Genomic DNA, 57,671 nt, shown 5'->3' on the forward strand with positions numbered 1-57,671 from the left:
ACGACCGAGGCCGGCCCCCCCGAAACCCCGGCCCGCCCCCGTCCCGGCCGTCCCGCCCTTGCCCCCCCCCCCCCCCCCCCCGGCCCCCCCCCCCCCCCCCCCCCGCCCCCCCCCCCCCCCGCGACCTGGAGTCGATCAGCCGCCGAGGACGGCAGTGGCTACCGTCGAACCCTGATGCCGGCACCCGCCGGCGGCCTGTCGGGCAGCAGCCCACCGCCGGATCCTTGGTGATCATGCTCTGCCGCCGGTGGCCGGCCGGGGCCCTGGCCTTTCCGCAGGACGAGGAACTGGCCCATCATGCCGCGGTCCTCGTGCCGCAGGACGTGGCAGTGGAACATGTACGGGATGTCGGGGTCGGTGTAGTCGGAGAAGCGGAGGATCAGCCGGGCCGTGGTGCCGGGTTCCACGTAGATCGTGTCCTTCCAACCCGACAGTTCGGGTGCCGGGCGGCGGCCGTCGATGTCGAGGACGGTGAACTGGACGTCGTGCACGTGGAAGTTGTGCGGGGTGTTGCCGGGGTTGGTGACCTCCCATATCTCGGCGGTGTCCACCTCGACGGCCTCGTCGATCCGGCTCATGTCCATCTTCTTGCCGTTGATGTTGGAGCCGCCCAGCCGGAACGTGCGGGTCTTCTTGGCGTCGGCGGCGTCGAGGTCGGGCGGGTCGGCGAGGCGTTCCGGCAACGCCGGTGAGGAGGCGAGGCTGTCGGCGGCCCGTAGTTGCAGGATGTCGAAGGTGTCGTCGCCGCCCGCGAACCGCTCGTTCCAGAAGTCGGTGCCCAGGTCCGGTGGGTAGCTACGCAGCACGGCGTCCTCGCCCGCCCGCAGGCGCACGACGATCTCGGCCCGCTCGCCAGGCGAGAGGCGCACCCGGTTGGTGCGGTAGGGGGCGGGCAACAGGCCGCCGTCGGTGCCGATGAGGGAGAAGCCGCGGTCGTCGTGCATGCCGAAGTCGTAGAGGCGGGCGTTGGAGCCGTTGAGGATGCGCAGGCGCACCAGTTCCGTGGTGACGTCGTGGTAGGCGTTGGTCGTGCCGTTGGTGACGATGGTGTCGCCGAGAAAGCCGACCGGGCTGAACGTCGGGTCCCCGTCGTGGAGTTGGCCGTCGGTGTCGAAGGACTTGTCCTGCACGATGAGCGGGATGTCGTCCACGCCGTACGTGAACGGCAGGCCGAGGGTGGCGCTGTCGGCGTCGTCGAGGATGAACATGCCGGCCAGCCCACGATAGACGTGGGCGGCGGTTGAGCCGTGCAAGTGTGGGTGGTACCAGGTGGTGGCGGCCGGTTGGTCGATCTGCCAGGCGGGGCTCCAGGTCTCGCCGGGTTCGACCAGTTGGTGCGGGTTGCCGTCCATCGCCGCGGGCAGGTGGTGGCCGTGCCAGTGCACCGTCGTTTTCTCGCCGAGTTCGTTGCTGACGTTGATCTGGATCTGCTCGCCTCGCTTGGCTCGTAGCGTCGGACCGAGGTAGGAGCCGTTGAACCCCCAAGTTGCGGTCTGCCGGTCGCCGAGACCGAAGTCGCGGGTGCCCTCGATGGCCCGCAGGTCGAACACGCGGCGTCCGTTCTCGACACGGCTAGTGGCCAGCGGGGGGATGGCGAGCGGGCGGACGAAATCCGTCCGGCCGGCGGTGTCGATGACGGCGTTGGCCCACAACAGACCCAGGACACCGGAGGTGACACCGGCCGCACCGGCGGGGATGGCTAGCAGGACGGCCAGGAACCCGCGCCGACGCCAACGCGGGGCGGGCGGGGAGGACACGGGGTGGATAGACATGCCAGACATCACCTCCCGGATCAGGGTCACCGGCAGATCCGGTGCGGCGGCTCGTCGAGCGAGCGTAAGGAGCCTGAGACGCTCGCGGCGTCGGCTGCGGGGATCGTTCGAGATACCGCGGATGCGGTACGCGCAGAGCCGTGACCGGTTCGACGTTCGCCCCTAAACTTGGCCGGTGCGTGCGGGCTGGTGGAGGCGCCTACCGGCGGACGTGGCCGGCGCCGGGGTGGTGACGGCCGTCATGGTCGCCGCGGCGGCGGAATCGGATGACTTTCCGGCGCGGCCGGTCGACCTGGCGGTGGTCGCGGCGGTAGCGCTGGTCGGGAGCTGGACTGGCGCCGCGCGGCACGCGCCACGGACTGCGCTCGCCGGAAGTTGCGCGAGCCTGTACGCCGCGCTGTTCTTCGGCGTTCCAGGGTTCTCCCCGGCGCTGGCACTGGGGATCCCGTTGTTCGTGGTGGCCTGGGCGGGGCATCTGCGGTGGGGTGTGGCCGTGGTCAGTGGCGTGATGGCCATCGGCGTGCCGTTCCGGCTCCTCGACGCGGGAGCGGAGCCGGTCGGCCAGGTCGCACTGGCGACCATGTTCGACGTCGCCCTGCTGACGGTGCTGCTGCTCCTCGGTGACAGCCTGCGCAGCCGCCGAGCCCTGCGTGCCGAGGCGGCGGTGCGACTGCGGATGGCGGAGCAGGAGCATCAGCGACGCCTCGCGGCCGAGCGACTGAACATCGCACGCGACCTGCACGACGTGCTGTCACACACGGTCGCCGTCGTCAGCATCCAGGCCGGGGTCGCCGCAGAGAGCATCGACAGCCACCCCGCACGCGCGAAGCAGGCGGTCGAGATGGTGCGCTCGGCCACCAGGGACGCGATGGCGGACCTGCGCAGCACCATTGCCGTCCTCCGAAAGGACACCGCCGGCCAGCCGGACGACGGCTCCGGGTCGCGGCGTGGCGTCAGAAACGCCGAGCCGGAGTGGCCGGAACGGGTCCCGACGCCCGGCCTTGCCCAACTGCCGGATCTCGTCGGCGCGGTTCGCTCGGACGGGCTCACCGCCTCGCTGCGCGTCCAGCGCGGTCCGGTGCCTTTGCGAACCGCCGTCGAGCTGGCGATCTACCGGATCGTTCAGGAGTCCCTGACGAACGTGCTGCGCCATGCTCGAGCCACCTCGGTCGCCGTCGTCGTCGAACGCGGCACCGACGAGGTACGGGTCGAGGTGCGGGACGACGGGCACGCCGCCGGCCAACCGTCGCCCACCGACCGGCAGGTTCCAGGTTCGGGCCTGCAGGGGATGATGGAACGCGTGGCCGCCCTGGGCGGCACCTTGTCGTTCGGCCCCGTCTCGGGCGACAGCCGCGGATTCCTGGTCGAGGCCCGCCTGCCGACGGGCGGTACCCGATGACTCTCCGGGTCGTGCTCGCCGACGACCAGGAGATGGTCCGGACGGGGCTGCGGACGCTGTGCGAGAAAGACGGCGACATCAGGGTGGTCGGGGAAGCGGAGAACGGGCAGGTGGCAGTTGCCCTCGCCCGGGAACATCGCCCCGACGTCGTCCTCATGGACATCCGGATGCCAGTCCTGGACGGGCTGGGCGCTACGCGCCGCATCCTCACCGACCGGAACGTCGGTCCAGGCGTCCGAGTGCTGGTGTTGACCACGTACGAGCAGGACGAGAACGTCTTCGAGGCTCTCCGGTCAGGGGCGAGCGGCTTCCTCACCAAGGACGTCAGCCCGACCGAACTGCGGGCCGCCATCCGAACGGTTGCCGCCGGACAGGCCCTGCTCTCGCCCAGAGCAACCCGGTCGCTGGTGGAGACCTTCGTGGCGTACCCACCTCATCGGCCCGATCCGCGGAGGCTGGACGTGCTGACCGACCGGGAGCGGGAGGTCCTCGCGATGGTCGGCCGGGGCCTGTCCAACCTCCAGATCGCCCGCATGCTGTTCCTCAGCGCCGCCACCGTCAAGACCCACGTCAACCGGTCGATGGTCAAACTTGGGGCGCGGGATCGGGCCCAACTCGTCGTGGCCGCGTACGAGACGGGCCTCGTCCGTCCCGGTTCCGACGGCCCGAGCTAGTGGCTGCGCCGGACCCCGGGAGCCGGCGTCCGTGGCGATGCCGAGCTGACCGTTCGCTTATCCTGCTCTGGGGCCGACAGCACGGGGGTGGGGCGTGGCCAGGGAGCACGGGCGGAAGCTCATCGCCTCCAACAAGAAGGCGCGGCACGACTACACGATCCTCAAGACGTACGAGGCCGGGATCGTGCTGGCCGGCACCGAGGTGAAGTCGCTGCGCGAGGGGCGGGCGTCGCTGGTCGACGCGTTCGCCCAGGAGCGCGACGGCGAGATCATGCTGTACGGCCTGCACATCGCCGAGTACGGCTACGGCACCTGGACCAACCACCAGCCGCGGCGCACCCGCAAACTGCTGCTGCACCGGATCGAGATCGGCCGGATCCTGGAGAAGCTGCGCGAGGGTGGGGTGACCCTGGTGCCCCTGTCGATGTACTTCTCCAACGGCTGGGCCAAGGTCGAGCTGGGCCTGGCCCGAGGAAAGAAGTCGTACGACAAGCGGCAGGCCATCGCCGAACGGGACGCCAACCGGGAGATTGCCCGGGAGTTGGGCCGCCGCCTCAAGGGCGCCCGCCCCACCCGCTGACCCGGAATCCACCGGTCGAGGTCTGCCCAACCCACCTCAACCGGTCGTTGCCCCGGTGGACCCGACCAAGATCCGCACAAGTTCCCTGAAAGTGTGCCCGCGCCGCTGAGGGGACACTTTCCGGGAACTTGTGCCGGACCTCGAGCGAGGCTGCGCGGCCCCGCAGGGGGCAGACGCGCCGGGGCCCGGGTCCCCCGCAGGGGAGCCGGGCCCCGGTGATCGGTCAGTCGGTGCAGGACGGTTCGTCGAAGTGCCCCGGGGTGCCCGGGAATGCCGCCCCGGCTCCCTGTTCCTTGTTGTCCCTCGGGTAGACGTAGGACAACTCCAGGAAGGCCGAGGTGCCCGCCGTGGTCACGTCGGAGGCGCTGCGACCCGCGCCGGTGGCCCAGGCCAGCCGGGTGAGGAAGTCCTGCATCGCCGGGCTGTGCTGGCGGACGTCGTTGAACCCGCCGTACGCCGAGTTGCAGTGGGTGAACAGGTTGTAGGCGCCGTTCCAGTCGAACAGCCGGTCGCCGTTGTTCGGACCGTTGGCGGTGACGTCGCCCTGGAGCACGTCCCGGTCCCAGCCGCCGTAGATCCAGTCGGTGCCGTGGTGATGCTGGTTGTCGGCCACGTCGTCGTTGTCCATGTTCGTCGCCTCGAACCAACGGCACGGGTCGACTGTCCCCGAGGTGAGGTCGACCGGCCAGGCCCCGGCCGCGCAGTTGTCCGGGTAGGAGCCGCGCGGGCGGAAGTCCAGCAGGTCGGAGCTGAGCACGGCGGTCACCGCCGGACCGCTGGTCGCCCCGGCACCGCCGAACAGGTGGTCCACGTACTGGTCGTGGTCGCCTCGGGCGGCGGCGCTGAACACGCCGCCGACCAGGCACTGCGGGTTGGTCGCGTCGAGCACCGGGTCGCAGCCCTTGCCGCCCCAGAGCACGTCCGAGCCCTCCCCACCGAACACCTGGTCACCGCCGCTGTCGCCGTTGGCGACGTCGTCGCCGAAGCCGCCGTGGATGTTGTCCGCCCCGGCCCCGCCGCGGATGACGTCACCCGCGCCGGCGGTCAGCCCGGCGTGCGGCATCGGCGCCGAGGTGGAACTGCCGATCCAGGCGTCGCCGTCGGTGTCGTGCAGCAGGTCCACCCGCCGGTCATAGTCCCCGGCCCGGAACCCGGTGAACGTCTCCTGCGGCACCGACGACAGGGTGACGGTGAAGCCCAGCGCCGCCACGTCGTCGGCGTTGAGGTACTGGTTCACCACGCCGCCCCGGTCGCCGAGGATGGCGTCCCGGCCGTCGTCGCCGTACAGGGTGTCGGCGCCGAGCTCACCGAAGAGGTCGTCGTCGCCGGCGCCGCCCCGGATCAGGTCGTCGCCGTCCTGGCCCCAGATCCCGTCGTTGCCGGCGTCACCGTAGAGCTGGTCGTTGCCGAAGGCGCCGGCCGGCTCGCAGGTGGCCTGGGCGGTGGTGCAGAACCGGGTGGACGGGCCCGGCAACGCCGGGTCGTGGGTACGGGCCACCGTGGCGTCGGCCGGCACGGCGCCGGACGGGTACCGCTCGGTGTAGACCCGCTCGGTCTGCTTCCCATTGACCGTGATCACGGTCCGCAGCAGCGAGCCGTTGTCGCCGAGGATGACGTCGTCGGCGCCGTTGCCCTCGACCACGTCCCCGGTGTCCCGGAAGCCCGCGGCCGCGCTGCCGCCGATCAGGTCGTCCTGCCCGGCCGGGGCGCCGGCGCCGACCAGCTCGGCCGGCGGCGACGGTTCGCCCGGCCAGCCCGGGTCGGCCAGCGGGGTGACCGCCTGGCGGCCCGCCCCGCCGAGGGCGCTGTCACCGCGGAGGTTGTCCGCGCCGCCGTTGCCCTCCAGGTAGTCGCCGTCGCCGTCACCGGTGAGCGCGTCGTCGCCGTCCTGGCCCCAGAGGGCGTCCACGCCGTCGCCGCCGCTGAGCCGGTCGTCACCGTACCGGTTGGCGGTGGCCGCCGCCCGGTCCAGCAGCACCACGATCCGCGGCCCGAACGGGTTGCCGTCGGCGCCGAGCCGCACGGTCACCGCGGTCGGCTGCTCACCTGGCAGCGGGCGCAGCACCGCGCCGTTGTCGCCGATGATCGCGTCGGAACCGGGTCCGCCGAAGACGGCGTCCGCGGTGTCCGGCTGGCCCGTGGTGGCCGCCCCGGATCCGTCGTACGCGGTGCTGGAGCCGCCGACCAGGTCGTCGTCGCCGGCGTTGCCCTCGACCCAGTCGGAGCCCGGGCCGCCCTCGGCGTAGTCGTTCCCGGCGTCGGCGTGCACCCGGTCCGGTCCGCCCTGGCCGAAGATCACGTCGTCGGCGTCCCCACCGGAGATCAGGTCGCCGCCGCTGGTGCCGGCCGCCGGGGTGAACCCGAGGTCGAGCAGGGTGACCTTGCGCGCCGGGCCGGACCGGCCCTGGGTGACCCGGGTCGCGTCGGCGCCGGCCGGCGTGAACCGGGCGTTGTCCCCCGCGATCAGGTCGGCGTCCGCGTCGCCGTACAGCTCGTCGCCGCTGTCCGGCCGGCCGGTGCCGGCGGTCGGCTCCTGCGAGGAGCCACCGACGATCTCGTCCCGGCCGAGGTCACCGTGGATCAGGTCGGCGCCGTTGTTGCCCTCGAGCTGGTCGTCCCCGGCGTCGCCGTTGATCCGGTCGCCGCCGAGCCCGCCGTACGCCACGTCGTCGTCCCCGCCGCCGGAGATCACGTCCCCGGCGCCGGCCCCGGCCACGTCACCGGCCAGGTCCAGCGGGTACGGTCCGACGTCCCCGATCCGCGGGGTGCCGTTGTCGCCGACGATCCGGTCGGCGCCCTCCTCGCCGTAGAGGAGGTCCCGGCCGTCGCTCGCGCCGGCGACGCGCGAACCACCGTAGAGGACGTCGGCGTCCGGGCCACCGAAGACCTGGTCGCCGCCCTCGTTGCCCTCGGCGGTGTCCTGCCCGGCGTCGCCGTAGAGGCCGTCGTCGCCGGCGTTGCCGAAGAGCAGGTCGTCACCGTCGTCGCCGTGCAGCTGGTCGACGCCGGCGCCGCCCCAGGCCCGGTCGTTGCCGCCGCCCAGGTGCAGGGTGTCGTCGCCGAGCTGGCCGCAGGCGCGGTCGTCGCCGCCGCCGAGGTCGGCTCGGTCGTCGCCGCTGCCGGCGGAGACCACCTCCACTCCGGCGCCGCCGAGGATCAGGTCGGCCGCGCCCTGGTCGGCGGGAGCGGGCTGCGCGTCGGCGAGGGAGGCGTCGACGCACGTCTCGGCGGGCAGGTGCCGGTCACCGAAGATCGTCGCCCCGCCGTCGCCGCCGATCAGGTGGTCGCTGCCGAGACCGCCGACGAGCAGCTTGTTCTGCGGCTGGGTGCCGGCCGGTAGCGGCTGGTGGGTGACCTGGCGGAATGGGCCGTACCCGTCGGTGGCACCCGGCTCACCCACCTGCGACGGCTCGGCGATCAGGTAGTCCTGGCCGGGGCCGCCGAACAGCTCGTCGGTGCCGTAGCCGCCGACCAGCACGTCGTCGCCGCCGTAGCCGTAGACGCGGCCGGTCTGGCCGTTGGCGGAGTGGGAGACGACCAGGTCGACGCCGGCGCTGCCGTACACGGTGTCCTGGCCGGCGCCGGTGTCCACCTGGTTGGTCAGGCCGATGTCGCCGCTGCCGGCCTGGTCGACGTCGGCGGGAATCGTGGTGTCGTACGTGTGGATGGTGTCGTCGCCCCGGCCACCGTTGATCGTGTCGCCGCCCGGGCCGCCGACCAAGGTGTTCTTGCCGTTGGGCCGGCCGTCGACCACCACGCCGAGCACGTCGTCGCCGCCGTTGCCGTAGACCCGGCTGGCGCCGTGCCCGACGGTGACGTGGTCGTCCTCGCCGCCGCTCGCGGCGGTGGGGTCGGTCAGGGTCGTCCAGTCGATCAGCCCGGTGAGGGTCTTGTCGCCGACGGAGGTGTGCACCGTGGTGGCGGCCCGGTCGGTGCCGCCGAGGCCGCTGTCGCCGGCCACCACGTCGTTGCCGTCGCCGGTGGTGATGGAGTCCTTTCCGGGTCCGCCGGCGATCCGGCTGACCGCGCCGGGCGCCTCGGCGGTGACGATCACGTCGTCGCCGCCGCGCCCGTCCACGTACGCCGGTCCGGTGCCGGTGCGGATCTGGTCCTTTCCGTCGGAGCCGAGCACCACGGCGGTCTTGTCGAAGGACGAGGTCTTCGTGCCGTCGCCGCTGGTGTCGCCGTCGCCGAGCAGCAGCACCGAGAGAGAGACCTTGTCGGAGCCGGCCTGGTAGCCGCGCCCGTCGACCACCACCCGGGTCAGGGACGGGTCGAGGAACTCCTGCTTGCGGCCGAGCGCCTCGACCGCGAAGCCGTCGAAGTCGTCGCTGGCGCCCTCGGTGCCGGCGTCGGCGTAGTGCAGCGCGTACACCTTGACCACGTCACCGGCGTAGGTGTCGGCGGTGTTGTCCCAGGCCTTGTGGCCGCGCTGGTCCTTCGTGCCGAACTTGCCGGCGAAGACCACCAGGGTGTCCCCGACGGTGCCGCCGAGTTCCGGTGGCGGCGGGGAGCAGTCGGGTTGCGCCCGGAAGTCGAGCAGGGTCGCGTCGACCAGGGTGAAGTCGAAGGTCTTGGAGAACAGGAACAGGTCGATGGTGACGTAGACCTTGAGGAAGACCGAGAGCTGCCCGCTCGTGGTGAACAGGCAGATCGGATTCACCAGCAGCGCCTGCAGGAACTCGCTGGTGCGGAACTTGCCGTCGTTGTTCGGGTCGTTCCAGCTGAAGCCGACCGTGAGTCGGATGCCGCCCTGGATGCCGACCTTGACGATCAGCACGCTGACCTCGGCACCGGCGCCGATCTCGCCGCGCAGGGTGACCACCGGGACCGGCTTGCCGGTGCTGTCGGCGGTCTTGAAGTACAGCCCGTCGAGCAGGCTGACCGCGTCGAGCTTCGTGCCGTCGGTCGCCGCCTCGACGGCGTGCCGGATGCCGGCGGTGTCCAGTCCGGCGATGAACCGGGCGGTGACCGAGGCGCTGCCGGAGAGGGTGACCAGCACCGGCGGCGGGGCGTAGACCGGGCCGAAGGACTGCCGCCAGCTGAAGCCGAGCGCCAGCGGACCGGAGTCGAAGCTGACCAGCTCGACGTCCTGGCCGAGCAGCAGCCCGAACAGCGAGCCGGGGTTGTCGAAGATCGGGAAGCTGAAGCCGGTCTTCTCCGCGTTGGACTTCTCCCCCGGGTTCTTCGGGGTGAACAGCTTCTCCCCGTCGTCGCCGGCGGCGTCGTCGATCTTCGCCTTCACCTCGCTGGCGGACTTCGCCTGCGTGAACGGGTCGTCCCGCTTGATCAGGCTCTCCGCGGAGGCGGGCGACACCTCGGTGGTGAGCGCCTTCGCCGGGTCGACCAGGAACTGGCCGAGCGGAATGGAACAGCCGGAATCGCAGTCCGGTATCCGGTTCACGAAGGTGATCACCGCCCGCACGGTGTCCACGAAGTCCAGCTTCGGGCCGCCGTTGAGGGTGCTGAACGTCTTGGCGAGCCAGACCAGGGTGATGTCCGGTCCGCCGGTGGCCTTCGACAGGTCCGACAGCACCGGGATGGGCGCGTAGAGGGTGTCGATGACCGGCTGGAGCGGGCCGGTGACCGCCTTGAGCTTCGCCACCACCGGCTTGAGGATCTTGTCGAAGAAGGCACCCGCGTCCAGCGCGATGTCGGTGAAGGTCACCTTCAGCGGCGTGGTGACGCCGTCGCCGGTGGCGGTGAGCGAGCCCTGCTTGTGCTCCAGGCCCCACTTCAGGCCGAAGCGGGCGCTGATGCCGGGCAGGGCGGAGCCGACCTCGTCGCCGGTGTTCACCACCGCCGCCAGCTTCCAGTCGATGTCGACCTTGGCGGTGAGGTCGGTGGCGAGCAGCGAGCCCAGGTCACCGAACTCGGCAAGGGTCAGCTTGGCGTCCGGGTCCGCCGTGCAGTCCGCGGTGACCGTCGGGTCGAAGCAGCTCTTCTCCGCCGGCGAGCCCTTGAGGTCGATGCCGAAGTACGCCCGCACCAGCGGGTCGGCGCCCTGCTTGGTGGCGTTGACCTGGATGAACGCGAGTTGCGCGGCCAGATCGCCGGTGGTGTCGAAGCTGCCGCCGATCTGCACCTCGGGCGTCGTGTCCCCGTCGTGGGTGGGGATGTAGAAGCCCTCGTCCCGGTCGAGGACCAGGTCCAGGTGCAGCTTCCAGCCCAGCTTGGCCTTGATGCCGTCGGCGGCGCCCTTCTTCGCCTTCAGCGACAGGCCGGGGATGCCCAGGTCGAGCGGCACGTTGGCCTCGGCGCAGCCGGTCTGGCAGCCGCCGCTGGCGGACGGGTCGCCCTTGGCCGAGATGAGCTTGATCCGGACCGCCTGGAAGTCTTCCGGCTGGCAGGGGGTGGCCACCCCGGTACGGCAGCTGACCTCGGCGGTGACGTTCTCGTCGACCGGCTTGAGCGCCTCCTTGAGCGCGGCGTTCAGGCCGGCGCTGTCCAGCGTGGCGTCGGCCAGCACCGGGCCGATCGCCGCCTTGATCTGCTCGCGGAGTTGCGCCACGAACCGCTGGCCCTGCTGCAGGTCGTCGCCGACCAGGGGCAGCTTGCCGTCGAAGCTGGCCAGCCGGAGCGCCTCCTCCACCTTCGCCAGGTAGCCGTCGATGCCGACGTTGAAGTCGGTGAGCTTCATGGTCAGGTTGGCGAAGCAGGAGTCCAGGTTCGGGGTGTTCGCCGTGGGCGTGAGGTCCAGGCCCATGGTGAAGGTGAGCAGGTTGGTGGCGTCGGCCGGCTCGCAGTTGTTGACGAAGAGCGGGGCGCGGGCGCAGATCGGCACGTTGGCGCCGCCGACCCCATCGCCGCAGTCGACGCCCGCGGTGCTGAACTGCGGGGTCAGCCCGAGCAGGCCGCTGATCGGTCCGTCCTCGGTCAACCCGCCGAGCCCGACGCGGAGGTTGGCCTTGACGGTCGCGAAGTCGGGATCCGTGCCGAGGTCGAGGGCGAGCGGGCCGACCCGGGCGGCGATGGCGCCCTTGGTGATCCCGCCCGAGACGGTGACGCTGGCCGAGGAGGTGTGGTCGAGGATCGGCGCGGCGTCCAGGCGCAGCGGCAGCAGCAGCCCGAGCTTGGCGTTCGCCGAGACGTCGAGGGCGAAGGTGCCGGAGCTGTCCAGGCTGATCAGGTCCTTGCCGCCGCCCCAGCCGAAGGCGAGCGGACCGCCGGTGTGGAAGTTCCGCTTCCAGTCCAGCCCGATCCGCAGGAACGGGCCGCCCTCGCGCTGATCCACGGTGAAGCTGACCCCGCTGCCCGCGCCGATGGCGTTGTTGAGCACGTCGAGGGCGTCCTGGAGGTTGTCCGGGGGCGCGGCGAGGAGCCGGTCCAGCGCGTCGGCGAGTTCCGGCCGCAGCGCGTAGGCGGTGCCGTCCGCCGGCTTCGGGGTGCCCGCCGCGTCGATCCGCAGCGTCTGCGCGTCCACCTGCTTCAGCACCCGGTACGCCTGGCTGCCGATCACCACGGTCCGCCCCTCGAGCCGGGCGTCGAAACCGGCGTCGTCCTTGCGGCTGCCGTCCTTGAGCAGGAAGTTCGCGCCGTCGGCGGCGAAGGTGACATCCTTGCCGACGCCGCTCTCGTCGGCGCCGAGCAGTTGCCGGGCGGAGCGGCCGAGCAGCGGGATCTTCTTGTCCAGCGGTCCGCTGCCGGCGTCCGCCTGGGAGAGCGCGGCGTTGACCAGCCGGAGCGCCTCGACGACGACCGCGAACAGCGCCTTGGGATCGTTCGGGTCGAAGTCCACGGCGAAGAGCCCGGTCAGTCCGGAGGTGTTCACCACCGGCTGCTCCCCGGCCTTCCAGCTCACGTCCACCCCGATGCCCTGCCCGAGGGCACCGGTGTCGCCCGGAACGCTGACCTTGACCCGGCCGGTGGTCTTCACCGACGCGGACGCGGAGAGCAGCGTGGCCGGCTCGGACTGCAGCCGGTGGAAGAACGTGCCCAGGCTGATGTCCTGGGCCTGCTTGAACTTCACCTCCAGCATCCGCTGGCCGGTGGCGGCCGGTCCGACGGAGAGGTCGCCGCCGAGCTTGACCTTGAGGAAGCCCGCGGTGGCGTAGAAGTCGACGCCGGTGGTGATCGGGAAGTCCGCGCTGAACAGCGGCACCGCCGGGTCGGTACGCAGCAGCACCCGGTCCGCGTTGGCCGCCGGGCTGCCCAGGTCGTCGCGCAGGTCGAGGACGAGGGTGAGGGCGGCGCTGTAGCGCGGCTTCACCTTCGCGAAGCTGGCCTGGGCGTTCGCCGCCCGCAGGCCGACCTTCTTGTCGTCGTCGACCGGGTCGGTGAGCGTGCCGGCCAGCTCGACTGCGCCGATGTTCGGGCTGGATCCGCTGATCACCCAGACGCTGTCGTTGGCCGGTTGGCCGCCGATCCAGTTCTGCGCCAGGGTTACGGAGTTGGCGGTGTTGGCCGAGATGGTGCCGGCGGAGGTGCCGGCCACCACCCGCTGCCCGACCAGCTCACCGGGCGTGAAGCGGTTGCCGCTGACGCTGAAGCCGTTCGCGGTGTACGTGGCGCCGCGGCCGGAGAGCGAGGCCGCACCCGGGTCGAGCGGCACCTCCACGGTGGACTCCCGCTCCAGCTTGACCCGGAACACCAGCTTGTCGCCGGCGAAGGAGAGGTTGTCCACGGGCAGTCCCTCGGCGGCGAGCAGCGCGAGCAGTTCCTGGAGGGAGCTGAACTTCGGCTGCCCGGCCAGGGCCGGGTCGTCCGTGGCGGGATCGAACTGCGGGTCGTCCGGCCGCGGGTGGACGTACTTCTTGAGGAAGTCGGTGAGCTTCTCGTTGACCTTGACCGCGTCGGCGAAGGTGCCGCGCAGGAACGGCAGGTTGAGGTTGCCCGCCGGCCCGCTCTGCTGCACCCCGGTGAGCAGGGTGGCGAGCTGGGCGAGGCCGGAGGCGAGGTCGAGCGGGCTCATGTTGCGGAACTTGGCGATGGTCTCATCCAGTCCGGTGGTGGTCACCGTCGGGCTGCCGACCGAGATGTCGTTCCAGTCCACGTTCACCGTTGCCGCCACCGCGGGCAGGGCGAAGGGCGCCCCGGCGGTGGCCGCGCCGAGCTTGATCACGCCGTGCACGGAGCCCGGGCCGGACTCGGTCTCGGTGTCGGAGATCCGGCCGCCCCCGGAGCCGTCCAGCGCCACCTGCGCGAGGCCGGCCAGGGAGCCGGCCGCGCCGAGTTCACCCGTGCCGGGCCCGGCGGGCGTGTCGAAGGCCAGCCGGCCGTCGCCGTTGGGATCGGTGACGGTGACCTTGAGGTGGGTGCGGGCGGTGAGGGTGCTGCCGGCGGTGAGCGTGACGCCGAGGATGCCGACCGAGGCGGTGGCCTTGTCGAGGTCGGCGCGCAGCCGCGCCGCCGCATCGATGTCGATCCGCGGGGTGTCGCCGTCGCGCACCAGGTAGGTCTCCCCGGCGGCGGTGTGCCGGGCCCGCACATGCAGGGTGGCCCAGCCGGTGACGCTGACCGCCTTGGCGAGGGTGACCCCGTTGACGGTCAGTTCCTTGTCGGCCACCTCGCGCTTCGTGGTCAGCAGCACGTCGAGCAGGTGGTCGCCGCCGCTGGTGGTCACCGAGCTGGTGAGCCGGGTCCCGCCGCCCAGGTCCACGTCGTCCTTGGTCAGGCCGCTGGCCAGAGCGTCGGACGCCGTCTTGGCGAGCTTGTCCGCGTCGACCAGCGCGCCGGGGCTGACCCCGAGCAGGGGCAGCGGCTGGCCGAGCAGCCCGACCTGGGAGAGTCCACCGTCGGCCCAGATGGCGGTGCGGGACATCAGGGACTTGAACGCGGTCTCCCACGCCTCGTCGGCGTGGGCCGGCGCAGCCGTCCACACCAGTGCCAGCGCGGCCGTCAGCACCGCCGCGATCGCCGCGGCCAGCAGCCGCCGTAGAGCCACCATGAGCCACCTCGTCCTGGTCGATGGCCGTCACCGACGGCGCTGGTCGGCGACAGCACATCGATCGCGGAAGTTGCTCACAACGGCTGTGTCGGGATGGTGACACAGCGTCGAGCCATTCGGTCGAGACCGTCGATACGGCCGGCCCGAAGAGACTGTGCTCGCGGGTCGGATCGTGCCCGCCGCACCGCGCCAAGCCCCGCCCACCAGCCCGTCGGGAGGCCCCGTGCCGCTACGGACCAGTGCCCTGCGCACCACCCTGCTCGCCGGCGTCGCGCTGCTGGCCACGGCGGCGCCCGCGGCCGGAGCACCCGTGGGGCCGGGCGTGGGTGCCGGTGCCCACGCCGACCGGGACCAAGCCGCGCCGTACCGGGTCACCCATCTCAAGTCGAAGGCCGACGTGGACGCGGTCGCCCGCACCGGCGCCGCGATCGAGCAAATCGAGCACGGCGAACTGACCGTCACGGCCACCCCCGCCGAGGTGCGCGCCATCCAGCGCCTCGGCCTGCGTACGGTGGCGGTGTCCACGTCGGGCGCCTCGGCGATGGCCTTCCCCGCCCCGGACGCCGCGTACCACGACCATGCGGAGACGCTGGCCGCGGTGGACGCGATCGTCGCCGCCCACCCGACGATCGCCAGCCGGCGGGTGATCGGGAAGTCCTATGAGGGCCGGGACATCGTGGCGCTGAAGATCTCCGACAACGTCGGCGCCGACGAGGCCGAGCCGGAGGTGCTCTTCACCGCCAACCAGCACGCCCGCGAGCACCTCACCGTCGAGCAGGCGCTCTACCTCGCCGACCTGCTCACCGGCCAGTACGGCGCCGACCCGCGGATCACCCGACTGGTCGACGGGCGGGTGTTCTGGATCGTGCCGATGGTCAATCCGGACGGCGCCGAGTACGACATCGCCACCGGCGTGTACCGGGACTGGCGCAAGAACCGGCAGCCCAACACCGGCAGCAGCGCCATCGGCACCGACCTGAACCGCAACTGGGGCTACAAGTGGGGCTGCTGCGGCGGCTCCTCGACGTCACCGTCCTCGCCCACCTACCGCGGCAAGTCGGCCTTCTCCGCCCCCGAGACCGCTGCCGTCCGCGACTTCGTGGTGAGCCGGCGCGACCCGGGCACCGGCAAGCAGCGGATCAAAGCCGCGATCGACTTCCACTCATACGGTGAGCTGGTGCTGTGGCCCTTCGGCTACACCAAGTCCACCGTGGTGAGCGGGATGAGCGCCGACGAGTACGCGACGTACCAGGCCATCGGCCAGCAGATGGCGGCCACGAACGGATACACGCCGGAGCAGGCGAGCGACCTCTACATCACCGACGGGTCGGTCGACGACTGGCTGTGGGGCCAGGAGCGGATCTTCACGTACACCTTCGAGCTGTACCCGGTCGACCCGGACCCCGGCTTCTACCCGCCCGCCTCGGACATCGCGGCCGCGACCGCGCGCAACCGCGAGGCGGTCCTGATGTTCGGCGAGTACGCCGACTGCCCGTACCGGGCGATCGGCAAGGCGGCGACCTACTGCGCGGCGGCCGACGACTTCGCCATGAGCACCAGCCCGGCCAGCGACACGGTGAGCTCGGGCGGCTCGGTCACCACCACGGTCACCACCACGACCACGGCCGGCAACCCGCAGCAGGTCACGCTGAGCGCCAGCGGCCTGCCGGCGGGGGCGAGCGCGGTCTTCCTCCCGCCCACGGTGACCTCCGGCGGCTCGGCGACCATGACCGTCACCGTGCCGGCCGGCGCCCTGCCGGCGAGCTACGCGGTGACCGTCACCGGCACCGGCACCGGCGTCACCCGGTCGACCTCCTACGGTCTCGGGGTCGACGGGCGGGCCGGCTGCACGGGCAGCAACGACACGGACGTGGCGATCCCCGACCTGACCCCGGTGCAGAGCCCGATCACGATCGGCACCTGCCCCGGCAACGCCGGCGCGGCCAGCAGCGTCGAGGTGCACGTGACCCACCCGTACGTCGGTGACCTGACGCTGACCCTGATCGCGCCGGACGGCAGCGAGTACGTGCTCCGGGACCGGGTGGGCGGGAGCGCGGACAACATCGACCAGACCTTCCCGGTCGATCTGTCCGGCGAGGTCGCCAACGGCACCTGGCAGCTGAAGGTGTACGACGCCGCGGTCACCGACACCGGCACCCTCACCGGTTGGCGGCTCGCGCTCTGACCCGGGCGGCCACGGGCCGAACGAGGCCGGTGGTCGGCGTCACCGACGCTGACACCGCGCGTGTCCCGGAGCGGGATCCTTCCTAATCGCTTCGTCTGGCGTCAATATGTCGGACAGGTTCCGGAACCGCCATGAGGGGAGCGCTCCCTTGACACCCCTCCCGCTCTATTCATAGGTTTAAAGATGTCTATTTGTAGGTTTGTTAACTGTTCGGCCGGCCGACTCGGCCACAGCTGACCGACCGAGGGGAGGCATCCGTGCGCAGCATCCGCACCATCGCCACCGTCGCCCTCGCCGTCGTGGGCCTCACCGTCGCCCTCACGGCGACCACGAGCGCACCCGCCGCGGCGGCACCCGGCGCGATCACCTGGTCCGACGAGTTCAACGGGGCGGCCGGCGCGCCGCCGGACGCCAGCAAGTGGCGCTACGACATCGGCGGCGGCGGCTGGGGCAACAGCGAGCTGCAGTACTACACCTCGAGCACCCGCAACGCCGCCCTCGACGGCAACGGGAACCTGGTGATCACCGCCCGCCGGGAGAATCCGGCCGGCTACTCGTGCTGGTACGGCAGTTGCCAGTACACCTCGGCCCGGCTGCTCACCGCCGCCACGTTCACCCAGACGTACGGCCGGTTCGAGGCGCGGATCAAGATCCCCCGGGGGCAGGGGATCTGGCCCGCGTTCTGGATGCTGGGCAACGACATCGCCACCAACCCATGGCCCAACAACGGCGAGATCGACATCATGGAGAACATCGGGCGCGAGCCGTCCACCGTGCACGGCAGCCTGCACGGGCCGGGCTACTCCGGCGGCAACGCGCTGACCGGCCAGACCTCGCTGCCCGGCGGCCAGGCCCTCGCCGACGCCTTCCACACCTACACCGTCGACTGGGCACCCGACTCCATCACCTGGTACCTCGACGGCGTGGCGTACTCCCGGAAGACCCCGGCGGACGCGGGCGGCAACCGGTGGGTCTTCGACCACCCGTTCTTCATGATCATGAACGTGGCGGTCGGCGGCAACTGGCCCGGCTACCCGGACGGCAGCACCGTCTTCCCGCAGACGATGGTCGTCGACTACGTCCGGGTCCAGGCCTGGGACAGCGGCGGCGGCACCGGCGGCCCGATCATCGGCTACGGCAACAAGTGCGTGGACGTCGCCGGCGCGAACCCCGCCAACGGCACCGCCGTCCAGCTCTGGACCTGCAACGGCACCGCCGCCCAGCGCTGGACCTGGAACGCCGACGGCTCGGTACGCGCCCTGGGCAAGTGCCTCGACGTCGCCGGCGGGTCGACCGCCAACGGCGCCCGGGTGCAGCTCTACGACTGCAACGGCACCGGCGCGCAGCGGTGGAAGTTCAGCTCCGCCGGGGACATCGTCAACCCCCAGTCGAACAAGTGCCTGGACGCCACCGGGGTCAGCTCCGCCGACGGCACTCCGCTGCAGATCTGGGCCTGTACGGGTGGAGCCAACCAGAAGTGGCGACGCTGAACGGAGCCGGACCGGGCGTGGCCCGGTGACCTCCGCCTGAGCGGGCCGGCCGGGCCGGCTCGCTCAGAACCTGTGCACCGATCCGTTCGCCCCACCGCCGCCGCACGTGCCGCCCGACCCGGTGCTGTACCGCACCGCGCTGGGCGCGTGTCTGCTGTTCGTCGCCGGGATCCTCGCCGGGGTCGAGATCGGACTCGCGTCCGGGGTGGCCGCGGCGATCCTGGTCGCCGGCTTCGCCGTACGCGCCCGGCGCAGCCTGACGTTCCACCTCGTCCCCTGGCGGCTGCTGGTCTTCGTCACCGGGCTGTTCCTGGTGGTGCAGACCATCGGACGGCACGGCCTGGACACCGTCATGGGGACGCTGATCGGCGGCGACCCGGGCGCCGAGGGCGCGTTGCGGGCCGGCGGCGTCGGCGCGCTCTTCGCCAACGTGGTCAACAACCTGCCCGCGTACGTGGCCGGCGAGGCGGTCATCGCCGCCGACCACCACACCCAGTTGCTGGCCCTGCTGGTGGGCACCAATGTCGGCCCGCTGGCCACCCCGTGGGCCTCGCTGGCCACCCTGATCTGGTACGAGCGCTGCCGGGCCGCCGGGGTCGCCGCCCCGCTGGGCCGGTTCGTGGCCACCAGCGCCGCGCTCGCCGCGCTGGCCACCGCCGCCACCGTCGCCGCCCTGCTGATCGCCCCGCCCGGCCGACCGACGATCACCGGAGCCGACCGGACCGGGCGGCAGGTCGCCATCCGCACACCCTTGACCAGCCCTTACGGGTATCGATACGGTCGCTTGATCTTGCCCTCGTGACGGGAATCCGGGCCGCGGCACCGAGCACGGCCACCGAAAGGACGGAGGTGAGCCGCCGCTCTCGCTCGCCCGCTCCTGTCCATGCAACGACAGCAAAGGGATGAATCGAATGTGGATCAGCAGACATAGCCGCCTCCCCTGGCGCGCAGGACTGTCGGTGGCAGCCGCTGCCTGCCTCGCCATCACCGGCCTCGCGGCACCCGCGGCCGCCGCCACGGCCGAGTCGGCGCTGCCGAGCGGCAACACCACCTACCGGACGTTGGCCGACTACGAGCGCGACATGGAGACGTTGGCACGTGAGCACGCCGATCTGGTCAAGCCGCTGACGCTTCCGTACCCGACCTCGTCGGGCCGGCTGGTCCGCGGCCTCGAGATCACCCGGAACGTGCAGGCCAACGACGGCAAGCCCGTCTTCGTCACGGTCGGGATGCACCACGGCAACGAGTGGCCCAGCGGGGAACTCGTCATGGAGTACGCGGTCGACCTGGTGAACGCCGCGTCCGCCGGCGATCCCTACGTGTCCGCCCTGCTGGACCGCGCCCGGCTTGTGGTCGTGCCGGTCGTCAACGTGGACGGGTTCGTGCGTAACCGCCGGCAGACCGACACCAACGTCGACATGAACCGCAACTACGGGTTCGGTTGGCTGCCGATCTCGACGGGCGGCGCGGCGCCGTGGTCCGAGCCGGAGGCGAGGAACATCGAGTGGCTGCTGTCCACCCGGCAGGCCACCACCTTCGTCACCCAGCACACGTGCATCCAGGTCGTCCTCTACCCGCCCCTGCAGCTGGCGGTCGGGCCGACCCAGGACGTGGCGCGGTACGAGGATCTGGCGACCAGGATGGCCAAGCGCTACGGCGCGAACTACATCCCGCGCGACTCCGCCCACGACTACGAGACCACCGGTGAGGCGATCGACTGGGCCTACTTCGCGACGCGGGGGCTGGCGTTCACGGCCGAGACCTGCCCCGATCGGGGCCTCCCGCGGACCTTCCAGACCCAGGTGACGGACACCTACCCGGCCCACCGGCTCGCCATGTTCGAGGCGTTGGAGAACACCGCCGACCCGGCACAGCACGCGGTCATCGAAGGCAAGGCACCCAAGGACGCGGTGCTGCGGATCACCAAGTCCTTCGACATGTACACCCAGCCCTACCCGCAGCCGGACGGCACGACGCGACCGAGTGGGTTCCCCACGACGCTGACCTCCGACCTGGACATCACCCAGCCGAACGGCAAGTTCCACTGGTCGGTCAACCCGTCGTACCGGCCGGTGCCGCCGTATCAGGCCGACGGCGTGCACCCGAACCAGACCGGATTCCACACCGAGCCGTGGATCCTGACGTGCGAGCGACCGGACGGCACGGTCCTGCAGCGGACGCCCGTGAACGTCGACCTGGGCCAGACGGTCACGGTCGACCTGCAGCAGTGCACCCGCAACTTCCACAAGAAGGACCTGAAGTAACACCCGCTGGACGTGGTGCCGGCCGGCTCCGACCTCCGTCGTAGCCGGCCGGCACGCGCTGAACAAGAACGGCAGCGGGTCGCCGACCGTCGGCGAGATCCGCAGCCCACCCGGTCCCGCCGCTCGGCACGCTGCCAAGAAGGGCTGCCCCAGCCGCAAGCCCATTACCGCGCCGCCCTGCGAATTGGGTCTCACCAGGCAATATCGAATGCCATTGAATGCTGGCTGCGAGTGTTCGAATCGAAGGACACCTTCAGCGCGGCTGGGAAGATAAATGCAAAACCGCAGGTCAGAGCGGCAGCATTCAGGACAGTTCAAGCTGGCGGTGGGCACCGACTGCCCACTCAGCACGTCGTCGACCAGCAGCCGCCCGCCTGGTCGCGGGCTCAGCGCCGCCGACACTTTCACAGGCGTCGCATCTCACGGCGTTCCCGTTGGCAGCCTCGCGTGCACGACCGCAGCTCGTGTCGGCAACAACATGAGCGGACATCAGCCGACCGTCCGAACGGGTCGGCCGGGCGGACAGCCGTCCCGACACGTTGTGCAGAATTGACCTGATCCATCACATAGTTCCGGCGTGTTCCTCTTTGGGTCGTGTTAGCTTTTCCTCCAATTCACCTCGGCCCAAACCGGGCCGAATCAGGACAATTCTGACACCAGGCACAAAAGGGTGGATTGTGCCCGCGAATGACGGGGGAAGAGCTGATGAAAGGTACGTGGACTGCCGCCGCCGGCGGCAGCGCGGGGGAGACCGGCTTTGCACGGCGGACCGGCCGCACGACGTCCGTCAGGGAGGGGATCCGGTGACCTTGAACCGGGACATCGACACGCACGTCCCCAGTCAGCTGACCGAGGAACCACCGCTCACGGCACCGTCCGGGCAAAGTAACCGGGCACTGAGCATCCTGCGGATACGGGAACGGCCCACGGACGAGGCCGAAGCGGTCGACGCTGGCCCCGAGCGGCAGACCGTGAGCGTGGTCATCCCGACGCTCAACGAGGAGAAGAACATCGCGTGGGTGCTCGAGCGCATGCCGCCGATCGTCGACGAGGTGGTCCTCGTCGACGGGCACTCGTCGGACCGTACGGTCGAGGTCGCCCGCGCCATCCGGCCGGACATCGTGGTGCTGACGCAGAACTGCCGCGGGAAGGGTGACGCGGCCCGGGTGGCGTTCGCCGCGACCACCGGCGACCTGATCGTGATGATCGACGCCGACGGCAGCATGGATCCCCGCGAGATCCACCACTACGTCACCCCGCTCATGAACGGCTACGACTTCGTCAAGGGCTCGCGCTTCCTGACCGGCGGCGGATCGACCGACCTGACTGCGCTGCGCCGGAGCGGCAACCAGGTGCTGGTGCGGTTGACGAACAGCTTCTTCCTCGTCCACTTCACCGACCTGTGCTACGGCTTCTTGTCATTCCGCCGCGACTGCCTGCCGGCGCTCGCCCTGACCGCGCACGGCTTCGAGATCGAGACCGAGCTCGTGGTCCACGCGCTGAAGGCGAACCTGCGCATCGCCGAGGTGCCGAGCAACGAACTCCCCCGCCGCTGCGGCATCTCCAACCTACGCACCTTCCGGGACGGTCAGCGGGTGCTCCGGACCCTGCTCCGGGAGCGGTTCGTACGGCGCCCTCGACCGGTGGTGGACCCGATCGACCACCGCGTGCTGCAACGGTGGCAGCCCCCCGCCGCCGAGTCGACCAGCCCGACCCTGAGCGAGGTGCCCCGATGAGGACTCATTCCCTGCGGCGTGTCCGGGTGGCGCGCGGCGGCTTCGCCCTCGCCCTGCTGCTGGGCGTGCTGCTCGGCGCCGCGCCCCTGCCCGGCGGGCTCGCCACACCGGCCAGGGCGGCCGCCGGCGACATCGGCTACGTCGGTCCGTCCACCTCCGGCGACGGCTCGGCGGCGACCGGTGAGAAGCCGGAGAGCAAACTGTGGTGGAACGACGGCGCCTGGTGGGCGGTGCTCTTCCACACCGGCAGCCAGACCCACCACATCTTCCGGCTGAACCGCTCCAACCAGCAGTGGGTCGACACCGGAACCGTGGTCGACAACCGGCCGAAAACCCGTTCCGACGCGCTGTGGGACGGCACCCGGCTCTACATCTCCTCGCACGTCCGGGCCAGTTCGTCCGCGGACGCGACCGCCGGCAATCCGGCCCGGCTCTACCGGTTCAGCTACAACGCCGCGACGAAGACCTACACCCGCGACACCGGCTTCCCGGCACAGATCAGCAACTACTCCAGCGAGACCCTGACCATCGACAAGGACTCGACGGGCGTGCTCTGGGCGACCTGGACACAGGGTTCGAAGGTCTACGTGAACAACACGACGGGCGGGGACGCGGTCTGGGGCACCCCGTTCGTGCTCCCGGTCGCCGCCGCCAGCAACCTGGACAGCGACGACATCTCGTCGTTGGTGAGCTTCGGGGGGTCCCGGATCGGCGTGATGTGGAGCAACCAGGTGCAGTCCGCGGTCTACTTCGCCGAGCGCGTCGACGGCGCGTCGCGCTCCACCTGGGACGTCACGCGTACGGCGGTCCAGGGTCCGAACAGCGCCGACGACCACATCAACCTCAAGGCGCTCGAGGCCGACGCCGCCGGGCGGGTCTTCGCGGTCATCAAGACCGGCCTCGACGACGCCGGCGCCACGACCTCGGCGCCCTTGATCATGCTCCTCGCCCTGGACCCGTCGAGCCACGACTGGTCCAGCTACAAGGTCGGGCGGATCAAGGACTGCCACACCCGGCCGGTCCTGCTGCTCGACTCCGAACATCAGATGCTGTACGTCTTCATGACCGCGCCGGACAGCGGGTGTCCCTACACGGGCTACCCGGGAACGATCTTCATGAAGAGCTCCCCGATGGGCAGCATCGCCTTCCCCGACGGCCGCGGCACGCCGGTCATCAGGGACGCCCTCTCGCCCAACATGAACAATGTGACGAGCACCAAGCAGAGCGTCACCAGCGCCACCGGCATGGTGATCCTGGCCAGCAACGACGTCACCCAGCGCTACTGGCACGCCGACCTCCCGCTGGGCTCGTCGTGAGCGCCGGGGCCATCCTCGATCCCCGCCTCGGGCCGGCACCGGGCGACCCGCGACCGCTGCGCGTGACCAGTCCGGCCCCGGCCGACGTGTGGGAGCAGGTGCTCGCCTCCGCGCCGAACGCCCTGCCCAGCCAGACGCCGACCTGGCTCCGCTGCGTGTGCAAAGTCAAAGGCTACGAGGACGTGTCGCGGCTCTACGAGACCGCCGACGGCAGGCGCCTCGTCCTTCCGCTGGTCCGGCGCGCGGGGCTCGGTCCGATCCTCGCGGCGGACTTCGGACTCCCCGTCGGCTGGGGACCGGGCGGGCTGGTCTGCGAGGACGGCGATCTCCGCCCGGAGGACGTCCGTATGGTGGTCGCCGACCTGGCACGGCGGCACGTGCTGAGCACTCTGGTCCGCCCCGACCCGGCGGCGGCCGGGACGTGGGAGGCCGTGGTGCCGGCGAGCGTGCTGCGCGAGAAGCGGATGACGCAGTCGGTCTTCCTCGACGGCGGCTTCGACGAGGTCTGGCGCAAGCGGTTCCGCAGCGACACCCGCAACCGGATCCGCCGCGCGGAGCGGGCCGGCGTCGTCGTCGAGTGCGACGACACGGGCCGCCTGGTCCCGGTCTTCCATCAGCTCTACGGCGAGTCCGTCGACCGCTGGGCGCGGCGGGACCGGCTCCCGCTCCCGCTCGCCCGGCGGCTGGCCGCCCGACGGGAGCCGCACCGGAAACTGCGCACCGTCGCGGAGATGCTCGGGTCCCGGTGCCGGATATACGCCGCCCACCACGAGGGACGACCGGTCGCCGCGATCGTCGTGCTGTTCGCCGCGACTACGGCGATGTACTGGCGCGGCGCGATGCTGGAGCAGTTCGCCGGCCCCGTCTACGCCAACTACCTGCTGCACAAGACGGCGATCGCGGACGCGATCGAGGCCGGATGCACGGTCTACAACATGGGCGACTCGGCGCGGGTGTCCTCGTTGGAGCTGTTCAAGAGCCGCTTTGGCGCCGTCAGCCAGGACTACGCCTGCTACCGGATCGAGCGGGTGCCGATCACCCCGCTGATCGAGCGCGCTCGGGGCGGCGTACGGCGGATCCTGGCGCTCCGGCCGGTGCGGAGTAGTGCATGATCCGTACGCCGCCTGGCTTGCCGGGCCCGCCGACGACGGCGGTGGCAGCGCACCCGGAGCCGCGACGGCAGGTGGAAGCGGCGACGGCCGCGCCCGGGCTCGCCCGGTCGGTGCTGGCCGGCCTCGACGAGGCCGGCGTGCGCTGGTGCCTGCTCCGCGGCGGTCCGGCGGCGCTTGTCGCCCCCGGGGACCTGGATCTCCTGGTCGCGCCGGCCGATCTCGCGCGGGCCGTGGCCGTCATCACGGCCCACGGACTGATCCGCCTGGCCAGTCACGGCCGGGGCAGTCACCGGTTCTTCCTCGGGCTCGACGCGGCCACCGGCTCGTGGGTCGAACTCGACGTGGTGACGGAACTCGCCTACGGCCGGCACTTCGAGGTGCGCACCCGGGCCACCGGCCAGTGCCTGGGCCGTCGGGCACGCCAGGACGACGGGTGGGTACTCGCGCCCGGAGACGAGTTCTGGGCGCTGCTGCTGCACTGCGTGCTCGACAAGGGCAGGTTCGCCGAGCACCACCTGCGTCGTCTTCGACAACTGGCGGAGCACGCCACGCTCGACGGTCCGCTCGCCCGGGCGCTGCCGGACCGGGCGGCCCGGATGCTGCTGACGTACTGGCGGGTCGATCGCCCGGCGGCGCTGCCGGCCGTCCGTCGGCGACTGCTCAGCACCTGGTGGTGGGCCCATCCGGCCAGCGCGGCCCGCCGCCTCGTCGGCTCGACCGCCCTGCGCTCGATCGAGCGGCCGTTGCAGGCGTGGAGCCGTCGGGGTGCCGGCGTCGCCCTGATCGGCCCCGACGGATCGGGGAAGTCCACCCTGGCCCAGGCGATCGAGTCGACGTTCTACTTTCCGGTACGCCGCGTCTACATGGGGCTCTGGCCGTCAAACGAGGCGCCGCGCAGCACCGCTGAACAGGGCATACGCATCCTGCTGCGCCCGTTCACCGTGTGGCGTCGCTACCTGGCGGCGGTGCGCCACCGGGCGCTGGGCCGGCTGGTGGTCTTCGACCGCTACGTCTACGACGCCCTGCTGCCGCCGCGCGGGCCGCTGGTCTGGCTCAAGCGACCGTACTTCCAGCTGCTGAGCCGACTCTGCCCGGCACCCGACGTGGTGCTGCTGCTGGACGTCCCGGGGCCGGTCATGCACCGCCGCTCCGGGGAGTACGACCCCGAGCACCTCGAGCGGGAACGCGAGCAGTACCGGCGGCTGCGCCAGCGAATTCCGCACCTGGAACGGGTCGACGCCGACCGGGCGCCGGAGCTGGTGCTCGCCGACGCGCTCGGCCGGATCTGGCGGCACTACGTCGAGCGGACGGCCCGGTGAGGGGCGCCGTACAGTGGGCGCAGCCGGTCCTGCGGGACCGGCTCGCCGGCTGGCTGCACCGGCCCGAGCGGAGCTGGACCGCCACCGTCGCGCCCCGCCTGGTCGCCCGGGCGACCACCACCGACGACACGCGGTGGCGGACCGAGTCCGTCGCCTTCACCAGCACGTCCGTAGCCGTGGCCGCGGTTGGCAGCCGCGGGGCCGGCGAACGCTACATGGTCAAGGTGCCCTGGACGCACCAGGCCGCCGAGGGGCTGCGGCGCCAGGCCGAGGTGCTCGACCTGCTGTGGACAAACCCGCGCCTGCCCGGCCTACGCTCGCTCCTGCCGTACTGCGTGGCGCGGGGCGAGGTCGACGGGCGCTACTACTGCGTGGAAGGGGCGCTGCGCGGCGCTCCGGCCACCGGGATGATGCTGCGGCGTACCCGGCGGGCCGCGCTGCTCGCCTCCGCCGGCCGGGTCATCCACGACCTCCACCAACGCACCCGGGAACGGACCCTGCTCGACCAGGCCGCCCTGGAGGAGTGGGTGGACGCCCCGCTCCGGCGGCTGAGCGAGTTCGCCGCCACCCACCCGCGCCGTGGCCGGTTCCTGGACACGGTCTGGCGACTACGCGAGGAACTCGTCGTCGCCCTCGCCGGCCGCACCGTGCACACCTCCTGGATCCACGGCGACTTCTGGCCCGGCAACCTGCTGGCCAGCCCACCGGACGGCCAGGTGACCGGGATCGTCGACTGGGACCGGGCCGCGGCCCGCCAACTCCCCCTGCACGACCTGCTGCACCTGCACATCCTCGCCCGCCGGCTGGCCCGCGGCGACGAACTCGGCGAGATCGTCGTCCAGGCGCTGCGGCACGGGATCGACCGGACGCTCGACGTCCCCGCCGACGAGGCAGCCACCTGGCTGGACGGCATCCCGCCCCGCCCGGCCCTGCTCCTCTACTGGCTACGCCACATCCTGCTGTTCATCGACTCGGAAGGTGACCATGACGATCCACGCTGGATCCGCGGAAACGTCGAACGCGTCCTCGCCAACGTCTGAACCGGTCGCCGTCCTCGATCCGGCAGCATCGGCCCGGCCCGGCTCGGCCCCGACCGTGACCGTGGTCGTCTGCGTCTACACCGAGCGGCGGTGGCCACAGATCGTCCGGGCGGTCCACTCGGTGCTGGCGCAGGACGTACCGGCGGCCCAGGTCGTCGTGGTCGTCGACCACAACCCGGCGCTGCTGGCGCGGGTGTACGCCACGTTCCCCGAGCTGACCGTCGTGCCGAACGCCGGCCCGCGCGGCCTGTCGGCGGCCCGCAACACCGGGGTGGCCCGGGCGACCGGCGAGATCGTCGCCTTCCTCGACGACGACGCGGAGGCGGAGCCCGACTGGCTGGCCCGGCTGCTGCCGCACTACCGGGACCAGCAGGTGCTCGCGGTCGGCGGCCACGCCCTACCTGCGTGGGAGGAGGAACGGCCGCGCTGGCTGCCCCCCGAGTTCGACTGGGTGGTCGGGTGCAGCTTCACCGGCCAGCCCACCGAGGTCACCCCCGTGCGAAACGTCATCGGCTGCAACATGTCCTTCCGCAGGTCGGTGCTGAACCGCACCGCCGGCTTCGACCCGGCGCTCGGCCGGGTCGGCCGGACACCGGTTGGCTGCGAGGAAACGGAGCTCTGCATCCGGATCCGGCAGCTTGAGCCGGACGGCGTGGTGCTCTACGAGCCCGCGGCCCGGGTCCGGCACCGGGTGACCGTCGATCGGACGACCTGGCGCTACTTCCGCCAGCGCTGCTTCTCCGAGGGACGGTCCAAGGCGGTCGTCGCCCGGCTGGTCGGTAGCGACGCCGGGCTCGCCACCGAGCGCACGTACACCCGCCGCACGCTGCCCGCCGGGGTGCGCCGCGGCCTGCGTCAGGTCCGTGCCGGCGACCGCGCCGGCCTGCTGCGGTCCGGCGCGATCGTCGCCGGGCTGCTGGTGACCGCCGCCGGCTACGTCTCGGCCCAGGCCATGCGCGCCTCACAGGCGGTCGGCAAGCCGGGCCCCCGGCGGGCGGGCCCGGCACCGGTACGCGTGCTCGCCGTCGAGCTCGCCGAGGGGGTGCCCGACGTCCCCGACACGGGCGGCCCGGAAGGCACCCGGTACGGCGCGGCGCAGGTCCTGGTCCGGCTGCACGGGGAGCCGCTCGGGCTGGTGGACGTCGGGCTGCCGGCCGGCGGGCTGACCGCGCCGGCGCTCACCGCCACGATCCGGGACCGCCTCGCCACGGCGATCGACGCGCACCTGCGCCACGACGGCCTGCCCACACTCGACCGGCTCGACGCCTACCCGGTCAGGGAAACCGTCGGCACCCGGTCGTGTCCGTCCCGCCGGCCGGCGGCGGCGCACGCCCCATTCGTCAGCGTGGTCCTGCCGACGTGTGGACGCACGCCGCTCTTCGAGTCCACCCTGGACTCGCTCGCCGCGCTCGACTACCCCCACTTCGAGATCGTCGTGGTGGACAACGCGCCGCAGGTCAGCGACACGGCCCGGACCGTCGCCAGCCGCTCCGCCGTCGATCCCCGATTCCGCTACACGAGTGAACCGCGACCCGGCGTCGCCCACGCCCGTAACCGAGGGCTGGCCGAGGCGCGGGGCGGGATCGTGGCCTTCGCCGATGATGACCTCGTCATCGACCGGGGGTGGCTGCGCAACCTCGTCGACGGCTTCACCGACGACGACGTGGTCGGGGTGACCGGTCACATCCTCGCCCGGGAACTCGACACGCCGGCGCAGATCTGGCTGGAGCAGTACGGCGGTTACGGCAAGGGCTGCCAGCGGCGGAGGTTCGACCGGTCCGGGGTCGCCACGCTCGATGCGGGAGGCGCACGCCGCGTCGACCTGCCACCGCGCTCGCTCCACCCGTACCTGCCCGGATCGTACGGCTCCGGCGCCAACATGGCGTTCCGCACCGACGCGCTGCGCCGGTTGGGCGCCTTCGATCCGCGGCTGCGCAGCGGGGAGGACATCGACCTGCTGCTGCGTACGGTGCTCGCCGGACACGCGCTGACCTACGAGCCGGGGGCCATCGCCTGGCACACGCACCGACGTGAGCTGCGGGCGCTGCGACGGACCATGTACCAGTACGGGGTCGGCCTCGGCACCGTCCTGACGAAATGCCTGGCGAGCGACGCCACCGCCCGACGCGAGCTGCTGCGGCGGCTGCCCCGCGGCATCGCCTACGCCCTGCGGCCCGGATCGGCGAAGAACAACCGGAAGCAGGAGGGCTATCCCGCCTCGCTGACCGTCCTCGAGCTCTGCGGACTGGCGCTCGGGCCGGTCTACTACGCCGCCGCCGCGGCCCGATCTGGAAGGAGCCGCAGGTGAACCGCCAACCGAAGACGGTCGTCCCCGTCCTCTGCTACCACAGCATCGGCGACGTACCCCGAGACAGCACGCTGCGCTGGTCGGTGTCACCGGGCGACTTCGACGAGCAGATGGCGCTGATCCGGGACCGAGGGCGTACGCCGATGACGGTGAGCGGCTACGCGGCCGTGCTGCGCGGACTGGCCCCGCTGCCGCCACGACCAGTGCTGATCACCTTCGACGACGGCTTCCCCGACCTCGCCGACACCGCACTGCCGGTGCTGCGCCGGCACCGGCTCACCGCCACCGCGTACGTCATCGCCGCGCGGGTGGGCACGGCGCCGGCACCGGACCGGGATCCGTCACTCGACTGGGACCAGCTCCGCGAACTGCACGCGCACGGGGTGGAGATCGGGTCGCACAGCCGAAGCCACCCCGCGCTCGACTGTCTACGCCCGAGCGAGCTGCACCAGGAGATCGCGGGAAGCCGGCAGGTGCTGGAGGACGGTACGGGGACGTCGGTCCGGTCGTTCGCCTATCCGTACGGCTACCACAGCAATGCCGTCCGGACCGCGGTGCGCGCCGCCGGCTACTCCTCCGCCTGCGGAGTCAAGAACGCCCTGAGCCACCCGAACGACGACGTCTTCGCCATCGCCCGGGTGCTGATCGAGCGGGACACCGGCGTCGCCGGAATCGGCGCCCTGCTGCACGGCACCGGCTGGCCGCTGGCCTGGCGCGGCGAGCGGCTGCGCACCCGGGGTTGGCGCGCGTACCGACGGGCCCGCCACCTGGTCCACACCGCGCGTCCGCGACTGCACCAGCCGACCTCGTGACGGCGCCGGAGAGCACCCGGGACGGGAGGAGGGAAGACGTCGTGAGCGCCCAACGTGCCGGGACCGCGGACGCGCCGGTCGGCCGCGCGGCTCCCGGCGCCAGCATCGTCGCCGCGCCGATCGCGTTACGCCTGCGGCAGCACCTGCGCGACCCGCTGAACGGCAACGTCTACGCGCTGATGCTCAACACGGCGATGAGCTCGCTGCTCGGCATCGCGTACTGGGCTCTCGCCGCCCGCCTCTACTCGCCGACCGAGCTCGGCATCGGGGCGGCGACGGTGTCCACGATGACGTTTCTCAGCAACCTCGCCCAGCTCAATCTGAACGGGGCCCTCGCCCGCTTCCTGCCGGCTGCGGCGGGGCAGAGCGGCCGGCTCGTCGGGTACGCGTACGCGGTCACCTGTCTTGCGGCGCTCGCCCTGAGCGGCGGTTTCCTGCTGCTCGCTCCCCTGGTCACCGACCGGCTCGATTTCCTGCACCGCACCCCCCTGTTCGCCGTGGCGTTCGCCGTCGCCGTCGCCTGCTGGGGCGTCTTCACCCTGCAGGACAGCGTGCTGACCGCCCTGCGCGGGGTCGTCTGGGTCCCGGTCGAGAACACCGCCTTCGGGCTCGCCAAGATCGGGCTGCTGGTGCTGTTCGCCGGCGTCGTGCCGAGCCTGGGCATCTTCATCTCGTGGAACCTGGCGGTCGTCGCGGCGCTCATCCCCGTCAACATGCTGGTCTTCCGCCGGCTGCTGCCCCGACAGCGGGCACTTTGCACCGAAGCGGCGCTGCCGGGCCGTCGGGGGCTCGCCCGGTTCGTGGCGCTGGACTACGTCGGATACCTGTTCATGCAGGCCGGTACGAATGCTCTGCCGTTGCTCGTGACCGCCCGGTTGGGCGCCGAGGCCAACGGCGTCTTCTACGTGGCCTGGCTGCTCGGCGGCTCGCTGGAGCTGGTGGCGTACCACTTCGGCACCTCGCTGACCGTGGAGGCCGCCGCCGACGAATCGCGGCTCGCGGCGTACGCGCGGCAGGTGCTGCGCCGGGGCCTGCTCCTCTTCGTACCGGCGGTCGTCCTGCTCTGCGCGTCGGCGCCGCTGCTGCTGGCCCTGTTCGGCAGCGACTACGCCTCGCCCGGCTCGGACACCCTGCGGCTCTTCGCCGTCGCGGTGCTGCCCAAGTTGCTGCTGACCGTCTTCGTCGCGGCGGCGCGGGTGCAGCGCCGGGTGGGGCGCATCATCGCCGTGCACGCATCCACGAGTGTCCTGGTCGTCTCGCTGGCGGTGGTCGCGATGGCGCAGATCGGGGTCGCCGGGGTCGGCGTCGCCTATCTCGCCGGACAGCTCGTGGTGGCGGCGGCCGTGCTGCCGTCGCTGGTGCGGCTGCTGCGGGGCGCGTCGTGAGCGGCGCCGCGGCCCTGCTGGCCGCCCCGGCCTCAGCCGGCCGGCGGATCCGACACGGCCTGCTCGCCGGTGCCGAGTGGGCTGCGCCGACGGCGGCGCTCGCGCTCGGGGTCTGGGCCCTGCAGCGGGGGGACGCCGCCGACATCGGGTCGCTCGGCCTGGTCACCGCACTCCGCCCCGAACTGTACGTCGCACTGGCGCTGCTGACCGCGAGCTTCCTCCGCGGCGTCTTCCGCCCCCGCCCGGCTTCCGATGCCCTGCTCGCCGCGCACGTGGTGGTGCTCGTCATCCTGCTCTTCGGCGCGGCGCCGATCATCGAGCCCCTGCCGCGGGTGATCTCGGGTTGGCTGCACGTCGGCTTCGCCGACTACATCGCCCGTACCGGGGAGACCCTGCCGGAGTTGGACGCCCGCTTCAGCTGGCCCGGATTCTTCGCGCTCACGGCCATGGCGACGCGGCTGGGCGGGCTGCCCGACGCCATGCCGCTGCTCGCCTGGGCGCCCGTGATGTTCAACCTGCTCTACGGCGTCGCGGTGTTCCGGCTCGCCCGGTTGACGTCGACGGACGCGCGGACGGCGTGGCTCGCCCTCTGGCTGTTCTTCCCCGCCAACTGGGTGGGGCAGGACTACTTCGGCCCCCAGGCGATGAACTACCTCTTCTACCTGGTCCTGCTGACGGTGCTGCTCCGCTGGTTCCGCCCGGTCCGGTACGACAGCCGGCAGGGCGAGCGGACCTGGCGGAGCCCGACGGCGTTGCTGCTGCGCCTGCTCCGGATCCCGCCGCGACCGCTGCTGCTCGAACCGGGGGCCGATCGGGCCAGCCCGGCGTCGCTGGTCGGGCTGGCTGCGGTGGTCCTCGTGATCTTCGCGGCCAGCACCGTGAGCCACCAGCTCACCCCGATCGCGATCGTGGTCAGTGTCGGTGCGCTGGTGCTGGCCCGCCGTTGCACGCTCCGTACGCTGCCGGTCCTGCTGGCCGTCATGCTGATGGCCTACATCAGCTACGGCGCCGTCGCGTACTGGGCGGGACACCTGGACGACATGTTCGGCTCCTTCGGGAATGTCGGCGGCACCATCAACGACGGGGCGGTCGAACGGGTACGAGGCGACGCGGGGCACCAGATGGTGGTGCTGCTGCGGGTCGTCCTCGCCATGGCGCTCTGGGGGCTGGCGGCCATCGGCGCGTGGCGACGAATGCGCCGGGGACAGGCCGCCCGGGGGCTGCTGGCACTCGCCGGTGCACCCTTCCTCTTGCTGGGGATGCAGAGCTACGGCGGCGAGATCTTCCTCCGGGTGTACGCGTTCGCCCTGCCGTTCATGGCGATCCTCCTGGCCGCGCTGCTGGTCCCGGTGTGGCCGGCGCGGCGTCGCGTCCCCGCGGCCCTCGCGGCGGGCGCGCTGAGCGCCGTCCTCATCGGCGCGTTCTTCGTCGCCCGATACGGCAACGATGCCTTCGAGCAGGTCCGCCCGGGCGACCACCGGGCCGTGGAGTGGCTCTACGCGCACGCCCCGGCGGACGCCACGTTCGTCTCGGTGACCTCGAACGTCCCCTGGCGGGCGAAGGGCGTCGAACGGTACCAGTACCGGCCCCTCGGCCAGGATCTCGGGCCGACAACGGTGCCCGCCATCGAGGAGGAGATGCGGCGCAACCCGAAGGGCGCATACCTGATCATGACAAAGGGGCAGTTCGTCTTCGCGCAGTCGTTCCTGGGCAAGCCGCGAGGCTGGGGCGAGGACCTGGAACGCCAGGTCGTCGACTCGGGACGGTTCCGGCTCGTCTACCAGAATCCCGAGGCGAGGGTCTACGTCCTCGGCAGCACCGAAGGGGGCGGCCGGTGACCCAGATCGCCGATCCCGGCATCGATGCCAGTCCAGGTTCTCCGGGTCGACCGGCCCCGCCCTCGCTGATGGGCCTCCCGTCGGGTATCCCGTGGTCAGCGTTGGTGACGCTCGTCGCCGGTGACGCCGTTCTCGCTCTCGTCCTCTGGGACGTGCCGGGCATCCTGCGGACCGCCAGCGTCCTCGCCTACCTTGCCGTGGCGCCGGGGCTGGCGTACGCGAGGCTGATCCGGATCCCGGACGGCCTCACCCGGTTCGTCGTGGGCGTCGCGCTCAGCCTCGCCCTCGGCGTCCTGGTTGCGCAGGGGATGCTCCAGCTGCACCTGTGGTCACCGCTGCTCGGGATCGTCACCCTCACCGTGATCGCGTCGCTGGCCGCCCTGATCGAGCTGGGCCGGGACGTGCTGCACCACCACCGGAGGCGACGGATGGAGCCGGCATGACTGACATCGCCCTCAGCGTGGCACGTTCCGGCCCCGTCCAGGCGACCGTGCTCACCCTGCTCGTGGTGGCGCTCATCGCCCGAATCGTGGCGCAGCTCGCGGCGCGACCGGCGCGACCGGAGGTCCTCCGGACCCTCGACATGGTGGCCGTACCGCTGCTCGTCGCGTTCGTCGTCATCATCCTGCAGCGGTTCCATGAGCTGAGCTGACCGTGGCCGGCGCAGCCCAGCCCACCCCCGCCCGGCTCCCCTTCACAGGCCGTGGCGGCGGTCGCCCGTCACCAGCTCGGTGATCCGTGCCTCGGACCGGGCCGAGAACGGGTCCCGGTGGGCGGCGACCGCCTGCCGGGTCTCCTCGGCCACCAGATCGGCGTTGATCTGAGCGCCCGCGCCCGCGCCGGCCGCAGCGGCGGCGCCGACCTGGGCGGCCGGGTCGGTGACGTTGCCCGCGACCCACACTCCGGGCACGTCGGTACGGCCAGTCGCGTCGGCGGGGATGTGCTCCCCGACTCCGGCGGGGTGCGCCGCCGGCCGCAGCCCGAGCGCCGCCAGGAACCCGGCGCGGGCCACCATCCGCGGCGCGACCACCAGGGCGTCGCGGTGGGCCAGCCGGCCGTCGCCGAGGCGTACGCCCACGAGACGGTCCTGGACGACCTCCAGGGACGCCACCTCGCCGGCCACCACACGGACGCCGCGGGCGGCCAACTGCTCCGCCTGCTCGTCGGTGGGCGGCGGCATGGTGTGGGGGAAGAACGTGACATCGTCGCTCCACTGGCGGAACAGCAACGCCTGGTGCACCGACAGCGGCCCGGTGGCCAGCACCCCGATCGCCCGGTCCCGGACCTCCCAGCCGTGGCAGTACGGGCAGTGGATCACGTCCCGGCCCCACCGGGCCCGCAGTCCCGGCAGGTCCGGCAGCTCGTCCACCAGCCCGGTGGCGACCAGCAACCGGCGCGCCCGGACGGTCCGCCCGTCGGTCAGTGCCACCCCGAACCCGTCGTCCGCGCGCGTCGCGGCGCCGACCTCGCCGGGCACCACCTGGCCGCCGTAGTCGCGGACCTCCGCCCGGCCGCGCTCCAGCAGCTCGGCCGGGGGCATCCCGTCGCGGGCCAGCAGCCCGTGCACCCCGTCGGCCGGGGCGTTGCGCGGGGCACCCGAGTCGATCACCAGTACCGATCGGCGTGCCCGGGCCAGCATCAGCGCCCCGCTCAAGCCCGCGGCACCCCCGCCGATCACCACCACGTCGTAGCTCTCCCTGAGCTGCTCGGTCATCCTGACCACCTCCCAGGGCAACCATCCGGGCCGCCCCCGAAAGTGGCAACCTTTGTTGCTGTTATGGCAAGCTGATGGCATGGACGACGACCTCGACCAGGCGCTCGACGCGGTCGGCCCCCGGCTCCGCGCGCTGCGGCGGCAGCGCGACACCACGCTCGCCGAACTGTCGGCCGCCACCGGCATCTCGGTGAGCACCCTGTCCCGGCTGGAGTCCGGCACCCGCCGGCCCACCCTGGAACTCCTGCTCCCCCTGGCCCGGGCCCACGACGTCACGCTCGACGAACTCGTCGGCGCCCCGCCCACCGGAGACCCGCGCATCCACCTGCGCCCGGTCACCCGCCACGGCATGACCATGCTGCCGCTGACCCGCCGGGCCGGCGGCATCCAGGCGTACAAGCTGGTGATCCCCGCCAGCGGCCGGCGGAACGAACCCGACCCGCAGACCCACGAGGGCTACGAATGGCTGTACGTCCTCAACGGGCGGCTGCGGCTCGTCCTCGGCGACCACGACCTGGTGCTCTCGCCCGGCGAGGCGGCCGAGTTCGACACCCGCGTACCGCACTGGTTCGGGGCCGCCGACGCCGAACCGGTCGAGTTCCTCAGCCTCTTCGGCCGGCAGGGCGAACGCCTGCATCTGCGTGCCCGCCCCACCACCGGCTCCCCGCGCTCCGGCAGAGTTGCCGGATGAGCGCAACCCGATCCGCCGCCCAGGCCTGGGACGAGGAGCACCGGCGCGGCCGGTACCAGCCCCGTAGCAGGACGTCGGCCGCGAACCTTCGACCGGACGTCCGGCGCGGGTCGAGTGGGGCGCCGACCCTCAACCGCCGGATGGTCCTGCTGCCGCACGGGGCAGCCGGGTGGCGGTCAGCTGCCCTTGGCTGATCCGGCGGCGGCACCCTGCGGCTGCCCGCCTGGTTGCCGAGCTGGTGACGGCAACCTGGACTGGCCGGTCCCAGGTGCGTCGACGGGCAACGCCTCGAGCTGGAAGCGGCTCAGCAGGTCGGGCAGAAACGTCGCGAGGGCGGTGGCGGTGTTCTGCCGGTCGCCGCCGCCGTCGTGCAAGAGCACGATGGAGCCGGCCCTGGTGTCCGCTGTGACGGTGGCGATGATGACGGCTGCTGCCGGTTCCTCCCAGTCGCGGGGATCCACCGCCCAGTGCAGGCCGGTCATGCCCAGGTCCTCGGCGACGTCGACCAGCTGTGGGGTCCAGTTCCCGCCCGGCTGCCGGAAGTATCTGATCGGGGCCTGCGGTGCGGCGGCGTGGATGGCCTGGCTGGTCCGCAGCAGATTGCCCTCAATGTCCAGACGTGGCCGGCTGCCGAGGTCGAGGTCCTCGTTCCAGGTGTGGTTGCACAAGGTGTGACCGTCGGCCACGATGGCCCGCACGAGTGCCGGATACGTCGCCGCATTCTTGCCCAGCAGGCAGAACGTCGCCTTGACGTGGAACTGGCGTAGCGTCTTCAGGACGAGCGGAGTCCAGGTGGGATCGGGTCCGTCGTTGAAGGTCAGCGCCACCTGCGCCGAGCCGGTGGTCAGCTGGACACCGGTGGGGACGGGGGATTCGGTGGCGGACGGCGCTTCGGCCGACGATGACGCGTGCGGCAGCAGGGATCGACCGATCAGATAGACGCCGCCGACCAGCACCACCAGCACCAGGGTCAGGCCGGCGGCGCGCAGCGCCGAAGACCGGCGCATCAGACGGTCCTTCGACTGCCGGCCGCCGCGGAAATGTCATAGCTGGTCACTGTCGCCCCTTCTGCCAATCCGACAGGCGCCACGCTAGCCGCAAACGACCCAAAGCCACGTGTATATGAACAAATTCCCCCTTATATTGGCATTGCGCCCAAACCAGCAGCTCCCGAAGGCGAACTACCAGCGGTTGGCGTGACGTGGCGAATGTGGAGCTGGGCGGACCGCCGGGGCATCGACTGGACGCCGCTTCGACCGGCGGATCCGCTACGACCTGGCCGGACGGCCGATGGCACGGCTGGTACCGGGTGATGGTCCACGGTGCGGCGCTGCCGCCGCTCGGGCTGCACCCGGACCGACCCGGCATGGCCGCCCAGGTCAGCGGGGCGCGGTTCGCCCACCGTCGGCAGGATCCTCGCGGTCGAGGTAGTCGGCGAGTTCGATGACGACGTCCGTGTAATGCGGGTCGGTGTGGTACGGCCAGTGTGCCTCGATCGGCGGCGGGACGGTGTCCATGGGTGGGACGGTGACCGCGCGCGGGTCGCGCAGGCGCACGTCCACCTGCCCGGCCGGCCCGCCGACGGCGGGTGCCTGGCCCGGGTGGTGCGTGGAGAAGATGGCCCCGCTGATCGGGTCGGTGTTGCGCCAGAGGTTGCGCCACCGCCACCCGACCCGCTCGCCGACCTCCTGCAGGACGTCCTCGCCGAAGTAGGCGGGCATCAGGTGGCCGTAGAGCCGGCGCAGCGGTGAGCCGTAGGTGAGCAGGGCGACCCGGTGCAGGGACTCCGGCGGCAGTTGCAGGATGGCCGCCGCCGCCAGCGCGGAGCCGTGGCTGTGCCCGGACAGCACCACCTTGTGCTCCCGGGTCAGGGCGCTCACCCGCCTGGCGAGCTCCGGCACCGCCCGCTCGGCATAACAGGGCGGCGCGAACGGATGCGTCGTCCGGGGGAAGAAGGTACCCAGGTCCCACAGCACCCCGGCCGCCCGCCGGACCTCGGGCGAGACGTACGCCAGCAGACCGATCAGCACGAGCCCGATGATGATCAGCCCGAGCGAGATCGTCCCCGCGTCGGTGAGATAGGCCGCGAGCCCCACGAACGTCCCACGGTTGCCGCTGACCTGCTGCGCCAGCTGGGTCGGCCCGATCTCGATCAGGTCGAGCGCGGTGAACACGAGACTGAGCAGCGAGAGCACGAAATACACGATGAGCAGCGGGCTGAACTGCTCGGCGAGGCGTGACCTGCTGATCGCGCGGCGCACCGTCTGCACCTGCCCGGCGGCCTGCGGGGGCGCGTCGGGAAAGTCCTCCCGGCTGATCCGCTCCGCCAGCCGGTCCCGCCGGCGCCGGCTGAACCGGCCCGCGTACAGGCCCACCACGGTCACCAGCAGCACGGTGAACAAGGCACCCAGCGCCTCCCACCGGTAGGCGATCGGCGGATCCAACGGCGGGGAGCCGGGCGGCGGGGGATGCCCGGGGCCCGGGATGTCACCCCGGTCCAGGATGTCGGCCACCCGGTAGACGAGTCCCGCCGTGATGGTGGCCGCGAGACCGGCCGCGACCGCGCCGAACACCGGGGCGCCCAGGCCCCGGAAGAACGCCCGGGCCGAGGGCGGGGCCGCCCGCTGCTGCCACACGGTGATCACCGCGAGCGCCAGCAGCAGCGCGGCCTGTCCGAGGATGACCAAATTGACGCTGAGGGCGAAACCGGGCAGCGCCCCTCCCCGGGGTACGGGAGGACGCGGCAGGAGGGCGTACCCGGCGGTGAGGACGGTGATCGCGATGACCGCCACCCGCAGCGGCCGGATGACCGCCCTGGTCCAGTCCCAGCCGGTGTGCGGAGCGCTCAACGCGGGCAGGCAGAGCAGCACCACGCAGGCGGCCACGAGCAGCGCCGCCGCAGCGAGCAGCGCCACCCCGACCGGCCGGTGGTCCAGGGTGATGAGGGCGAAGAGGGCGCTCGCGTCGAGCGTGCCGTACGCGATCGCCACGTGGATCGACCGGAGCCGCCCGACGATGGTCTCCCCGCTCCAGAAGCCAGGCGCGTCGAGCCGGTCCCCGTGTGGGGCGCCCGAGCTGCCGTAGCTGGACCGGAACGCCTCGTAGGAGCGCGCGGAGCGCTTACCGACCCACCAGATGACGCGGATGGTGGCGGCCGGGAACACGGCGAGGACGACCATTCGCGGCCCGATCGGAAACTCGTCGAGCCAGGCCAGGTACCCCCGCCCGGCGGTGCACGGCCGGTACTGCACGCACTGCCAGCCGACGAGGTCCAGGGTGACGCCGATGATCGACAGCACGAAGATGGCGGTGATGGTGGCGCCCAGCACGCGGCAGAGGGCCTTGACCGTGTCGCCGTTGCCGCCCGGAGGCCGCAGCCACGCCGCCAGGTTGCTGAACATGAAGGGCAGCAGGAAGAGCAGCGACAGCGTCCGGGCCACCGTGCTCACGGTCAGGTTCCGCCACTGGTACGCCTCGATGACCACCCCGCCCGGCCCGGTCGTGTCGCCGAAGCCCGGGCGCGGGCGGTAGAAGCCGGCGTTGCGGTCACCGGCGACCCGGACCACCACCGGGTGGTCCAGCAACTCCTCCGCCCGCACCCCGGTGACCCCGTGTACGCGCAACTCCACCACATCTCGCGACATCTGCCCCTGACCACGCCGTCGGGTCGCCCCGGGCCGCCGCGGGCCCGCTCGAGCCTGCCGCGCGCGCATACCCCGGACCGGGAGCGCTATGCCCGGCAAAGCCGGCTCCGGCGATCGCCGCCGCCCCCTCGCTAAGCTGGCCGGGTCCGGATCGGTGGGGAACCGGCAACGTGCCAGGAGGAGCGGCGGCGATGACCGGTGGCGTCCGGCGGCCCGGCCAGGGCCCCGCGGTCGAGACCGACCGGGACGCGTGCCTGGCGGCGGTGGCCCGGGCCGCCAGCGCCGACGCCGGTGGGGTGCCCGTGGACCTGCTCGGCGACTACCTGTGGCTGCTCGCGGAGGCAGCGGTGACCGGGCGCCGGCCACGGCGGGCCGAGCTCGACGCCGTCGGTGTGCTCGGGCGGCGCGCCGCCGAGCAGGGCGTGTCGGCCGGGCGCGCGGTCCAGCTTTACCTGTCGGCGGCCCGCCGGCTGTGGCAGCAGCTGCCGCAGCTGACGACGCCCACCGACAGCACGGGGGTACGCGCGTCCGCCGAGGCTGTGCTGCACGTCGTCGACAGCGCGGTGGCGACCCTCGCCGAGGGCTACGCCGCGGCCCGCCGGGAGCTGGTCCGGCGGGAGGAGACGCTGCGCCGGGAACTCGTGGACGACCTGCTGCGCGGCGACTCCGACCTGGGCGGCCTGGTGGAGCGGGCCGAGCCGTTCGGGTTGGACCTGGCCCGGGCGCACCAGGTGGCGCTGGCCGCACCGAGCCGGCGCCTGCCGGACACCGACGCGGCGATCAGTGCCCTGGAGGCGGTCATCTTCGATCGTCTCGGGGACCGTGACGTGCTGGTGGCCACCAAGGAGGGGCTGCTGGTGGTGATCGCCCCCGCCGACGCGGTGGCCCCCGACCGGGGTGGCCGCGGACGGGGCGCGGTCGGCGACCTCGGGCGGCTGATGCACGCCGAGCTCGACCGGCTGCCGCGCGGCGGCCCGTGGCAGGTGGCGGTCGGCCGCCCGCACCCCGGCCTGTACGGCATCGCCCGTTCCTACGAGGAGGCCCGGGAGGCGCTGACGATGGCGCAGCGGCTGAACGCCGACACGCCCGTCATCGACGCCCACGACCTGCTCATCTACCGTGTCCTGCTGCGTGACCAGCCGGCCATCGTCGACCTGGTGCAGGCGGTGCTCAGCCCGCTGCGGCACGCCCGCGGTGGCGCCCAGCCATTGCTGGACACCCTCAACGCGTACTTCGCCACCGGCGGCGTCGCCACCGAGGCCGCCCGCCGGCTGCACGTGTCGGTCCGCACGGTCACCTACCGGCTGAGCCGGATCAGGACGCTCAGCGGCTACGACCCGAACGACCCCAGCGACCGGTTCACCCTGCAGGCCGCCGTGTACGGCGCGCGGGCGCTGGACTGGCCACGTCACCCGCTGCCCGGCCCCGCCGCGTAGCCGCCGGCCTCACCCGCACCGGTCGCCGCCGGCGGCCACCTCGACCACCTCCAGCAGGCCCAGCAGGCCGGCCAGCGCCACCGCCTCCGAGCGGGTGAGGCGGAAGCCGCAGGTGCTGTCCGGATCGGTCAGGTCGTCGTGGATGACGTCCCGGCGATCCTGCCCCCGGTACTCGACCACACCGATTCGGCGACCCTGCTCGGTCGTGAATGTGTGCCGCACTCCGATGCCCGGCAACGGCGTACGTTCGATCTTCATGGGGTGCTCCGTACTGGAAGGGCTGGTGGGGGTGACCGCGATCCCGTGGCCGGCCGACGCCGACGGGTGGCGGCGCGCGGCGTGGCCGCGCCGCCGAGGGGCGGGGGTACGGGCCGGGACTGCGGGTGAGGTTCGGGTGGCGTCAGCTGACGGCGAGCCGGCCCGGCGGAGCCCGGTCGGCGGACCAGGCGGGCACACATCCCGGGATCGCCTTCGCCAGCCTGACCACGATGCACAGGCCCACGGCCGGGCGGGCGTGCCGGAACGCGGTGAGCACAGCGACCAGCACGAGCATCGCCAGGGCACTGCGCTGGGCGACGTCGGACCGGTGCCGGTGGGGTGGCATGCGGTCACCATAGCCCTCCGGAACACGCCGCCGGTGCCGCCGGGTTGCGGGGTCTGCGGCGGCGGGCGGACCCCGCAACCCGCTCCGGACGCGGCACCCGCCGAGTGGCGCATCGGTTGCGCGGCCACCGGCGGTACCTCGCCGGTGGCCGGCAAGCAAGCCGCCGGATGTTGGCCGGCCGTAGGCCATGTCAGTCCGCCACTTCCGGCCGACGCTGGAGGTCCGACAGGTCCTGACCGGCGAGGAGGTGGGTGATGACGACCAGCATGGTGGCGCTGCCATTCGTGCCGGCCGGTCGAGCCTCGGCTGCCCCGCCGATGTCTCCCGGCCGCCGCGACGGCGCCGCGACACCCTGGCGCTGCCGTCCCCGCCGCCGATCCGCGCTCCGCCGACCGGGGGCGCTGGTGGTTCCGGGCACGGTCAGCGGCTGATCGCCGCGACCCACCGCGACCGCTGAGGTCAGCCCCTTCCGTTGGCTTTCCCGCCGCTGCCCACGCCGGGCGGCGGCATCGTCACATCCACCGTTGAAAAAGAGGTCGGCATGCCTGTCGTCCAAGCCCCCACCGGTCGCCAGCCGGACACCGTTGGCACCGGGTCCGAGCTCAGCGGCATCGTCGGGCCCGCCACCACCCGCCCCAGCCCCATCGCCGTCGACCTCGGCAGCGGGCAGCTGCGCATCCGGGTGGGCAGCCACGCGACGCTCACCACGCTGGTCGGCGACCGGCGGATCCGGCCGCTGGTGCGGCGGGGCCAGATCGTCGACGGTCCCGGCTGCGCCACCGCGCTGACCCAACTGCTGCGACAGCACCACGTCACGGTGCCGGCCCGGCCGCTGATCGTCGCCTGCCGCCCCTTGCTCGCGACCGCCGCCGACCACGACACCACCCGGCGGGTCCTCGACGCGGTGTTCGCGCCCGCGCGGCTGCTGTTCATCGACACCGTGCGCGCGGCCGCCATCGGTGCCGGCGCCGGCGCCGGCGCACTGCTCGTCGCCGACATCGGCGCCCAGCTCACCGAGGTCGCGGTCCTGCGGGACAGCCAGGTCGTCGCCGGCCGGCGGGTGGACCTCGGCACCGGCGACCTCGCCCACGGCACCACGGTCGGGATGCTCGCCGACACGCTCGCCCGCCTCGTGCGGGAGCTGACCCTGGGCGCGAAGGCCGTACCGTCGGCCGCCACCGCGCTGTCCCGCGGGATGGTCATCGTCGGCGACGGCGCCACCCGGCCCAACCTGAGAGACCGCCTCGCCGCGCTGACCGGGATCCCGGTGCACCGCGCCGCGGGACCCCGCACGGCCGCGCTGACCGGCGCGAGCCTGGCCGCGGCGGCCGCGGCCCGCCATCCGGCCGCGGGCTGAGCCTGATCCGCCCACCCTCCCCAACCTCGCGCTGGTCCCAGCCAGTGCGTCCAGTGAAAGGTACCTACGCCATGACCGACACGCTGAGCGACCGCGCGAAGTCTCTGCGCGACATTCTCGAGCGGCAGTTCGAGGAGCACACCGGTCAACTCACCGCGCTCACCGCGCACGCTCGGGAGCCCAACCACGGTGGTTACGACCCCGACACCCTGCGCGGGCTCATGGAGACCGCGCGTCAGGGCATCGCGGACACCGCGGCGGCGTTGCGGCGCATGGCGGAGGGCAGCTACGGCAGCTGCGAGAGCTGCGGCGGTGAGATTCCGGTCGCCCGGCTGGAGATCCTGCCATGGGCCCGCCACTGCGTCCCCTGCCAGCAACGACGGCGGGTCTGAGCATCCTCCTCCACCGCGGGCGCCGTCGCCGGAGGGCGGCGCCCGCGGCGGTACTCCACGGGACGGCCGGACAACCCTGAGGGCCCTAACCTGGATCGATGAGACGTCGGGGGTTCTGGCCGGTCGTGACGCTGCTGACGGTGGCGCTGAGCGGGTGTGGGTGGGCGGACGTGACCGGTGGGGCCCGAGTGCCGGGCTGCACGGTCCCGAACGACGAGGACGAACTGCTCGACGCGTACGCGGACGACCCGGTCCTCGCGGTGCGGCCGGAGGGCGCCCAGCGCGGCGGCGACATCGTCCGCAGCACAGGGTGCCGCCAGCTGAACAAGGAGGACGTGTCGAACACCTCGGTCACCCTGACCTGGCGGCCCGAGCGCGACTACGACGACGCGACGGTGCGCCGCACCTTCGACCCCGTGGCCAGCGGCGACGGATGGCGTCCCGTGGTGGACACCGACGTCCCGCCGGACGTGCCCGGCGAGTCGACCCTCATCTATTGCCGAGACGTCCGCGGAGTACCCAGCCGGCTGCTCATCCGGTCCCAGGCGACACAGCGCATGGACGTCCGACCGAGCACGGCGGACCGGCCGGCATCCCCGCAGTGGTCCGTCGTCGCACCGGCTCTCATCTACCTCACCATCTACGCCGACCCGAGCTGCCCGAAGCCGTGATCAGCGGGTGCAGTCAGCTGGGCCGGCGGCGATGGGCGACTCTGCTGCTGCCCCGGCCTCGGCGGCCTCGGGCCTGAGTCACCACCGTGCACATCGACGCCGAGGTGATCAGTCCGCCAACGCCGCGCTGATCGCGCGTACCTGTTCCGGCGCGACGGAGCGCCAGAAGGCGTTGTCGTGGCAGCCGGTAGAGATCTGCACGCCCCTAGACGTCCGGGGTCAGGTCAGCGGGTCCGGCAGCAGCGCCAGGGTGGGCGCGAGCTGCGAGTGCAGCGGCGTCGGCAGCGCGTCGCGGCTGTACCAGCCGAGCCGGTCGAACTTGTGCGGCTCGCCGATGGCGACCGTGGCCGGGTCCACCAGGACCGCGAAGACCACCGCCACCCAGTGCGAAGGCGGGTCGTCGCGCAGCACGTTGCGCACCCCGAGCAGGGTGATCGCCAGCGGTGACGTGGCGTACTCCTCGCCGACCTCGCGGGTGACGGCCGCCTCGAACGTCTCACCGAACTCGAGCGCGCCGGCGCCGGTGTCCCAGGTGCCCGGCTCGTCGCGGGCACCGGCACCGCGCCGGGCGAGCAGCAGCCGGCCGGCACGGTCGTGACAGACGAAGACGCAGGAAACCGATGGGGTACGCGCGGACATCAGCTCATTCTGCGCGACCGGTCTGCCCGGCCGGCCCGGCCCCGGCCAGTAACGCCTCGGCGGAGCTGGTCCGGGCGTAGAGCAGGAACCGCACGGCCCGCCCCGGTCAGGTGGCCGGCGCTGTTACCTGGCGGTTACGCCGCTGCGAAGCCACCGTGGCACGACGGGTCGACCGTCGAGCGCACGGGACCACCGGAGACGGTCCGGTGCTCGTCCCGAGCATCGACAGGAGGACAGCGATGAGACTCAGGAGCGCACTGGTGGCCCTGGTCGTCGTGCTCGGCGGGCTGGTCGCCGGCGTCGGCGGCGCCGCGGCGGCCACGCCGTACTGCGGCATCACCTGGGGCAGCACGGCCAGGGCGGGCGGCAAGCTGAGCAACGCCCCACTGGTCGAGGTCCGCACCGGCCAGCACGGCTGCTGGGACCGGGTGGTCTTCGAGTTCGGCGGCCCGGCCGACGGCTGGTCGGTCGCGTACGGGGAGACCTACACCGAGGGGCACGGGCTGGCGCTGTCCGGGTACACCGCGGGTGGCGCGCTGCTGCGGGTCTCGCTGCGGGCCCCGGCCTACGACGGGAACCGCGCGGCCACCGTGCCGTACCGCACCGGTGAGCACGTCGCGAACCCGCTCGGCTACCGAACCCTGCGGGACGTGGTCTTCGGCGGCAGCTTCGAGGGCTACACCACCTTCGCCGTGGGCGTCCGCGCCCGGCTGCCGTACCGGGTCTTCGTGCTCGACGGCCCCGGTACGCACAGCCGCATCGTCCTCGACGTGGCCCACCGGTGGCAGGCCTGAGCCCGTCGGCGGTGATGGGGGCCGACCGGGTCCCCATCACCGACCGTTGCGCCAGCACCCCGCAACGTCGCACCCGGCTACCCTCGGTGGCCATGGAGGGCCGCGTGCTGGTGGTCGAGGACGATGCCTCCATCCGGGAGGTCACCGCCCTCGGTCTGCGGCGGGCCGGATTCCGGGTGGAGACCGCAGCGGACGGACGGGCGGCCCTCGCCGCGTGGCGGGCCCGGCCGGCCGACCTGATCGTGCTCGACGTGATGCTCCCCGGCCTCGACGGCTTCGAGGTCTGCCGGGAGATCCGGCGGACCAGCCAGGTGCCGATCCTGATGCTCACCGCCCGCACCGACACCATCGACGTGGTCGTCGGGCTGGAATGCGGCGCCGACGACTACCTGCGCAAACCGTTCGACCTCCCGGAACTGGTCGCCCGGGTCCGCGCCGTGCTCCGCCGCACCGTCGCCCCGGTCACTGACACCACCGTGACGGCCGGGCCGCTGGAGATCGACCCGGCCCGGTTCGTGGCCCGCAAGGCCGGCCGCGAACTGACCCTCACCGCGACCGAGTTCCGGCTGCTGCTGGAACTGGCCCGCCGGCCCGGGCAGGTGTTCACCCGCGAACTGCTGCTCGACCGGGTGTGGGGGCACAGCTACCTCGGTGACTCCCGGCTCGTGGACGTGGCGGTGCAACGGCTGCGCGCCAAGGTGGAGGACGACCCCGGCGCCCCGACGCTGATCAGGACGGTCCGCGGCGCCGGCTACAAACTGTCGACGGGGTGACGGGCGATGACGGCGGGCAGGGTCACCCCCGGGCGCTTACGGCGCCGGCTCGTCATCGCGTTCGTGCTCGTCGCCGGGGTCTCCGCCGGCGCGCTCGCCGGCGGGTCGTACCTGATGCTGCGGCAGGCCCGGTTCGACGGCTCGCTGCAACGCGCCGCCGCCGACGCCCGCTACCAGCTCGTCCTCGCCGCCCAGTTCCTGCCGCTGACCGACACCCGCCGGGCGGACCTGCTGGCCAGCTTCGAGCAGAACGGACGGCACGTGCTGCTGGTCGCCGGCGACACCCAGGCGTCGAACCCCCGGTACGCGCCGACGCCCGGCCCGGCCCTGCGGGACGCGGTCGCCGCCGGGCAACTCGGCTTCCAACGCTCCCCCGGCGGCGCCCGGCCGCACCTGCTCGTGGTTGGCGGCCGGATCCCCGGCTCCACCGCCGAGCTGTACGTGCTGACCGTCGAGGACGACCTCGCCGACGGCCTCAACCAGCTCCGCACCGCGTTGGCGGTCGGCTGGATCGCGGTGGTGCTGCTCGCCGCCGCAGTCGGCAACGCCCTCGCCCGGCGCACCCTGGAACCGGTGGGCCGGGCCAGCCGGGCCGCCCGCGCCGTGGCCGAAGGGCTGCTGGACACCCGGCTGCCGGTACGCGGCCGCGACGAGTTCTCCGCGTGGGCCGCGTCGTTCAACGAGATGGCCGAGGCGCTGGAGACGAAGATCGAGGCACTGTCCCGAGCCCAGGCCCGGGAGCGGCGGTTCACCGCCGACGTGGCGCACGAACTGCGTACGCCGGTCACCGCCCTGGTGGCCGCGGCGTCGCTGCTCGCCGACCAGCTCGACGCCCTCCCCGCCGACGCCCGCCGCGCCGCCGAACTCCTCGTCACCGACGTGGTCCGGCTCCGCCGGCTCGTCGAGGAACTGATGGAGATCTCCCGCCTCGACGCCGGGCGGGAACCCGTGTCGATCCGGCCGGTGGACACCGTCGCGGTGCTCCGCGGGATCGTCGACGCGCGGGGCTGGACCGACCGGGTGACCGTCGCCGGGGAGGCACCCCCCACCGACACCGACCCGCGCCGGCTGGAACGGGTGCTGGCCAACCTGGTGTCCAACGCGGTCGAGCACGGCGGCGGCGAGGTCCGGGCCGAGGTACGGCACACCGGCGAGACGGTCGTCGTCGAGGTCACCGACCAGGGTCCCGGCATCCCCGCCGAGCACCTGCCACACCTGTTCGACCGCTTCTACAAGGTCGACCCGGCCCGCACCGGACCCGGCAGCGGCCTCGGCCTGGCCATCGCCCAGGAGAACACCCGACTGCTCGGCGGACGGCTGACGGCACACAGCGAGATCGGCCGCGGCACCCGTTTCCGCCTCGAACTGCCCCTCACCGGAGGAGGTGACCCGTGCGACGCCTGATCGCCCCGCTCACCGCACTGCTCCTGCTCACCGCCGGCTGCGCGCCGGCCCGCACCGGCACCCTCGGCCCGGCCCCCGCCGGAGCCTCCCGGACCGCCGGCGCCACGCCGACGGGCGCGGGCCGCACACCCGCCACCGTCTCCCCCACCACCCGCCCGTCGACGCCCGCCGCCACGACCGGCGTCGAGGAGCCCAGCCCGGACGGGACGGTCACCCTGCAGCTCTGGTTCACCCGAGGCGGCAAACTCGTGCCGACCCGGCGTACGCTGCCCGCCACCCCGACCACCTCCCGGCTGGCACTCACCGAACTGGCCGCCGGCCCGTCCCTCGCCGAGACGGCCACCGGCATGACCACCCTGGTCCCGGCCGGCACGCAGGTAAGCCGCATCGCCGGCGGGCTTGCCACGCTGGTCCCGCCGGCCGGCTTCGACGGCGACGACCCGGCGACCGTCCGGCTGCGCCGGGCCCAGGTGGTCTGGACGCTGACCCAGTTCCCCACCGTGCGCCGGGTGGCCTTCGCCGCGAACGACACCGCGCCGGCCGCCCGCGGCGACCTCGCCGACCTGCTGCCGCCGATCGTGGTGACCGGACCGGCGATCGGCGACCGAATCACCAGCCCGGTGACGGTGACCGGGACCGCCGACGTCTTCGAGGCGACAGTGAGCGTCCGGGTCCTGGACGCCACCGGCCGGGAGGTGGGCACCGCGTTCACCACCGCGACGTGCGGTTCCGGCTGCCGGGGCGACTACCGGGTACGGGTCGGCTACCGGCTCGACCGCACCGGACCGGGCACCATCGAGGTGTACGAGGTGTCAGCCCGGGACGGTTCCCGGATCAACGTCATGGCGGTTCCCGTCGTCCTGACCGCCGACGGGTAGAGCTCGCCCTACCCGGTGGTGGCCGCAGGTGTCTCGTAGATCCACGACTCGGCCGCGCCCTCCGGCGCCCGCTCCACTCGGCGATACTCGACGGTCTCCGTCGTTTCATGGGGTCCATGCAGCTTGAGCTGGTACGTCGTCGGCGGATCATCCGCATCCGGCACGTCCCAGTCCACGCTCATCCCGTCGTACGGCCCGCCCCGCAGGCGCAGCTTCGCGATTGCCACGCTACTCACCGTAGCGAAGCCGAGGGCCGTGCGGGCGGGTTAGCGGCCTGAGACCCAGGTCGCCGCCCACTTCCCGCGGACGGGCGATCACGCACGGTGGACCGCGCCGCGTCCCACCGCCGAACGCCGACGACCGCGGCGCTAGGGTGGGCGTCGTGCTCCGCCAGGTCACCGGAATCCGATACGTCACCCCGCTGCGCGAGGGCGGCTCGCTGCCCGGCGTGGTCGAAGCCGACGACCTCGGCACCTACGTGGCGAAGTTCCGCGGAGCGGGACAGGGCCCGAAGGCCCTCGTCGCCGAGGTGATCTGCGGGGAACTGGCCCGCCGGCTCGGGCTGGCGGTGCCCCGCCTGGTCGTGCTCGACATCGACCCGGTGATCGGCCGGGCCGAACCGGACGAGGAGGTGCAGGAACTGCTACGCGGCAGCGGCGGCGCCAACCTGGGGATGGACTTCCTGCCCGGCGCGCTCGGCTACGACCCCATGGCGCACCCCGTCGACCCGGTCCTCGCCTCCCGGGTGCTCTGGTTCGACGCGTTCACCGAGAACGTCGACCGCAGCTGGCGCAACCCCAACCTGCTGATCTGGCACCGGCAGCTCTGGCTGATCGACCACGGCGCCTGCCTGTACTTCCACCACAACTGGCCGCGTGCCGAGGCGGCCGTGCACCGGGCGTACCGGGCCGACGACCACGTGCTCGCCCCGTACGCCACCCGGCTCGCCGAGGCGGACGCCGACCTGGCACCACGGGTCACCCCCGCACTGCTGACCGAGGTGCTGGCCCTGGTCCCCGACGAATGGCTGACCGGCCCCGACTTCGACTCCGCCGACGCGGCCCGGGCGGCCTATGTCGACCACCTCACCCGGCGGGTCGCGCGCACCGCCGACTGGCTGCCGCAGGAGAGCGTCGCATGAGGCAGCCCTTCGAGTACGCGGTGATCCGGCTGGTGCCCCGCATCGAGCGCGGCGAGCAGATCAACGTCGGGGTGATCCTCTACTGCCAGGCCCTCGACTTCCTCGGCGCGCGTACCCACCTCGACGCCGACCGGGCCCGGGCGCTCGCGCCCGACGTGGACCTGGCCGAGGTCGCGGCGGCGCTGGACTCGTGGGACCGGACCTGCGTGGGGGCCGGCCCGTCGGCGGGGATGCGGCACGGCGAGCGGTTCCGCTGGCTGGTCGCGCCGCGCAGCACGATGATCCAGGCTGGGCCGGTGCACACCGGCCTCACCGCCGACCCGGCGGCGGAGTTGGACCGGCTGTTGGAGACGCTGGTGCGCTGAGCGGCGGCGCGACGATCAACTGCACAGCGGACGGCATATCGAGACCGAGGTGGGGCTCGAACCCACATGCACGGTTTTGCAGATCGTTTCCTGGCCATTCGGGCACTCGGTCGGGAGGTTCGTGCCCCCAGCTGGATTCGAACCAGCGGCCTTCGGATCCGGAATCCGACGCGCTCTCCGCTGCGCCACGGGGGCATGAGCGCTGCGAGCGGAGGACTCGAACCTCCAACCTTCCCTTCCAGAGAGGGACGTGCTGCCAACTTGCACCAGCTCGCATGGTGTCCGCCGAGCGGCGGACCGTGCCCCGACCAGGATTCGAACCTGGGTCCTCCGAATTCGTAGTTCGGCGCGCTCTCTGCTGCGCCACCGGGGCGGGTGACCGGCGCCCTCCCCCCGCGGGGCGCCGGTCTGGTCAACCCTTCACGCAGACCACCTGCTTGAGGTGCGCCACCACCTCGACCAGGTCCTCCTGCTGCGCCATCACCTGGGTGATGTCCTTGTACGCGCCGGGGATCTCGTCCACCACCCCGGCGTCCTTGCGGCACTCCACACCGGCCGTCTGCGCCGCCAGGTCCGCGGTGCTGTAGGTCCGCTTCGCCTGACCGCGCGACATCCGGCGCCCGGCGCCGTGCGACGCCGAGCAGTACGCGTCGAGGTTGCCCTTGCCGCGCACGATGTACGAGCCGGTGCCCATCGACCCCGGGATGATGCCGAGGTCGCCCTTGCCGGCCCGGATGGCGCCCTTGCGGGTCACCAGCACGTCCACCCCGTCGTACGCCTCCTCCGCCACGTAGTTGTGGTGACAGCTGGTCGGCTCGCCGAACGTCACGTGCGGGAACTCGTCGCGCACCACCCCGCAGAGCAGGGCGAGCATGACGGCCCGGTTGCGGCGCGCGTACTCCTGCGCCCACCAGAGGTCCCGCCGGTAGGCGTCCATCTCCGGGGTGCCGGCGAGGAACACCGCGAGGTCCCGGTCGGGCAGGTCGACGTTGTGCGGCAGCCCGCGGGCCACCGAAATGTGCCGCTCAGCGAGCTCCTTGCCGATGTTGCGGGAACCGGAGTGCAGCATCAGCCAGACCTGGCCGTCGTCGGGGCCGCCCTGCTCCAGGCAGACCTCGATGAAGTGGTTGCCGCCGCCGAGGGTGCCCAGCTGGCGCTGGGCCCGGGTCTCCAGCTGCGCCACCTTCCGGTCGAGGGTGCCGAAGCGCCGCCAGAAGTCGTCCCAGCCGCGCTGCTCCAGGCCGCGGACCCGGCGCGGGTCGACCGCGTCGTCCCGCATGGCGAAGCCGACCGGGATGGCCGCCTCGATCGCCGTACGCAGCGGGGCGAGGTCGTCGGGCAGGTCGGCCGCGGTGAGCGAGGTACGTACCGCCGACATGCCGCAGCCGATGTCGACGCCGACCGCCGCCGGCGAGACGGCCTGGCGCATCGCGATGACCGAGCCGACGGTGGCGCCCTTGCCGAAGTGCACGTCCGGCATGACGGCGACCCCCTGCACCCAGGGCAGGGCGCCGATGTTGCGCAGCTGCTTGGCCGCCTGCGCCTCGATGCTGTAGGGGTCGGTCCAGACCCGGACCGGCGCCCGGGTGCCGGCCAGCGGGGTGTAACCCATCGTCGTCTCCTTGGTCGAGGGATGTCCGAGCGGCCGGCCGGATTCGAACCGGCGATCTTCACCATGGCAAGGTGACGCGCTGCCTGACTGCGCTACAACCGCGAGGTGGTCCCGGAGGTGGGACCGGCGTAGGCCGTACGGGACTCGAACCCGTGACCTCCCGGGTGAGAACCGGGTGAGCTGCCAATTGCTCCAACGGCCCGTGCGGGACGGCGGGTTGCCGTCCCGCGAAAGTCCGGGACCGCGGAATCGAACCGCGTGTCTCTCGCGCCCAAGGCGAGCGGGTCAGCCAGCTCCCTCGTCCCGGAGGCCCGGCCGGCGCCGGGAGGGACGTCGGGTCGGGCGAGTAACTCATGCCGTCCACTGTGGAGTTAAGAAGATGCGACGTCACCGGCCGGCGGCCGGGACGGGGTGAAGCAGGGCCGACAGGATTCGAACCTGCAACCGTCGGGTTTGGAATCCGGTGCTCTTTCGTTGAGCTACGCCCCTCGGAGCGGGTGACGAAAAGCCGCCCGGTCCCTGGTCGTGGGGCGGGCGGCTGCGCGGGTGTCGCGCTGGCGCTAGTCGCGCCACCACCCTGGTTGCCACCGCTGCCGTCGGCAGCCGCCCAGGCCGAGTTTCGGCAGCAGGGCACCGCCGCGCGGCGTGGGCCGCTCGGCCTGGGTGCGGTTCTGCTGCGACACGGTGTGCTCCCTGCGTGGTGGTACCGGTTGACGTTGCCCGCTCACGGTAGGCGTGCCGGCGGGCGGACCGCAATGGATATTCGCACACCCACCGTAAGCCGGTGCCGGCGCAGGCCGGCCAGGGTGACGGCGACGAGTCGGCGAGCCGGGGCACCGAGGTTCCTCAACCTCAGGCCGCTCATTTCGTTTCGTTGGCATCGCGTAGGAAGGCGGTGACGCGGGTGGTGACGGTGGCGTGAAGGGCAGCCACCGCCTCGACGCCCTCGCGCAGTGCCGCGGACAGCGCCGCGACGTCGCACGGGTCGTCGATCGGGCGCGCGACCGCGAGGGCGCCTTCCCACCAATAGGTGGCTACCGCCCACGTGACGTCATCGTCGGAGAGCATGAGGTCGTCCAGCACCTGGTCGATGGCCTCGCCGAGGTCTTCGTCGTCCACGTCCGGATGGTCGTCGACGCACCGCTGCCGCAGCCGCCCGGCGTCAGCGTCGATCCGCAGCTGCCAGCCTTCGCCGGCAGCGGTGACGTCGAACCATTTCGGTAGGCCGCGGTCGGTGTCGTCGCCCGCCACCAGGCAGGGGATACGCAGGTCGTCAATCGGGTGGGTGCGGACCAGCTCGTACCCCAGGGCGCTCGCTGCCTGGCGCAGCTGCGCGGCGCGGCCGCCCTCCCAGCGGGCACCGACCGGCAGCACTGCGCGCAACCGTTCCCCGATCGTCGCCCAGCGCGCGTGTGGGACGAGCACTTGCAGGGCGTCTGCAATGCCGTCGAAATTGACCGCTGGCCACCGCTGCTCGCCGACGTTCCAGTCGATGTGGGGTTCGAGCAGGCAGGTGAGTAACACGTGTTCGGCGGCGACCTCATACGGTGGGGCTTCGTCGATGTAGGCCAGCGCGTCGGCGATCACGGACACCGGGTCGTTGGCCCTCCAGGCGACCGGCTGCCAGGCGATCGAGCCGCAGTCGCAGCGACTGGCGGGCGCGGTCGGGGACAGGTCGGCGTCGCAGCGGGGACAGATCAGCCCGGCAGCGGCGGTCTGTCGGGCATAGTCGTCGCGGATCGCGGCCAGGTCCGCGGCGATCTGCCGGGGTGACCCTTCGAGGAATCCGGCCCAGCCGAAGTCGGTGTAGATCTTTACTGTCCACACCCGGCCGCGGCGGCCGCGCTCGGAGTCGGCATCAGCGAGTTCCCAGCCGTCGGGGCCGAGCTTGGCGGTGAGTGCGTCGATGACCGGCTGCCAGGCCGACACGTCGTCGTCCGGTGGCGGCGGTGGGGCGGGGCGGCCGGTCGCGGCGGCGGCGAGCGTCTTGGCGCGCCAGATCGAGCGTGCCTGGCCGGGGGTCGGTTCGCTGACGGTGTAGCCGGTGAAGTAACCAGCGATGTTCGGGGTGACGGCCACGAGGTGGCCGTCGGGCACGACCAGCGAGGCCGGCGGGTCGAGGAGGCGGTGGCGGGCGCATACCAACGCGTCGAAGCCGCGGACGAGTGCCGCACGCACCGATCGCGTGTGGCCACACTCGGCGCAGGTGACGCTGACCTTCTCCCGGCCTTTTGCCATGATTCGTCCTCCCCACGTCCGTGCGGGCCCACGCTACCGCTGGGGTCCGACAGCGTGGGTTCGCCGGGATCTGGGACCTATCTGAGCCGTGCCCGGGTCTCCGCTGCACGGCGGGCATCGCGGCGTGTTCACGCGGAGAGTTCGGCGGGCACCGAAGGGTGCGGCGCCTAGCCTGTCGCGGGGCATCGGAGGAAGGAAGGCCAGGATGGAGTTGCGGCGGCGGGTGGCGGAGCGGTTCCGCGAGGTCAACGGGGAGCACCCGATGACGGCCGCGGACGACGCGTACGTCAACGGGCAGTTCGTGGTGCTGACGGAGCTGTGCGCGGCGACCGGGCGGGACCCGGACGGCGTACGCCGGTTGATGCTGGACCGGCGGCTGCCGTTGCCGGGCTATCTGCGCTCGGACGGCGCGGAGATGGTGCCGGCCGACCTGTTCGCGCTGGCGGAGCGGGCGGGCGGCCCGGAGCTGCTGGCGGAGTGGTTCGTCGGGCACTGGGCCGACCCGGCGCAGGGCGCGGCCGAGTGGGATGCCTACCTGAGCGGGCGGTACGTGTGCCTGCACTCGGTGACGCCGGGGAACATTCGGCGCAAGGGCGAGCTGGTCACGGCGATCGAGGCGGCGCCGGCCACGCCGGACGCGGGGTCGGCGGGCTGGCTGGACCGGCTGCACGTGCTGGTCGACGAGCTGGACGCGCTGGAGCCGCAGTTCACCGGGTACGACCGGCTCCGGTTCGGCGGCCCGACCTCGCGGGACACCTGCATCGACGCGGTGCGGGCCCGGTACCCGCGCCGGGTCACCGCTCCGCACGGGCGGTGACCCGGCGGGCCACGGCGAGCAGGTACTCCTTGCGGTGGAGGGGGTCGTGGTCCCAGCGGGGCCGGCTGGGGGCGGGGCCGCGGACCGGCCGGTAGTGGTCGAACTCCGATTCGAGGGTCCCCTCGCCCCGGGTCAGCGCGGGCAGCCGCTGTTCCAACGCGTGCACCCGCCCGGCCGGCACCTCGCCCTCGACCAGGTACCCGCTGCCGTGCGGGGTGGCGGTGCGGGGCACCGCGTCGAGGCCGGACAGTACCGGCAGCACCGCGCCGAACAGGTCGGCCGGCAGGTCCAGGCGGAACCGGTGCACCGGCTCGTGGACGCGGGTGCCGGCGCGGCTGAGCGCGGCCATGAGCACCAGTGGCGTCAGGTTACGGAAGTCCCCCGCGGTGCTGGACATGCTCTTGTCGAACACGCCGTGCGAGTGGCTCTGCCGGGCCCAGTAGCCGCCGTGGGTGAGGGTGACCACGCAGTCGATCACCTGCCAGCCGTGCAGCCCCTGCCGCAGGGTCTCCCGGACGGTCTCCTCGATGGCCTTGAGGAACGCCAGCGGCATCGAGCCGAGCTCGATGCCGAGCCGGAACTCGACGCCGCTGTCGAGCGGGCCGGGCTCCACCCGAAGCCCGACGGTGCCGAGGAACGGGTTCGGGTCCCGGCCGATCCACTCGACCGCGGTGCCGACGCCGACCGGCCGTTCCACGCAGACGGTGGTGGTCTCCCGGAAGCTGACCGGGACGCCGTACTCGTCGGCGAGGGTGGCCTGGATGACCTCCTTCTGCACCTCGCCGTAGAGGGACACCGCGATCTCCTGGCGCAGGTCGTCCTGGCGGAGGTTGATCAGCGGGTCCTGCTCGGCGAGTTGGGCGAGGGCGGCGTGCAGGGCCGGTCGGTCGGCCGCGCGCACGGGTACGACCACAGTCTCCAGGGTGGGCGGGGCGAAGTGGTGGCGGGCGGCCGGGCGGTCGGGCGGGGTGCCGAGCGGGTCACCGACCTTGACGTCGGTCAGGCCGTGCGCCCGGGCGATCCGGCCGGCGCCGACCGAGTCCGCGGGCGTCGCCTCGCCACCGGCGAAGACCCAGAGGCCGGTCACCTTGGCTTCGAGGTCCCGCCGGTAGCGGATCCGGTCGCGGACCCGTACGGTCCCGGCGAAGATCCGGGCGTACGCGATCTTCTCGCCGGCCGGGCCGCGCTCGACCTTGAAGACGGTGCCGGAGAGCGGGGCCTGGTGGTCGCCGTCGGCGGCGGGCAGCAGCTCGGCGAGGCCGGCGATCAGGTCGTCGACCCCGGCGCCGGTGATGGCGGAGCCGGCGTACGCGGGATGCACCCGGGCCCGCGCGGTCTGGGCGGCGAGCGCCGCCCGCAGCCGGGCCGGAGTCACCGCCCGCTCGTCGGCGACGTACGCGGCGAGCAGCGCGTCGTCGTGCGCGGTGAGCAGGTCGACCAGCCGGGTGGTGTGGCCGGGGTCGTCCGGCCGGACGGGCACCCATCGTGCGGCGGGGGTGCCGGGAGCGTCCACCTGGCCGAGGGCGACCACGTCCGGGGTGAGGCGGTCGGCGATCTGCCGCAGCACCCGGTCCGGGTCGGCGCCGGCCCGGTCCACCTTGTTCACGAAGATCAGGGTGGGGATGCCGAGCCGGTGCAGGGTGCGGGCCAGCACCCGGGTCTGGGCCTGGACGCCCTCCACGGCGGAGACGACGAGCACCGCCCCGTCGAGCACGCCGAGGGCGCGTTCCACCTCGGCGATGAAGTCCGGGTGGCCGGGGGTGTCGATCAGGTTGACGGTGACCCCGGCGACGGGGAAGGAGACGACGGCGGAGCGGATGGTGATGCCGCGCTGCCGTTCCAGCGTCAGGGTGTCGGTACGGGTGCTGCCGTCGTCGACGCTGCCGAGTTCGTCGATGACGCCGGCGCTGTGCAGCAGCCGTTCCGTCAGACTCGTCTTACCAGCGTCGACATGGGCGAGGATGCCGAGATTGAGGGTTTTCACGCAGCGTCATGTCCTCCGGGTAGGCGGTCATTCCCTTCTGGTGGGACATGGACGCGGCTCGCATCTCGTGGCTCCTTCGCTCTGTGGGTGTGGTGGTGGGATTGCACAACGGCGTCGCTACGCGGGCAAGCGATTAACCCGGACGGGTGACGGTCGACTGGCTAGGGCCGGGCGCTCACGCTTCGCGGGCGAACTCCATGTCCATCCAGTCCACCCAGGTTGCGCCGTCGGGCGAGCGCTCCCATTTCGCTGCCATCGTCTTGCCGTCGGGGTCGATGGTCAGCATCGTGCGCATCGTGTCCCCGGCGAATGTCCAGACACCGGCGTCGTCGACACTTGCCCGCATCTCGCCGTATCCGCCCTGGTCGTCGAACGCCCGCATCCGCAGCCGGCCGCCGTCAGTCGGGTCCGGGTCGCCGATCATCTCGATCACCTGCACTCGGTCTTCGCCCATCTGCACGTCGACGTGATGCACCAGGAACCCGCCACCCGGAAACCACTCGTAGGCGTCCGTGCCGGCGATCTGCACGCCGTCCACCGTGCGGCCGCTCGATCGCCACCGTCCGACCAGGGGTTCAAGCCGCTCGATCACCGGAATCACCCTCCCACCTTCGGGTAAGCTCGTAAGCACAAGCTAACAGAGGGACGGTGGATGGACGAGGTACTCACGGCCGTGGCCGACCCCACCCGCCGCGGCATCCTGCTGCTCACCCGCGACCGCGAGGTCGCAGCCGGCGAGATCGCCGCGCAGTTCCCGATGATCAGCCGACCAGCCGTCTCGCAGCACCTGCGCGTCCTGATCCACGCCGGCCTGCTCCACATGCGACGCGACGGAAGCCGCCGCCTCTACCGGCTCCGGGCCGAAGGCTTCGCCGAGGCGGCCGGCTTCCTTGACAGGATGTGGGCGGCCCGGCTCGACCACCTCAAGCATGAAGTGGAGAAGGAACACCGAGGATGATCGAGCGCACCATCCAGATCGACGCCCCACCAGAGGTCGTCTGGCGCTTCTTCACCGATCCGGCGCGCATGGCCCGCTGGCTCGGCCCGGCCGATCTCGACCCGATGCCGGGCGGCGAGCTGACGTTCCAGCTCACCGACGGCCCTGGACTCGTCGTGCGCGGCCACTTCACCGAGCTTCGGCCGTACGAGAAGATCGCCTTCACGTTTGGCTGGGAGCCGACGCCGGGCGTGCCCGATCTGCCACCCGGCTCTTCCCAGGTCGAGGTGACCCTGTCGGCGCAAGCCGGCGGCACCCTGCTGACCCTGCGCCACACCAGCGTGCCGCCCAACCTCGCCGAAAACACCTACACCGGCTGGGCGGGCTTCCTTCATGCTCTCCGAGCCGAAGCCGCGAACGTCTAGAGATCTGCCGCAGCCGGCGGCGGCGCACTAGCTGGCCTG

47 protein-coding genes and 6 tRNA genes (1 of these 53 only partly in view) are annotated in these 57,671 nt (G+C 72.4%); 32 read left to right on the forward strand and 21 right to left on the reverse strand.

What is annotated here, in order from left to right:
- Positions 1–158: 158 nt before the first annotated feature.
- The gene (locus ACFYM6_RS18485; protein WP_387276945.1) at positions 159–1,772 is read right to left on the reverse strand and encodes a multicopper oxidase family protein; all 1,614 of its coding nucleotides are present in this window, start codon (positions 1,770–1,772) and stop codon (positions 159–161) included.
- A 241-nt stretch (positions 1,773–2,013) separates the two neighbouring features.
- Here ACFYM6_RS18485 and ACFYM6_RS18490 point away from each other — a divergent pair, with 241 nt between their 5' ends.
- From ACFYM6_RS18490 to smpB, 3 genes are all read left to right on the forward strand, one after another.
- Positions 2,014–3,171 carry a sensor histidine kinase gene (locus ACFYM6_RS18490; protein WP_387276947.1) on the forward strand — a complete coding sequence of 386 codons (1,158 nt, stop codon included), beginning with the start codon at positions 2,014–2,016 and terminating at the stop codon, positions 3,169–3,171.
- Positions 3,168–3,845, forward strand: coding sequence for a response regulator (locus tag ACFYM6_RS18495; protein WP_387276949.1), 678 nt, complete (start codon positions 3,168–3,170; stop codon positions 3,843–3,845). Before ACFYM6_RS18490 ends, ACFYM6_RS18495 begins: the two co-directional genes overlap by 4 nt.
- Before the next feature lie 94 nt (positions 3,846–3,939).
- A complete protein-coding gene (smpB, locus tag ACFYM6_RS18500; RefSeq protein ID WP_387276951.1) occupies positions 3,940–4,425 on the forward strand; it encodes an SsrA-binding protein SmpB in 486 nt (161 codons plus the stop codon).
- Between the two features lie 223 nt (positions 4,426–4,648).
- Here smpB and ACFYM6_RS18505 read toward each other — a convergent pair whose 3' ends face one another.
- The gene (locus ACFYM6_RS18505) at positions 4,649–14,311 is read right to left on the reverse strand and encodes a hypothetical protein (protein WP_387276954.1); all 9,663 of its coding nucleotides are present in this window, start codon (positions 14,309–14,311) and stop codon (positions 4,649–4,651) included.
- Between the two features lie 223 nt (positions 14,312–14,534).
- On the opposite strand from ACFYM6_RS18505, the gene ACFYM6_RS18510 reads away from it, so the two are divergent.
- The 15 genes from ACFYM6_RS18510 to ACFYM6_RS18580 all read left to right on the forward strand — a co-directional run bounded on the left by ACFYM6_RS18510 (position 14,535) and on the right by ACFYM6_RS18580 (position 33,768).
- Positions 14,535–16,496 (forward strand): M14 family metallopeptidase, encoded by a 1,962-nt coding sequence (locus tag ACFYM6_RS18510; protein ID WP_387276956.1) that lies wholly within the window; start codon positions 14,535–14,537, stop codon positions 16,494–16,496.
- A gap of 257 nt (positions 16,497–16,753) precedes the next feature.
- On the forward strand, positions 16,754–17,986 hold the full coding sequence (locus ACFYM6_RS18515) for a lectin (protein WP_387276958.1): 1,233 nt from the start codon (positions 16,754–16,756) through the stop codon (positions 17,984–17,986).
- A 106-nt stretch (positions 17,987–18,092) separates the two neighbouring features.
- Positions 18,093–18,788, forward strand: coding sequence for an ArsB/NhaD family transporter (locus ACFYM6_RS18520; RefSeq protein ID WP_387276960.1), 696 nt, complete (start codon positions 18,093–18,095; stop codon positions 18,786–18,788).
- Between the two features lie 157 nt (positions 18,789–18,945).
- Positions 18,946–20,250, forward strand: a complete 1,305-nt coding sequence (locus tag ACFYM6_RS18525) for a M14 family zinc carboxypeptidase (protein ID WP_387276962.1) — start codon at positions 18,946–18,948, stop codon at positions 20,248–20,250.
- An 803-nt stretch (positions 20,251–21,053) separates the two neighbouring features.
- On the forward strand, positions 21,054–21,986 hold the full coding sequence (locus ACFYM6_RS18530) for a glycosyltransferase family 2 protein (RefSeq protein ID WP_387276964.1): 933 nt from the start codon (positions 21,054–21,056) through the stop codon (positions 21,984–21,986).
- A complete protein-coding gene (locus ACFYM6_RS18535) occupies positions 21,983–23,302 on the forward strand; it encodes a hypothetical protein (RefSeq protein WP_387276965.1) in 1,320 nt (439 codons plus the stop codon). Before ACFYM6_RS18530 ends, ACFYM6_RS18535 begins: the two co-directional genes overlap by 4 nt.
- On the forward strand, positions 23,299–24,414 hold the full coding sequence (locus ACFYM6_RS18540; RefSeq protein ID WP_387276967.1) for a lipid II:glycine glycyltransferase FemX: 1,116 nt from the start codon (positions 23,299–23,301) through the stop codon (positions 24,412–24,414). Before ACFYM6_RS18535 ends, ACFYM6_RS18540 begins: the two co-directional genes overlap by 4 nt.
- Positions 24,415–24,485: 71 nt before the next feature.
- Positions 24,486–25,733 carry a hypothetical protein gene (locus tag ACFYM6_RS18545; RefSeq protein ID WP_387276969.1) on the forward strand — a complete coding sequence of 416 codons (1,248 nt, stop codon included), beginning with the start codon at positions 24,486–24,488 and terminating at the stop codon, positions 25,731–25,733.
- Entirely contained in the window at positions 25,730–26,773 is a 1,044-nt protein-coding gene (locus tag ACFYM6_RS18550; RefSeq protein WP_387276971.1) for a phosphotransferase family protein, read from the forward strand. Before ACFYM6_RS18545 ends, ACFYM6_RS18550 begins: the two co-directional genes overlap by 4 nt.
- Entirely contained in the window at positions 26,718–29,081 is a 2,364-nt protein-coding gene (locus ACFYM6_RS18555) for a glycosyltransferase (protein ID WP_387276973.1), read from the forward strand. Before ACFYM6_RS18550 ends, ACFYM6_RS18555 begins: the two co-directional genes overlap by 56 nt.
- A complete protein-coding gene (locus ACFYM6_RS18560; protein ID WP_387276975.1) occupies positions 29,078–29,893 on the forward strand; it encodes a polysaccharide deacetylase family protein in 816 nt (271 codons plus the stop codon). The genes ACFYM6_RS18555 and ACFYM6_RS18560 overlap by 4 nt, the downstream gene beginning before the upstream one ends.
- Before the next feature lie 41 nt (positions 29,894–29,934).
- Entirely contained in the window at positions 29,935–31,278 is a 1,344-nt protein-coding gene (locus ACFYM6_RS18565; RefSeq protein ID WP_387276977.1) for a lipopolysaccharide biosynthesis protein, read from the forward strand.
- Positions 31,275–33,116 carry a hypothetical protein gene (locus ACFYM6_RS18570; protein ID WP_387276979.1) on the forward strand — a complete coding sequence of 614 codons (1,842 nt, stop codon included), beginning with the start codon at positions 31,275–31,277 and terminating at the stop codon, positions 33,114–33,116. Before ACFYM6_RS18565 ends, ACFYM6_RS18570 begins: the two co-directional genes overlap by 4 nt.
- Before the next feature lie 104 nt (positions 33,117–33,220).
- Positions 33,221–33,559 carry a hypothetical protein gene (locus ACFYM6_RS18575; protein ID WP_387276981.1) on the forward strand — a complete coding sequence of 113 codons (339 nt, stop codon included), beginning with the start codon at positions 33,221–33,223 and terminating at the stop codon, positions 33,557–33,559.
- Positions 33,556–33,768, forward strand: a complete 213-nt coding sequence (locus tag ACFYM6_RS18580) for a hypothetical protein (RefSeq protein WP_387276983.1) — start codon at positions 33,556–33,558, stop codon at positions 33,766–33,768. The genes ACFYM6_RS18575 and ACFYM6_RS18580 overlap by 4 nt, the downstream gene beginning before the upstream one ends.
- Positions 33,769–33,810: 42 nt before the next feature.
- Here the strand turns inward: ACFYM6_RS18580 and ACFYM6_RS18585 are convergent, their stop codons facing one another.
- Positions 33,811–34,830 carry an NAD(P)/FAD-dependent oxidoreductase gene (locus tag ACFYM6_RS18585; RefSeq protein ID WP_387276985.1) on the reverse strand — a complete coding sequence of 340 codons (1,020 nt, stop codon included), beginning with the start codon at positions 34,828–34,830 and terminating at the stop codon, positions 33,811–33,813.
- A gap of 79 nt (positions 34,831–34,909) precedes the next feature.
- Here ACFYM6_RS18585 and ACFYM6_RS18590 point away from each other — a divergent pair, with 79 nt between their 5' ends.
- Positions 34,910–35,521 carry a helix-turn-helix domain-containing protein gene (locus ACFYM6_RS18590; RefSeq protein ID WP_387276987.1) on the forward strand — a complete coding sequence of 204 codons (612 nt, stop codon included), beginning with the start codon at positions 34,910–34,912 and terminating at the stop codon, positions 35,519–35,521.
- A gap of 176 nt (positions 35,522–35,697) precedes the next feature.
- On the opposite strand, the gene ACFYM6_RS18595 is transcribed toward ACFYM6_RS18590, so the two are convergent.
- Together ACFYM6_RS18595 and ACFYM6_RS18600 are read right to left on the reverse strand one after the other, a co-directional pair.
- Positions 35,698–36,528, reverse strand: a complete 831-nt coding sequence (locus tag ACFYM6_RS18595; protein ID WP_387276989.1) for a polysaccharide deacetylase family protein — start codon at positions 36,526–36,528, stop codon at positions 35,698–35,700.
- Positions 36,529–36,900: 372 nt separating this feature from the next.
- A complete protein-coding gene (locus ACFYM6_RS18600) occupies positions 36,901–39,165 on the reverse strand; it encodes a hypothetical protein (RefSeq protein ID WP_387276991.1) in 2,265 nt (754 codons plus the stop codon).
- A 191-nt stretch (positions 39,166–39,356) separates the two neighbouring features.
- Here ACFYM6_RS18600 and ACFYM6_RS18605 point away from each other — a divergent pair, with 191 nt between their 5' ends.
- On the forward strand, positions 39,357–40,601 hold the full coding sequence (locus ACFYM6_RS18605; protein ID WP_387276993.1) for a PucR family transcriptional regulator: 1,245 nt from the start codon (positions 39,357–39,359) through the stop codon (positions 40,599–40,601).
- 9 nt (positions 40,602–40,610) lie between these two features.
- Here ACFYM6_RS18605 and ACFYM6_RS18610 read toward each other — a convergent pair whose 3' ends face one another.
- Both ACFYM6_RS18610 and ACFYM6_RS18615 read right to left on the reverse strand, forming a co-directional pair.
- Positions 40,611–40,859, reverse strand: coding sequence for a potassium transporter TrkA (locus tag ACFYM6_RS18610; protein WP_387276995.1), 249 nt, complete (start codon positions 40,857–40,859; stop codon positions 40,611–40,613).
- Between the two features lie 142 nt (positions 40,860–41,001).
- Positions 41,002–41,205, reverse strand: a complete 204-nt coding sequence (locus ACFYM6_RS18615; RefSeq protein WP_357435660.1) for a hypothetical protein — start codon at positions 41,203–41,205, stop codon at positions 41,002–41,004.
- A 541-nt stretch (positions 41,206–41,746) separates the two neighbouring features.
- On the opposite strand from ACFYM6_RS18615, the gene ACFYM6_RS18620 reads away from it, so the two are divergent.
- The 3 genes from ACFYM6_RS18620 to ACFYM6_RS18630 all read left to right on the forward strand — a co-directional run bounded on the left by ACFYM6_RS18620 (position 41,747) and on the right by ACFYM6_RS18630 (position 43,625).
- Entirely contained in the window at positions 41,747–42,562 is an 816-nt protein-coding gene (locus ACFYM6_RS18620) for a rod shape-determining protein (protein WP_387276997.1), read from the forward strand.
- Between the two features lie 71 nt (positions 42,563–42,633).
- Entirely contained in the window at positions 42,634–42,954 is a 321-nt protein-coding gene (locus ACFYM6_RS18625) for a TraR/DksA family transcriptional regulator (protein ID WP_387276999.1), read from the forward strand.
- Positions 42,955–43,052: 98 nt separating this feature from the next.
- Entirely contained in the window at positions 43,053–43,625 is a 573-nt protein-coding gene (locus ACFYM6_RS18630) for a hypothetical protein (protein ID WP_387277001.1), read from the forward strand.
- Between the two features lie 219 nt (positions 43,626–43,844).
- Here ACFYM6_RS18630 and ACFYM6_RS18635 read toward each other — a convergent pair whose 3' ends face one another.
- Positions 43,845–44,264: an NUDIX domain-containing protein gene (locus ACFYM6_RS18635; protein ID WP_387277003.1), complete on the reverse strand. Its 420-nt coding sequence runs from the start codon at positions 44,262–44,264 to the stop codon at positions 43,845–43,847.
- A gap of 239 nt (positions 44,265–44,503) precedes the next feature.
- Here ACFYM6_RS18635 and ACFYM6_RS18640 point away from each other — a divergent pair, with 239 nt between their 5' ends.
- The 4 genes from ACFYM6_RS18640 to ACFYM6_RS18655 all read left to right on the forward strand — a co-directional run bounded on the left by ACFYM6_RS18640 (position 44,504) and on the right by ACFYM6_RS18655 (position 48,113).
- The gene (locus ACFYM6_RS18640; protein ID WP_387277005.1) at positions 44,504–45,058 is read left to right on the forward strand and encodes a hypothetical protein; all 555 of its coding nucleotides are present in this window, start codon (positions 44,504–44,506) and stop codon (positions 45,056–45,058) included.
- 92 nt (positions 45,059–45,150) lie between these two features.
- Positions 45,151–45,831, forward strand: coding sequence for a response regulator transcription factor (locus ACFYM6_RS18645; protein WP_073833575.1), 681 nt, complete (start codon positions 45,151–45,153; stop codon positions 45,829–45,831).
- Between the two features lie 6 nt (positions 45,832–45,837).
- A complete protein-coding gene (locus ACFYM6_RS18650) occupies positions 45,838–47,235 on the forward strand; it encodes an ATP-binding protein (RefSeq protein ID WP_387277007.1) in 1,398 nt (465 codons plus the stop codon).
- Entirely contained in the window at positions 47,223–48,113 is an 891-nt protein-coding gene (locus tag ACFYM6_RS18655) for a Gmad2 immunoglobulin-like domain-containing protein (protein ID WP_387277009.1), read from the forward strand. The genes ACFYM6_RS18650 and ACFYM6_RS18655 overlap by 13 nt, the downstream gene beginning before the upstream one ends.
- A gap of 8 nt (positions 48,114–48,121) precedes the next feature.
- Here ACFYM6_RS18655 and ACFYM6_RS18660 read toward each other — a convergent pair whose 3' ends face one another.
- Entirely contained in the window at positions 48,122–48,340 is a 219-nt protein-coding gene (locus ACFYM6_RS18660) for a hypothetical protein (RefSeq protein WP_143193900.1), read from the reverse strand.
- Between the two features lie 155 nt (positions 48,341–48,495).
- Between ACFYM6_RS18660 and ACFYM6_RS18665 the strand changes: the two genes are divergently transcribed.
- Both ACFYM6_RS18665 and ACFYM6_RS18670 read left to right on the forward strand, forming a co-directional pair.
- A complete protein-coding gene (locus ACFYM6_RS18665) occupies positions 48,496–49,254 on the forward strand; it encodes a HipA family kinase (protein ID WP_387277011.1) in 759 nt (252 codons plus the stop codon).
- Positions 49,251–49,619 (forward strand): DUF3037 domain-containing protein, encoded by a 369-nt coding sequence (locus ACFYM6_RS18670; protein WP_357435682.1) that lies wholly within the window; start codon positions 49,251–49,253, stop codon positions 49,617–49,619. Before ACFYM6_RS18665 ends, ACFYM6_RS18670 begins: the two co-directional genes overlap by 4 nt.
- Before the next feature lie 41 nt (positions 49,620–49,660).
- Here ACFYM6_RS18670 and ACFYM6_RS18675 read toward each other — a convergent pair.
- From ACFYM6_RS18675 to ACFYM6_RS18715, 9 genes are all read right to left on the reverse strand, one after another.
- A tRNA-Cys gene (locus ACFYM6_RS18675) sits at positions 49,661–49,731 on the reverse strand.
- 10 nt (positions 49,732–49,741) lie between these two features.
- Positions 49,742–49,814 (reverse strand) — tRNA-Arg (locus ACFYM6_RS18680).
- Positions 49,815–49,821: 7 nt separating this feature from the next.
- A tRNA-Gln gene (locus ACFYM6_RS18685) sits at positions 49,822–49,895 on the reverse strand.
- 24 nt (positions 49,896–49,919) lie between these two features.
- Positions 49,920–49,992: transfer RNA gene (locus tag ACFYM6_RS18690), tRNA-Arg, on the reverse strand.
- A 39-nt stretch (positions 49,993–50,031) separates the two neighbouring features.
- On the reverse strand, positions 50,032–51,231 hold the full coding sequence (locus ACFYM6_RS18695; protein ID WP_387277013.1) for an RtcB family protein: 1,200 nt from the start codon (positions 51,229–51,231) through the stop codon (positions 50,032–50,034).
- 28 nt (positions 51,232–51,259) lie between these two features.
- Positions 51,260–51,333: transfer RNA gene (locus ACFYM6_RS18700), tRNA-Gly, on the reverse strand.
- A 27-nt stretch (positions 51,334–51,360) separates the two neighbouring features.
- Positions 51,361–51,433: transfer RNA gene (locus ACFYM6_RS18705), tRNA-Glu, on the reverse strand.
- Positions 51,434–51,791: 358 nt separating this feature from the next.
- Entirely contained in the window at positions 51,792–51,914 is a 123-nt protein-coding gene (locus ACFYM6_RS18710; RefSeq protein ID WP_387277015.1) for a hypothetical protein, read from the reverse strand.
- A gap of 178 nt (positions 51,915–52,092) precedes the next feature.
- On the reverse strand, positions 52,093–53,469 hold the full coding sequence (locus ACFYM6_RS18715) for a hypothetical protein (RefSeq protein WP_387277017.1): 1,377 nt from the start codon (positions 53,467–53,469) through the stop codon (positions 52,093–52,095).
- A 205-nt stretch (positions 53,470–53,674) separates the two neighbouring features.
- Between ACFYM6_RS18715 and ACFYM6_RS18720 the strand changes: the two genes are divergently transcribed.
- Positions 53,675–54,286: a DUF6058 family natural product biosynthesis protein gene (locus tag ACFYM6_RS18720; protein WP_387277019.1), complete on the forward strand. Its 612-nt coding sequence runs from the start codon at positions 53,675–53,677 to the stop codon at positions 54,284–54,286.
- Here ACFYM6_RS18720 and ACFYM6_RS18725 read toward each other — a convergent pair.
- Together ACFYM6_RS18725 and ACFYM6_RS18730 are read right to left on the reverse strand one after the other, a co-directional pair.
- On the reverse strand, positions 54,264–56,270 hold the full coding sequence (locus tag ACFYM6_RS18725; RefSeq protein ID WP_387277021.1) for a GTP-binding protein: 2,007 nt from the start codon (positions 56,268–56,270) through the stop codon (positions 54,264–54,266). The two genes, ACFYM6_RS18720 and ACFYM6_RS18725, sit on opposite strands and share 23 nt — an antisense overlap.
- Positions 56,271–56,445: 175 nt before the next feature.
- On the reverse strand, positions 56,446–56,871 hold the full coding sequence (locus ACFYM6_RS18730) for a hypothetical protein (RefSeq protein WP_387277022.1): 426 nt from the start codon (positions 56,869–56,871) through the stop codon (positions 56,446–56,448).
- 51 nt (positions 56,872–56,922) lie between these two features.
- On the opposite strand from ACFYM6_RS18730, the gene ACFYM6_RS18735 reads away from it, so the two are divergent.
- Both ACFYM6_RS18735 and ACFYM6_RS18740 read left to right on the forward strand, forming a co-directional pair.
- Positions 56,923–57,228 carry an ArsR/SmtB family transcription factor gene (locus tag ACFYM6_RS18735; protein ID WP_387277024.1) on the forward strand — a complete coding sequence of 102 codons (306 nt, stop codon included), beginning with the start codon at positions 56,923–56,925 and terminating at the stop codon, positions 57,226–57,228.
- A complete protein-coding gene (locus tag ACFYM6_RS18740; protein WP_387277026.1) occupies positions 57,225–57,632 on the forward strand; it encodes an SRPBCC domain-containing protein in 408 nt (135 codons plus the stop codon). Before ACFYM6_RS18735 ends, ACFYM6_RS18740 begins: the two co-directional genes overlap by 4 nt.
- Before the next feature lie 27 nt (positions 57,633–57,659).
- On the opposite strand, the gene ACFYM6_RS18745 is transcribed toward ACFYM6_RS18740, so the two are convergent.
- On the reverse strand, positions 57,660–57,671 hold the 3' end of the coding sequence (locus tag ACFYM6_RS18745) for a hypothetical protein (protein WP_387277028.1). 381 nt of this gene lie beyond the right edge of the window; 12 of the gene's 393 nt are visible here — the last part of the coding sequence; its start codon lies beyond the right edge, outside the window; the stop codon is at positions 57,660–57,662.

Origin of the sequence: Micromonospora sp. NPDC006431 (genome assembly GCF_042870725.1) — a bacterium.
Taxonomy (GTDB): domain Bacteria; phylum Actinomycetota; class Actinomycetes; order Mycobacteriales; family Micromonosporaceae; genus Micromonospora.

Excerpts from the sequence above, each read along its gene's own strand:
- ACFYM6_RS18610 (WP_387276995.1), bottom strand. The coding sequence starts at position 40,859 with ATGAAGATCGAACGTACGCCGTTGCCGGGCATCGGAGTGCGGCACACA.
- ACFYM6_RS18670 (WP_357435682.1), top strand. The coding sequence starts at position 49,251 with ATGAGGCAGCCCTTCGAGTACGCGGTGATCCGGCTGGTGCCCCGCATC.
- ACFYM6_RS18585 (WP_387276985.1), bottom strand. The coding sequence starts at position 34,830 with ATGACCGAGCAGCTCAGGGAGAGCTACGACGTGGTGGTGATCGGCGGG.
- ACFYM6_RS18615 (WP_357435660.1), bottom strand. The coding sequence starts at position 41,205 with ATGCCACCCCACCGGCACCGGTCCGACGTCGCCCAGCGCAGTGCCCTG.
- ACFYM6_RS18580 (WP_387276983.1), top strand. The coding sequence starts at position 33,556 with ATGACTGACATCGCCCTCAGCGTGGCACGTTCCGGCCCCGTCCAGGCG.
- ACFYM6_RS18695 (WP_387277013.1), bottom strand. The coding sequence starts at position 51,231 with ATGGGTTACACCCCGCTGGCCGGCACCCGGGCGCCGGTCCGGGTCTGG.
- ACFYM6_RS18595 (WP_387276989.1), bottom strand. The coding sequence starts at position 36,528 with ATGCGCCGGTCTTCGGCGCTGCGCGCCGCCGGCCTGACCCTGGTGCTG.
- ACFYM6_RS18635 (WP_387277003.1), bottom strand. The coding sequence starts at position 44,264 with ATGTCCGCGCGTACCCCATCGGTTTCCTGCGTCTTCGTCTGTCACGAC.
- ACFYM6_RS18605 (WP_387276993.1), top strand. The coding sequence starts at position 39,357 with ATGACCGGTGGCGTCCGGCGGCCCGGCCAGGGCCCCGCGGTCGAGACC.
- ACFYM6_RS18630 (WP_387277001.1), top strand. The coding sequence starts at position 43,053 with ATGAGACGTCGGGGGTTCTGGCCGGTCGTGACGCTGCTGACGGTGGCG.
- ACFYM6_RS18485 (WP_387276945.1), bottom strand. The coding sequence starts at position 1,772 with ATGTCTATCCACCCCGTGTCCTCCCCGCCCGCCCCGCGTTGGCGTCGG.
- ACFYM6_RS18490 (WP_387276947.1), top strand. The coding sequence starts at position 2,014 with ATGGTCGCCGCGGCGGCGGAATCGGATGACTTTCCGGCGCGGCCGGTC.
- ACFYM6_RS18645 (WP_073833575.1), top strand. The coding sequence starts at position 45,151 with ATGGAGGGCCGCGTGCTGGTGGTCGAGGACGATGCCTCCATCCGGGAG.
- ACFYM6_RS18715 (WP_387277017.1), bottom strand. The coding sequence starts at position 53,469 with ATGGCAAAAGGCCGGGAGAAGGTCAGCGTCACCTGCGCCGAGTGTGGC.
- ACFYM6_RS18720 (WP_387277019.1), top strand. The coding sequence starts at position 53,675 with ATGGAGTTGCGGCGGCGGGTGGCGGAGCGGTTCCGCGAGGTCAACGGG.
- ACFYM6_RS18495 (WP_387276949.1), top strand. The coding sequence starts at position 3,168 with ATGACTCTCCGGGTCGTGCTCGCCGACGACCAGGAGATGGTCCGGACG.
- ACFYM6_RS18740 (WP_387277026.1), top strand. The coding sequence starts at position 57,225 with ATGATCGAGCGCACCATCCAGATCGACGCCCCACCAGAGGTCGTCTGG.
- ACFYM6_RS18735 (WP_387277024.1), top strand. The coding sequence starts at position 56,923 with ATGGACGAGGTACTCACGGCCGTGGCCGACCCCACCCGCCGCGGCATC.
- ACFYM6_RS18600 (WP_387276991.1), bottom strand. The coding sequence starts at position 39,165 with ATGTCGCGAGATGTGGTGGAGTTGCGCGTACACGGGGTCACCGGGGTG.
- ACFYM6_RS18590 (WP_387276987.1), top strand. The coding sequence starts at position 34,910 with ATGGACGACGACCTCGACCAGGCGCTCGACGCGGTCGGCCCCCGGCTC.
- ACFYM6_RS18620 (WP_387276997.1), top strand. The coding sequence starts at position 41,747 with ATGCCTGTCGTCCAAGCCCCCACCGGTCGCCAGCCGGACACCGTTGGC.
- ACFYM6_RS18505 (WP_387276954.1), bottom strand. The coding sequence starts at position 14,311 with ATGGTGGCTCTACGGCGGCTGCTGGCCGCGGCGATCGCGGCGGTGCTG.
- ACFYM6_RS18625 (WP_387276999.1), top strand. The coding sequence starts at position 42,634 with ATGACCGACACGCTGAGCGACCGCGCGAAGTCTCTGCGCGACATTCTC.
- ACFYM6_RS18640 (WP_387277005.1), top strand. The coding sequence starts at position 44,504 with ATGAGACTCAGGAGCGCACTGGTGGCCCTGGTCGTCGTGCTCGGCGGG.
- ACFYM6_RS18555 (WP_387276973.1), top strand. The coding sequence starts at position 26,718 with ATGACGATCCACGCTGGATCCGCGGAAACGTCGAACGCGTCCTCGCCA.
- ACFYM6_RS18535 (WP_387276965.1), top strand. The coding sequence starts at position 21,983 with ATGAGGACTCATTCCCTGCGGCGTGTCCGGGTGGCGCGCGGCGGCTTC.
- ACFYM6_RS18650 (WP_387277007.1), top strand. The coding sequence starts at position 45,838 with ATGACGGCGGGCAGGGTCACCCCCGGGCGCTTACGGCGCCGGCTCGTC.